This window comes from Microbacterium sp. NPDC058389, assembly GCF_042722305.1.
GTDB lineage: Bacteria > Actinomycetota > Actinomycetes > Actinomycetales > Microbacteriaceae > Microbacterium.
In genome coordinates, this window is the sequence record NZ_JBHXJQ010000002.1 from 144,163 (window position 1) to 199,720 (window position 55,558).

At 67.1% G+C, this 55,558-nt stretch carries 53 protein-coding genes and 3 tRNA genes (1 of these 56 cut by a window edge); 24 read left to right on the plus strand and 32 right to left on the minus strand.

The features are described from left to right. Positions 1–3,587: 3,587 nt before the first annotated feature. The 6 genes from rsmG to rpmH are packed head-to-tail and all read right to left on the minus strand — an operon-like array spanning position 3,588 to position 6,805. Positions 3,588–4,211, minus strand: a complete 624-nt coding sequence (gene rsmG, locus ACFWJ8_RS03490) for a 16S rRNA (guanine(527)-N(7))-methyltransferase RsmG (RefSeq protein WP_378808990.1) — start codon at positions 4,209–4,211, stop codon at positions 3,588–3,590. 24 nt (positions 4,212–4,235) lie between these two features. After that, positions 4,236–4,754, minus strand: coding sequence for a protein jag (locus tag ACFWJ8_RS03495; protein WP_378808992.1), 519 nt, complete (start codon positions 4,752–4,754; stop codon positions 4,236–4,238). Between the two features lie 47 nt (positions 4,755–4,801). Beyond that, on the minus strand, positions 4,802–5,962 hold the full coding sequence (yidC, locus tag ACFWJ8_RS03500) for a membrane protein insertase YidC (RefSeq protein ID WP_378808994.1): 1,161 nt from the start codon (positions 5,960–5,962) through the stop codon (positions 4,802–4,804). 8 nt (positions 5,963–5,970) lie between these two features. Then, entirely contained in the window at positions 5,971–6,327 is a 357-nt protein-coding gene (gene yidD, locus ACFWJ8_RS03505) for a membrane protein insertion efficiency factor YidD (RefSeq protein ID WP_378808997.1), read from the minus strand. Next, positions 6,324–6,659: a ribonuclease P protein component gene (rnpA, locus tag ACFWJ8_RS03510; protein WP_378808999.1), complete on the minus strand. Its 336-nt coding sequence runs from the start codon at positions 6,657–6,659 to the stop codon at positions 6,324–6,326. Before rnpA ends, yidD begins: the two co-directional genes overlap by 4 nt. Positions 6,660–6,667: 8 nt before the next feature. Next, positions 6,668–6,805, minus strand: coding sequence for a 50S ribosomal protein L34 (gene rpmH / locus ACFWJ8_RS03515; RefSeq protein WP_005054680.1), 138 nt, complete (start codon positions 6,803–6,805; stop codon positions 6,668–6,670). A 322-nt stretch (positions 6,806–7,127) separates the two neighbouring features. On the opposite strand from rpmH, the gene dnaA reads away from it, so the two are divergent. The 7 genes from dnaA to ACFWJ8_RS03550 all read left to right on the plus strand — a co-directional run bounded on the left by dnaA (position 7,128) and on the right by ACFWJ8_RS03550 (position 17,311). Beyond that, a complete protein-coding gene (gene dnaA, locus ACFWJ8_RS03520) occupies positions 7,128–8,579 on the plus strand; it encodes a chromosomal replication initiator protein DnaA (RefSeq protein ID WP_378809002.1) in 1,452 nt (483 codons plus the stop codon). A 468-nt stretch (positions 8,580–9,047) separates the two neighbouring features. Next, positions 9,048–10,202 carry a DNA polymerase III subunit beta gene (gene dnaN / locus ACFWJ8_RS03525; RefSeq protein ID WP_378809005.1) on the plus strand — a complete coding sequence of 385 codons (1,155 nt, stop codon included), beginning with the start codon at positions 9,048–9,050 and terminating at the stop codon, positions 10,200–10,202. A gap of 88 nt (positions 10,203–10,290) precedes the next feature. Then, positions 10,291–11,493, plus strand: coding sequence for a DNA replication/repair protein RecF (recF, locus tag ACFWJ8_RS03530; protein WP_378809008.1), 1,203 nt, complete (start codon positions 10,291–10,293; stop codon positions 11,491–11,493). Next, positions 11,486–12,031 (plus strand): DUF721 domain-containing protein, encoded by a 546-nt coding sequence (locus ACFWJ8_RS03535; RefSeq protein ID WP_378809010.1) that lies wholly within the window; start codon positions 11,486–11,488, stop codon positions 12,029–12,031. Before recF ends, ACFWJ8_RS03535 begins: the two co-directional genes overlap by 8 nt. A 120-nt stretch (positions 12,032–12,151) precedes the next feature. Next, positions 12,152–14,197 carry a DNA topoisomerase (ATP-hydrolyzing) subunit B gene (gene gyrB / locus ACFWJ8_RS03540; RefSeq protein ID WP_378809012.1) on the plus strand — a complete coding sequence of 682 codons (2,046 nt, stop codon included), beginning with the start codon at positions 12,152–12,154 and terminating at the stop codon, positions 14,195–14,197. 49 nt (positions 14,198–14,246) lie between these two features. Then, complete coding sequence (gene gyrA, locus ACFWJ8_RS03545; protein ID WP_378809014.1) at positions 14,247–16,910, plus strand: DNA gyrase subunit A; 2,664 nt, start codon at positions 14,247–14,249, stop codon at positions 16,908–16,910. Beyond that, entirely contained in the window at positions 16,907–17,311 is a 405-nt protein-coding gene (locus tag ACFWJ8_RS03550) for a DUF3566 domain-containing protein (RefSeq protein ID WP_141896762.1), read from the plus strand. Before gyrA ends, ACFWJ8_RS03550 begins: the two co-directional genes overlap by 4 nt. A gap of 62 nt (positions 17,312–17,373) precedes the next feature. Here ACFWJ8_RS03550 and ACFWJ8_RS03555 read toward each other — a convergent pair whose 3' ends face one another. Beyond that, positions 17,374–18,087, minus strand: coding sequence for a VIT family protein (locus ACFWJ8_RS03555; protein ID WP_378809017.1), 714 nt, complete (start codon positions 18,085–18,087; stop codon positions 17,374–17,376). Positions 18,088–18,174: 87 nt separating this feature from the next. On the opposite strand from ACFWJ8_RS03555, the gene ACFWJ8_RS03560 reads away from it, so the two are divergent. Beyond that, positions 18,175–18,248 (plus strand) — tRNA-Ile (locus ACFWJ8_RS03560). Positions 18,249–18,274: 26 nt separating this feature from the next. Here ACFWJ8_RS03560 and ACFWJ8_RS03565 read toward each other — a convergent pair. Continuing rightward, positions 18,275–18,493: a hypothetical protein gene (locus ACFWJ8_RS03565; RefSeq protein ID WP_378809020.1), complete on the minus strand. Its 219-nt coding sequence runs from the start codon at positions 18,491–18,493 to the stop codon at positions 18,275–18,277. A 190-nt stretch (positions 18,494–18,683) separates the two neighbouring features. Here ACFWJ8_RS03565 and ACFWJ8_RS03570 point away from each other — a divergent pair. After that, a tRNA-Ala gene (locus tag ACFWJ8_RS03570) sits at positions 18,684–18,756 on the plus strand. 111 nt (positions 18,757–18,867) lie between these two features. Further along, the gene (locus ACFWJ8_RS03575; RefSeq protein ID WP_378809022.1) at positions 18,868–20,073 is read left to right on the plus strand and encodes an MFS transporter; all 1,206 of its coding nucleotides are present in this window, start codon (positions 18,868–18,870) and stop codon (positions 20,071–20,073) included. A 51-nt stretch (positions 20,074–20,124) separates the two neighbouring features. On the opposite strand, the gene ACFWJ8_RS03580 is transcribed toward ACFWJ8_RS03575, so the two are convergent. Next, positions 20,125–21,012 (minus strand): helix-turn-helix transcriptional regulator, encoded by an 888-nt coding sequence (locus tag ACFWJ8_RS03580; RefSeq protein WP_378809025.1) that lies wholly within the window; start codon positions 21,010–21,012, stop codon positions 20,125–20,127. A gap of 83 nt (positions 21,013–21,095) precedes the next feature. Between ACFWJ8_RS03580 and ACFWJ8_RS03585 the strand changes: the two genes are divergently transcribed. After that, entirely contained in the window at positions 21,096–21,533 is a 438-nt protein-coding gene (locus tag ACFWJ8_RS03585; protein ID WP_378809027.1) for an NUDIX hydrolase, read from the plus strand. Positions 21,534–21,537: 4 nt separating this feature from the next. On the opposite strand, the gene ACFWJ8_RS03590 is transcribed toward ACFWJ8_RS03585, so the two are convergent. Then, a complete protein-coding gene (locus ACFWJ8_RS03590; protein WP_378809029.1) occupies positions 21,538–22,017 on the minus strand; it encodes an aminoacyl-tRNA deacylase in 480 nt (159 codons plus the stop codon). Further along, entirely contained in the window at positions 22,010–22,507 is a 498-nt protein-coding gene (locus ACFWJ8_RS03595; RefSeq protein WP_378809031.1) for a DNA helicase, read from the minus strand. The genes ACFWJ8_RS03590 and ACFWJ8_RS03595 overlap by 8 nt, the downstream gene beginning before the upstream one ends. A 95-nt stretch (positions 22,508–22,602) precedes the next feature. Between ACFWJ8_RS03595 and ACFWJ8_RS03600 the strand changes: the two genes are divergently transcribed. Together ACFWJ8_RS03600 and ACFWJ8_RS03605 are read left to right on the plus strand one after the other, a co-directional pair. After that, entirely contained in the window at positions 22,603–23,175 is a 573-nt protein-coding gene (locus tag ACFWJ8_RS03600) for a peptidylprolyl isomerase (protein ID WP_378809034.1), read from the plus strand. 11 nt (positions 23,176–23,186) lie between these two features. Then, entirely contained in the window at positions 23,187–24,086 is a 900-nt protein-coding gene (locus tag ACFWJ8_RS03605) for a rhomboid family intramembrane serine protease (protein WP_378809037.1), read from the plus strand. Between the two features lie 168 nt (positions 24,087–24,254). Here the strand turns inward: ACFWJ8_RS03605 and ACFWJ8_RS03610 are convergent, their stop codons facing one another. Next, on the minus strand, positions 24,255–24,494 hold the full coding sequence (locus ACFWJ8_RS03610; protein WP_378809039.1) for a cell division protein CrgA: 240 nt from the start codon (positions 24,492–24,494) through the stop codon (positions 24,255–24,257). A gap of 72 nt (positions 24,495–24,566) precedes the next feature. On the opposite strand from ACFWJ8_RS03610, the gene ACFWJ8_RS03615 reads away from it, so the two are divergent. The 3 genes from ACFWJ8_RS03615 to ACFWJ8_RS03625 are packed head-to-tail and all read left to right on the plus strand — an operon-like array spanning position 24,567 to position 26,172. Beyond that, complete coding sequence (locus ACFWJ8_RS03615; protein ID WP_378809619.1) at positions 24,567–25,340, plus strand: class E sortase; 774 nt, start codon at positions 24,567–24,569, stop codon at positions 25,338–25,340. Then, positions 25,340–25,531, plus strand: coding sequence for a hypothetical protein (locus ACFWJ8_RS03620; RefSeq protein ID WP_378809042.1), 192 nt, complete (start codon positions 25,340–25,342; stop codon positions 25,529–25,531). The genes ACFWJ8_RS03615 and ACFWJ8_RS03620 overlap by 1 nt, the downstream gene beginning before the upstream one ends. Next, positions 25,528–26,172: an anthranilate synthase component II gene (locus ACFWJ8_RS03625; protein WP_378809044.1), complete on the plus strand. Its 645-nt coding sequence runs from the start codon at positions 25,528–25,530 to the stop codon at positions 26,170–26,172. The genes ACFWJ8_RS03620 and ACFWJ8_RS03625 overlap by 4 nt, the downstream gene beginning before the upstream one ends. Before the next feature lie 24 nt (positions 26,173–26,196). On the opposite strand, the gene pknB is transcribed toward ACFWJ8_RS03625, so the two are convergent. From pknB to ACFWJ8_RS03660, 7 genes are all read right to left on the minus strand, one after another. After that, a complete protein-coding gene (gene pknB / locus ACFWJ8_RS03630) occupies positions 26,197–27,885 on the minus strand; it encodes a Stk1 family PASTA domain-containing Ser/Thr kinase (RefSeq protein ID WP_378809047.1) in 1,689 nt (562 codons plus the stop codon). A 79-nt stretch (positions 27,886–27,964) separates the two neighbouring features. Further along, complete coding sequence (locus ACFWJ8_RS03635; protein WP_378809050.1) at positions 27,965–29,695, minus strand: serine/threonine-protein kinase; 1,731 nt, start codon at positions 29,693–29,695, stop codon at positions 27,965–27,967. Continuing rightward, positions 29,692–31,152 carry a peptidoglycan D,D-transpeptidase FtsI family protein gene (locus ACFWJ8_RS03640; protein ID WP_378809053.1) on the minus strand — a complete coding sequence of 487 codons (1,461 nt, stop codon included), beginning with the start codon at positions 31,150–31,152 and terminating at the stop codon, positions 29,692–29,694. The genes ACFWJ8_RS03635 and ACFWJ8_RS03640 overlap by 4 nt, the downstream gene beginning before the upstream one ends. 69 nt (positions 31,153–31,221) lie before the next feature. Beyond that, positions 31,222–32,604: an FtsW/RodA/SpoVE family cell cycle protein gene (locus ACFWJ8_RS03645; RefSeq protein ID WP_378809056.1), complete on the minus strand. Its 1,383-nt coding sequence runs from the start codon at positions 32,602–32,604 to the stop codon at positions 31,222–31,224. A gap of 8 nt (positions 32,605–32,612) precedes the next feature. Continuing rightward, entirely contained in the window at positions 32,613–33,851 is a 1,239-nt protein-coding gene (locus ACFWJ8_RS03650; RefSeq protein WP_378809058.1) for a PP2C family protein-serine/threonine phosphatase, read from the minus strand. Between the two features lie 18 nt (positions 33,852–33,869). After that, on the minus strand, positions 33,870–34,415 hold the full coding sequence (locus ACFWJ8_RS03655) for an FHA domain-containing protein (RefSeq protein WP_378809061.1): 546 nt from the start codon (positions 34,413–34,415) through the stop codon (positions 33,870–33,872). Further along, positions 34,412–35,155, minus strand: a complete 744-nt coding sequence (locus ACFWJ8_RS03660; protein ID WP_378809063.1) for an FhaA domain-containing protein — start codon at positions 35,153–35,155, stop codon at positions 34,412–34,414. The genes ACFWJ8_RS03655 and ACFWJ8_RS03660 overlap by 4 nt, the downstream gene beginning before the upstream one ends. A gap of 155 nt (positions 35,156–35,310) precedes the next feature. Between ACFWJ8_RS03660 and ACFWJ8_RS03665 the strand changes: the two genes are divergently transcribed. Further along, positions 35,311–35,394 (plus strand) — tRNA-Leu (locus ACFWJ8_RS03665). 213 nt (positions 35,395–35,607) lie between these two features. On the opposite strand, the gene ACFWJ8_RS03670 is transcribed toward ACFWJ8_RS03665, so the two are convergent. Together ACFWJ8_RS03670 and ACFWJ8_RS03675 are read right to left on the minus strand one after the other, a co-directional pair. Then, a complete protein-coding gene (locus ACFWJ8_RS03670) occupies positions 35,608–37,290 on the minus strand; it encodes a hypothetical protein (RefSeq protein WP_378809066.1) in 1,683 nt (560 codons plus the stop codon). Beyond that, the gene (locus ACFWJ8_RS03675; protein WP_378809068.1) at positions 37,287–38,369 is read right to left on the minus strand and encodes a hypothetical protein; all 1,083 of its coding nucleotides are present in this window, start codon (positions 38,367–38,369) and stop codon (positions 37,287–37,289) included. The genes ACFWJ8_RS03670 and ACFWJ8_RS03675 overlap by 4 nt, the downstream gene beginning before the upstream one ends. Positions 38,370–38,527: 158 nt before the next feature. On the opposite strand from ACFWJ8_RS03675, the gene ACFWJ8_RS03680 reads away from it, so the two are divergent. Continuing rightward, positions 38,528–38,950: a hypothetical protein gene (locus ACFWJ8_RS03680; RefSeq protein ID WP_378809070.1), complete on the plus strand. Its 423-nt coding sequence runs from the start codon at positions 38,528–38,530 to the stop codon at positions 38,948–38,950. 36 nt (positions 38,951–38,986) lie between these two features. Here the strand turns inward: ACFWJ8_RS03680 and ACFWJ8_RS03685 are convergent, their stop codons facing one another. Next, positions 38,987–39,859: a metallophosphoesterase gene (locus ACFWJ8_RS03685; protein ID WP_378809072.1), complete on the minus strand. Its 873-nt coding sequence runs from the start codon at positions 39,857–39,859 to the stop codon at positions 38,987–38,989. Positions 39,860–40,054: 195 nt separating this feature from the next. Here ACFWJ8_RS03685 and ACFWJ8_RS03690 point away from each other — a divergent pair, with 195 nt between their 5' ends. From ACFWJ8_RS03690 to ACFWJ8_RS03705, 4 genes are all read left to right on the plus strand, one after another. Continuing rightward, entirely contained in the window at positions 40,055–40,309 is a 255-nt protein-coding gene (locus tag ACFWJ8_RS03690; RefSeq protein ID WP_378809074.1) for a helix-turn-helix domain-containing protein, read from the plus strand. 38 nt (positions 40,310–40,347) lie between these two features. Continuing rightward, entirely contained in the window at positions 40,348–40,716 is a 369-nt protein-coding gene (locus ACFWJ8_RS03695) for a hypothetical protein (RefSeq protein ID WP_378809076.1), read from the plus strand. 77 nt (positions 40,717–40,793) lie between these two features. Then, on the plus strand, positions 40,794–41,594 hold the full coding sequence (locus ACFWJ8_RS03700) for a MerR family transcriptional regulator (protein WP_378809078.1): 801 nt from the start codon (positions 40,794–40,796) through the stop codon (positions 41,592–41,594). 184 nt (positions 41,595–41,778) lie between these two features. Next, positions 41,779–42,033, plus strand: coding sequence for a helix-turn-helix domain-containing protein (locus ACFWJ8_RS03705; RefSeq protein ID WP_378809080.1), 255 nt, complete (start codon positions 41,779–41,781; stop codon positions 42,031–42,033). A gap of 69 nt (positions 42,034–42,102) precedes the next feature. Here the strand turns inward: ACFWJ8_RS03705 and ACFWJ8_RS03710 are convergent, their stop codons facing one another. The 3 genes from ACFWJ8_RS03710 to ACFWJ8_RS03720 all read right to left on the minus strand — a co-directional run bounded on the left by ACFWJ8_RS03710 (position 42,103) and on the right by ACFWJ8_RS03720 (position 44,226). Beyond that, the gene (locus ACFWJ8_RS03710; protein WP_378809082.1) at positions 42,103–42,426 is read right to left on the minus strand and encodes a hypothetical protein; all 324 of its coding nucleotides are present in this window, start codon (positions 42,424–42,426) and stop codon (positions 42,103–42,105) included. Continuing rightward, on the minus strand, positions 42,419–42,928 hold the full coding sequence (locus ACFWJ8_RS03715; protein WP_378809084.1) for an ImmA/IrrE family metallo-endopeptidase: 510 nt from the start codon (positions 42,926–42,928) through the stop codon (positions 42,419–42,421). Before ACFWJ8_RS03715 ends, ACFWJ8_RS03710 begins: the two co-directional genes overlap by 8 nt. 683 nt (positions 42,929–43,611) lie before the next feature. Next, on the minus strand, positions 43,612–44,226 hold the full coding sequence (locus ACFWJ8_RS03720) for a TetR/AcrR family transcriptional regulator (protein WP_378809086.1): 615 nt from the start codon (positions 44,224–44,226) through the stop codon (positions 43,612–43,614). A gap of 215 nt (positions 44,227–44,441) precedes the next feature. Between ACFWJ8_RS03720 and ACFWJ8_RS03725 the strand changes: the two genes are divergently transcribed. Then, the gene (locus ACFWJ8_RS03725; protein ID WP_378809088.1) at positions 44,442–45,362 is read left to right on the plus strand and encodes an NADP-dependent oxidoreductase; all 921 of its coding nucleotides are present in this window, start codon (positions 44,442–44,444) and stop codon (positions 45,360–45,362) included. Between the two features lie 157 nt (positions 45,363–45,519). Here ACFWJ8_RS03725 and ACFWJ8_RS03730 read toward each other — a convergent pair whose 3' ends face one another. The 7 genes from ACFWJ8_RS03730 to ACFWJ8_RS03760 all read right to left on the minus strand — a co-directional run bounded on the left by ACFWJ8_RS03730 (position 45,520) and on the right by ACFWJ8_RS03760 (position 53,090). Next, the gene (locus tag ACFWJ8_RS03730; protein ID WP_378809090.1) at positions 45,520–46,215 is read right to left on the minus strand and encodes an alpha/beta hydrolase; all 696 of its coding nucleotides are present in this window, start codon (positions 46,213–46,215) and stop codon (positions 45,520–45,522) included. Between the two features lie 317 nt (positions 46,216–46,532). Beyond that, positions 46,533–47,357, minus strand: coding sequence for a carbohydrate ABC transporter permease (locus ACFWJ8_RS03735; protein WP_378809092.1), 825 nt, complete (start codon positions 47,355–47,357; stop codon positions 46,533–46,535). Further along, on the minus strand, positions 47,357–48,379 hold the full coding sequence (locus tag ACFWJ8_RS03740; protein ID WP_378809094.1) for a carbohydrate ABC transporter permease: 1,023 nt from the start codon (positions 48,377–48,379) through the stop codon (positions 47,357–47,359). The genes ACFWJ8_RS03735 and ACFWJ8_RS03740 overlap by 1 nt, the downstream gene beginning before the upstream one ends. Next, positions 48,376–49,662 carry an ABC transporter substrate-binding protein gene (locus ACFWJ8_RS03745; RefSeq protein WP_378809095.1) on the minus strand — a complete coding sequence of 429 codons (1,287 nt, stop codon included), beginning with the start codon at positions 49,660–49,662 and terminating at the stop codon, positions 48,376–48,378. The genes ACFWJ8_RS03740 and ACFWJ8_RS03745 overlap by 4 nt, the downstream gene beginning before the upstream one ends. 79 nt (positions 49,663–49,741) lie before the next feature. After that, the gene (locus ACFWJ8_RS03750) at positions 49,742–50,713 is read right to left on the minus strand and encodes a zinc-binding dehydrogenase (protein ID WP_378809097.1); all 972 of its coding nucleotides are present in this window, start codon (positions 50,711–50,713) and stop codon (positions 49,742–49,744) included. Between the two features lie 14 nt (positions 50,714–50,727). After that, a complete protein-coding gene (locus ACFWJ8_RS03755) occupies positions 50,728–51,777 on the minus strand; it encodes a Gfo/Idh/MocA family protein (protein WP_378809099.1) in 1,050 nt (349 codons plus the stop codon). Next, a complete protein-coding gene (locus ACFWJ8_RS03760; RefSeq protein ID WP_378809101.1) occupies positions 51,774–53,090 on the minus strand; it encodes an ROK family protein in 1,317 nt (438 codons plus the stop codon). The genes ACFWJ8_RS03755 and ACFWJ8_RS03760 overlap by 4 nt, the downstream gene beginning before the upstream one ends. Here ACFWJ8_RS03760 and ACFWJ8_RS03765 point away from each other — a divergent pair. Continuing rightward, positions 53,083–55,558: the 5' portion of a glycoside hydrolase family 65 protein gene (locus ACFWJ8_RS03765; RefSeq protein WP_378809104.1), read on the plus strand. 104 nt of this gene lie beyond the right edge of the window; the window shows 2,476 of its 2,580 coding nt (coding positions 1–2,476); its start codon is at positions 53,083–53,085; its stop codon lies off the right edge, out of view. The two genes, ACFWJ8_RS03760 and ACFWJ8_RS03765, sit on opposite strands and share 8 nt — an antisense overlap.

Here is a 55,558-nt window from a genome sequence, read left to right on the forward strand (position 1 = left end):
GTACGTACGGACCCAGCGGGTGTACGGACGGACCCAGCGGGTGTACGGACGGACCCAGCGGGTGTACGGACGGACCCAGCGGGTGTACGGACGGACCCAGCGGGTGTGCGGACGGACGGGCCCGCTCACTGGCCCGCATGGTCACGTGCAGATGGGGCTGCGCCGACGGCAGGACGCTCCGAGAACCCGGGCATTGAAGCATGGCGCACCAAACCCGCCGTGACGCGCACGACAACCCATCGGCCGGGGAGTTCACCGGTCGCGCCCGGTTCAAACGCGTCACACTCGCTGCCTGGCTGCAAGGCTTCCGCCCCTCGGCACCTCAACCCATCAGCCTCCCAGTCACCCCCTGCAGCGCTGGGCAGCCGCTGCTGAACGGCTGGGCAGCCCGCCCGCCAGCAGGGGAGTGGTCTGGACGAGTCGCCGCGAGCTCACCCTGCGCCGAGGTTCGCGTCGACTCTCGCAACTCCGCCGCCCTCAGGCAACACGCCAATCGAACGGCTCCTCGGCGCGAGTGAGCCCGGAGCAGATCTTGCCCACCGCTCGCGACAGATCACGGTCAGACCGTGCAGATATCGCCACGCATGACTGAACGGAGGTAGCGCCGGGCCTCTGTGGTCGGCTGGCCCCACCGCGAGCACAGGAGGCCGCGGCAGGACATGCCAGGGGGAGCAGCGCGAGGACCAACCCCAGCGAGCTCGCAGACCCACATCCCACAGCCCGCGACACGAGATGCGGCGGGAGCGATGTCGGTCCGTAACCCGGCCCCGACCTACCGACGAACGCACCTCGTCAAGCGAATCCCGGCGTGGTGCCAACTCTCCAGGGTGACGCGCACTCCCGTGTGTCTATGAGTCGAGAGTTGCGGAAGCCTCCGCAGCTGTCGTGCACCCGGTTCTGTGGAGTGGGTTGTCGCGGATCGGGGCCGCAGCAAGAGAGACGCGCGCCCACGATGTTTCACGTGAAACGCGCCCCGGGTATCGCCAGCGGGCGAGTCTGCACGGCCCAGCCGACTAGAGCCGTCACGCAATGGGGCACGCCAAGCGCACCACGCGTGCATACTTTCATCCGTCCGCTCGAAGGGCTCCTCGCGTGTCAGCGCCGCCACCCGGCAGTCACGCCAGCGTGCGAGGCCAGAAGTGGACGCGGGCCGCGCCGGGATCGCCACCTTGCACTTTGGCCACCGCGGCAGTTGAGGGCGAGGGTTGGGGGGAGCCACTCAGACCGCTGTCTTGGCTCGATGCGTGACGCCCTCGCGTCTCGCCGACTGATCGGTGGGCGGACGCGTCGGTCGTGGGATGACCGCGAGAGCAGAGAGTCAGCACACTCAACACCGCGCCCCCTGGTCAGCACCGCTCACAACCGGATGACACCAGGGCGACTTCGCCTCGCCTCAATCGCAGCATAGGAATCCCTGGACGAGGGGAGCCTCGACGTTTCACGTGAAACATCGAGGAGGTCGCACCCTGTTCGCGGCGGCGGCTCCACTGGCGTCGCGCCCAGCACCAGCGGCGGGCCAGCGCATCAACAGTGGGTGGCACCCAGAGTTTCAGGCAGCCGAGGGCGGGCAGACGCGCCGGCGGCACAGCCACCAGTAGTCAGACATGCTTGCATCGCGACGAGCCACCCGCAAGCTTGGGCGCGCGATATGTGGACAGGTGCCACCGCAGGGAGGTGCAGCGCGGAGACGCCGGGCTGGCTGCGCGCCTCCAGCTTATGAAGCATGCGAACATCGCGTTGACCACGTGCCCGGCACTCAGGGTGGCTTGACAAGCAACACGGGGCGCGACGGGCGATAGAACCCGTGCAACTGCCCGGTCCAGCTCGATCCGCTCTCGCCTGCAGTCGGGACAAGCCGCAGCCCCGTTGCATGAGGAAGCACCGCCTACCGCAGCGCGCGCAGCCGCGAGGGACGAGATGTCGGTCAAGACGGCAGCAGAGGTCCGCACTGTTTCACGTGAAACAATGCAACCCCTGCCGCCCGCCGCCCGCCGCCGTACGCGCGCTCGGCAGACGAGACGATGCACGACGCTCACGGACGCGCCGACGCGCGGGTCTGCGAACTTCCGTCACGCATAGCCTGGTCGGGGAGCGCTCCGACGATTACGCACCGACCACCGTTTCACGTGAAACGGTGGTCGAGAGTCGCACACGTACACGCACACGCGCGTTCGGCACCTGTCGTTCACGGTCGATGGGACGTGCTTGGCGTTCGAGGCGCTCGCGCCTCGAACCCAGAGGGCTGCGCATTGGGGAGACGATTCGACAGTCACGATGGTGCAAGTCTCGTCGCCCGCCACGTCCGCGGTTGACCCCCCGGCATATCGCTACGCGCGGGGTTAGCGAGTCCGGTGCTGGCGGAACCAGCGCGCTACAGACGTCGAAGCAACACGCGCCCGTCGCGGTGAGACACGGACGCCGTCAGCCGGGGAGCGCTTCGGCGTCCAGCGCATCGCGCCACTGGCGCCCGGCGAGTCGCCCAGGCGGAGTGATCCATCCGTCTAAGACTCACGAGGCGCGCGTTTCACGTGAAACCGCGGGAGGGATCGGGGGGAGTGCGCGGTAGTTGCCACACACCCTTGCCTACTCACATACAGCGAGCAGCCGCCACACACCACGTCGTCGCGTCCAGCGAATCAGCTGACACATGCGACTCGTACGCGGACCACACGCCAGCACTCCAAGGCCCAACGTGACGGGGACAACGCTCCAACACCCCCACGGCCACACCATCCGGCAGTAGTGGAGGTGCATGAACCTCACCATCTGCCAGACGAGTTCACCGCCCGACGGGGGCGAATCAGCCGATGCATCTGCACCGCACGTCGCAGAGGGGTAGCTGTGATCCGCTGTCCCGTGCGACCACATGGGGACACTTAGGGACCCACAGTCGCACGTATCCACTCGGCCACACCCGAGAACCCACCTCGGCGCAGGATCGTCGGCCTTATGCCGACGTTCCACGTGAAACGAGCGAGACGGACGGACTTGAGCTCGCGAACGACCAGGTCGAACCAGCCCCCGCGATCACTGACACCGTCGAGGTGCGGGCTCTCGTTCGTTCGGCTCACACGCCGGTCAGCGAGCCGGCGCACCCAGAACGTGCTGCACGGCTGCGAGATCCAGACGCTGACACCAAGAAGCCGACAACCAGGCCGTCTCCATCCCGCCTGAAGCGCCATCCCCACGCACCACGGCGATCCACCGACGTGCAGGTCTCGCCCGATGCCCAGCCGAAGTCCTCAAGAGGTCGAGGGAGGCTCACCGCTCTTGCAGCGTCAAGCGCGGCCGCACACACGAATACGGAAGCCGGCGCCATGCGTCCGAATCCCAGCGCCCCAGCGATACCGCACATGACCCACTCGCGGACCAGACTCCACGAACGCCCGCACACGCCATCCCGGGCGCGCACAAACCGCGCCGTTCCGGTCGCGCCCAACCGTGCCATGCTCTCGAGCGCCCGCCCCGCACCACGCGTCACCGCAACACAGAAACCGGCAGAGAACACCAGATCAGGCGAAAGAACGGCATTAGACGCGGCGGCAGCATACTGCCGCGTCACATCAGGCGAATGCGAGACGTCCCGGTCAGCGGACCGTGGCGCGAATCACGCGCGACGGCTCATCGAGGAGGTCTTCGCCGACGATCTCCACTCGCGCGTTCGTCACCTTGAACTTGCGCAGCTGCTTCTCCGCCGCCTCGATCTCGTTGCCGGCACTCGTGCCCTTGAGGAGGATCAGCTCGCCGCCGTCACGCACAAGGGGAGCGGTGAGCGGCACCAGCGTCCGCAGCGCGCTCACGGCGCGGGCGGTGACGGCGTCGAGCGACGGTCCGCGCTTCCAGTCCTCCGCGCGTGCGCGAACCACCTCGACGTTGTCGAGGCCGAGCTCGGCCGCCTGCTCCGACAGCCACGCCACGCGGCGCTCCATCGGTTCGACGAGCACCCACTCCACATCGGGCCGCGCGATGGCGAGCACCAGGCCGGGCAGCCCGGCGCCGGAGCCGACATCCCCGACCCGCCCCGAGAACAGGGGCGCGATGACGGCGCTGTTGAGGATGTGCCGTGACCACAGGCGCGGGGGCTCGAGCGGGCCGATGAGGCCACGCTCCTCTCCATGCTGCCCGAGCGCGCCGGCGAACCGGCGTGCAAGCTCGAGGCGATCGCCGAAGATCTCGGCAGCCGCGGCGGGCTCCTGCTCGATCTCGATCATCGAAGTTTCCCGTGGAACGCCGCGTCAGCCGCGACGGATCACGGTGTGACGGTCGGCACCCTCGCCGTACGACTCCGACACGAAGCCGCGGTCGGCGACGATGTCGTGCACGACCTTGCGCTCGTAGCTCGACATCGCGGGAAGCGACGCCTGCGAAGCGCCTTCGTCGATGCGCGCGATCGCACGGTCGACGAGGGCCTCGAGCTGGTGCTGACGTGCGTCGCGGGACCCGCCGATGTCGAGGATCAGGCGCGAGAAGCGTCCGGTGCGGTTCTGCACGGCGATCCGCGTGAGCTCCTGCAGCGCCTGCACGGTGTCGGGCGCGGCGATGAGCGCGACCGATCCGCCGGCCGGCGCTTCGACCGAGACGTACGCGCGGCCGGCGCGTACGTCGAGGTCGAGGTCACCGTCGATGTCGGCGATGTCGAGCAGACCCTCGAGGAAGTCTGCGGCGACGTCGCCTTCCTGCTCGAGCTCCTCGACAGTTGCGGGCGTCCGGTCGTGGCGCAGCTCAGCGGAGGCGAGTTCAGGGGAGGTGGTCATGACTTTTCCTCGTCTTCGGATCGGGGGAGTGGCCGGCGCAGCGGGGATCAGGATGCCGTGCTCGAGCCGCCCGGCTGGCCCGGTGCGCTCGCACCGCCGGCCGATCCGGATCCACCCGACTGGCCCTGCTGCGGGCTCTTCTGAGACTGCTTCTTCGCGCGCTGCTTGGACACCGGCTGCTGACGCTTGGGCGCTGCGGCCTTGGCGCGCTCAGCCTCTTCGTACAGACGCTGCTGCTCGGCGAGGTACTTCTCCATGGGGACGACCTTGCCGGACGCGTCGATCGCCTTGCCCTTGCGCGCAAGACGCTCTTCGCGCTCCTTGGCGGCCTCGGAGCCGGGAGTCGGCATCTCGCGGATGACGAGGAACTGCTGGCCCATCGTCCAGAGGTTCGAGATGAACCAGTAGATGACGACACCGAGGGGGAAGAACACACCCGAGAAGATGAAGCCCAGCGGCAGGATGAAGAGCATGATGCGCTGCATCTGGTACGCCTGGCCGGTCTTGGCCTCGGGCGACAGGTTCTTCGAGATGATCTGCAGCTGCGTGAAGAACTGCGACGCGATCATGAGCACGACCAGCGTGATCAGGATGATGATCGCCGGGGTGTTCTGCGTCTGGAACGCCTGGATCAGGGTCTCGTGCAGCGACGCGACGCCGAACAGCTTGGCGTTGTAGAACTCCTGCGTGAGCTCCGCGTTGAGCAGGCCGACGCCGCCGACGCCGGCGACGGCGTGCTTGGCGACGTCGTTGAGCACGCTGTACAGCGCGAAGAAGACGGGCATCTGCACCAGCAGCGGAAGGCAGCTGGAGACGGGCGTGGTGCCGTGCTTCTTGTACAGCGCCATCGTCTCGCGGCTCATCGCCTCGCGAGAGAGCTGGTCGCGCTTGCCCTTGTACTTCTCCTGGACTTTCCGCAGTTCAGGAGCGATTTCCATCATCTTGCGCTGGCTCTTGATCTGCCGTACGAACAGCGGGATCATCGCCGAGCGCACCACGATCACGAGGCCGATGATCGACAGCACCCACGTGAGACCGTCGGCCGGCGGCATCCCCATCGCGGAGAACAGCCAGTGCCATGCGACGAGCACGAGCTCGACGAGCCACTTGAGCGGCCACAGGATGGTGCCGAGCAGGTCGAACCCACCGCCCGCAGCGGGAGAGGGGCTCGGAGTCGGGGTGGCGGCCAGCGCCATCAAGAGATCCATGCGGTGGATCAGTCCTTTCCTGTGGGGGCAGGCACGACGAACCCGTGGCGGGTGAGCGCGTGCCGGAAGTTCTTGCGAGGCGGGACGTCGTCGACTCCGCCGGCGGCCCAGGGGTGGCACCGGGCGATGCGCGCGACGGTGAGCGCCGATCCGACGACGGCACCGTGCTGCTGGACCGCGCCCACGGCGTAGGCCGAGCACGACGGGTAGTACTTGCAGACGTCGCCGTAGGTGTGCGAGATGGTGGCACGGTAGCCGTGCAGGAACGCGAGCACGGCGTTCCGGGGGAGCAGCGGGATGCTGCGGACGACATCGGATGCCGCGAACTCGGCGTCACCGAGCGCGTAGGCCGGGAGCACGCTCATGCCGGCCTCCGAGCGAGGCACTTCTCGACGTCGGCACGCAGATCGGCGAACGAGGCCGAGGCGGCGGTCGGGAGGGCCCGGATCACGATGTCATTGCCGGGGGCGATCGTCTCGAGCGACTCGTAGCAGAGCGCCTTGAGTCGACGGCGCACGGAGTTGCGCACGACGGAGCCGCCCACCTGGCGGCTCACGATGAAGCCGAACCGCGCCGGACCATCGGTCCCGACGCGGCTCACATAGGTGACGGTATGCGCTCCGGCACACCGACGACCCCGACGGACGACGGCCTTGTAATCCGCGCCGCGGGTGAGTCGGTTCGCCCTCGCGAGCACCGCTCGGCTCAGGCCGAGAGCTCGGTGCGCCCCTTGGCGCGACGAGCCGAGAGGATGCTGCGGCCGGCGCGCGTGCGCATGCGGGCACGGAAGCCGTGCTTCTTGGCGCGGCGGCGGTTGTTGGGCTGGAAGGTGCGCTTGCTCATGAGGATTACTTCCGATCAGGGGTCACCGGGACGCTCGACCGGGGACGCGTGTACAGGAGGACTGCCCCGAGTCATCGACCCCATGGGCATAAGTCAACCGATTAAGGCTACGTCGAGACGCCCGATAACTCAAACCGAGCCGGGCGAACCCGCAATTATGCCCCGCACGCCGCGCCCTCCCTGGTAGGGACACGCCGCCGCCATCTACAGTGGAGTTTGCTCCCGCGTCGCCCGCTGACTAGCGTTGCTCCGGCAGTTATCCACAGGCTCGGCCCGATGTTTCCGCGGCATCCGGTGCAGTCATCAACAACCCGGGGGGGCCATGTCACCGCACGAGATTCCAGATGTTCCGGTCTGGGCGACCGTTCTGGATGAACTCACGCGGGATGAGCGCATCACCCCCCAGCTTCACGGGTTCTTGAACCTCGCGGTGCCGCAGGGCGTCATGGGCGGCACTCTCTATCTAGACGTGCCGAATGATCTGACTGCTGCGCAGTTCACCAAGCGCATGCGCGCCCCGATCCTCGAGGCGCTGTCGCGGGCCGAGCAGGCCGACGAGAATGCGCCATCCAACTTCCGCGTCGTCGTGAACCCCGACCTCGCCGATGCGCACCTGACCGTGCCGATCCCGATCCAGTCGGTCAATGCGCCGGCTCCGGCGGCACCGACGATGCCGGTCGCGTCGCCCATCGGGCGCGCGCCTCTCGAGGAGCCGGTCGACACGGCGTCCGCCTCGCGGAGCGACACCCGCCTCAACCCGAAGTACACGTTCGACAACTTCGTCATCGGCCAGTCCAACCGGTTCGCGCATGCCGCGGCGGTCGCGGTGGCGGAGGCGCCGGCCAAGGCGTACAACCCGCTGTTCATCTACGGCGACTCGGGCCTGGGCAAGACGCACCTCCTGCACGCGATCGGCGACTACGCGCTCAGCCTCTATGCCGGCATCCGTGTGCGCTATGTCTCGAGTGAGGAGTTCACGAACGACTTCATCAACTCGATCGCGAACAACCGCGGCTCGGCCTTCCAGGCCCGCTACCGCGACGTCGACATCCTCCTGATCGACGACATCCAGTTCCTGCAGGGCCGTGCTGAGACGCAGGAGGCCTTCTTCCACACGTTCAACCAGCTGCACGATCACGACAAGCAGGTCGTGATCACGAGCGACGTCCCGCCGAAGCACCTCACGGGCTTCGAGGACCGCATGCGCAGCCGGTTCGAGTGGGGTCTCATCACCGACGTCCAGGCGCCCGACCTCGAGACCCGCATCGCGATCCTCCGCAAGAAGGCGCAGTCCGAGCGGCTCCACATCCCCGACGAGGTTCTGGAGTACATCGCCACCGTCGTCTCGAGCAACATCCGCGAGCTCGAGGGCGCCCTCATCCGCGTCTCGGCGTTCGCGAGCCTCAACCGCTCGACGCTCGACATGTCTCTGGCCCAGACGGTCCTGCGCGACATCGTCGACCAGGACGACGCCAACGTCGTCTCGCCGACCGACATCATCACGGCCACCGCGCAGTACTTCAAGCTGACCGTGGACGACCTCTACGGCTCGAGCCGCTCGCAGTCGGTCGCGACCGCACGCCAGATCGCCATGTATCTGTGTCGCGAGCGCACGAGCCTGTCGCTGCCGAAGATCGGGCAGCTGTTCGGCAATCGCGATCACACCACTGTCATGTACGCGTACAAGAAGATCAGCGAGCTCATGAAGGAGCGCCGCTCGATCTACAACCAGGTCACCGAGATCACCGCACAGCTCGGCCGTAACGGCCGCTGACGCCTCCGCTCGCGCACTCCCGCACCCTCGAACCCGTTCCGGCGCCATATGCCGGAACGGGTTCTTGACACGCGCGGGCGACAGGGCCAAAATTCCGGTTCTGCACAGTGTGGAAAACCTGTGGATAACTCCCCAAGTCTGCGGAAACACCTGTGAGTGAGCGGGGACAGCCTGTGGATGAATCGTGGCTGCCGCGCCCGCCGGCATCCCGGATCCCGCAGTCCGTCCGCAGCCGATCCACAAGTCACAACCGTGTGGTTTCCCTCTCCCGACTGAGCTCGAGCGAGTTGTCCACAGTTTCCACAGCCGTTAACACCATGACAAGAAATCTCTCTGATGAAACCCGTCCGATCACCTTTGCGGTGGACAGGCCCCCCGAAAGGATGACGGGCTGGCATTCTTCAGACCTGCCACTAGCATGAGAACCCCGAGCCCGTAGCCTGTGGGCCCGCTGCAGAGGGAGCATTCGTGAAGTTCCACGTCAACCGCGATGTGTTCAGCGAAGCCGTATCGTTCGTCGTCAAGCTCCTGCCCCAGCGCAACCCCCAGCCGATCCTGGCCGGCGTGCTCATCGAGGCGTCCGAGCAGGGCCTGTCGCTCGCGGCCTTCGACTACGAAGCCTCCGCGCGCACCACGATCGAGGCGACGGTCGACGACCCGGGCACGATCCTCGTCCACGGCCGTCTGCTCTCAGACATCGCCAGCCGTCTGCCGAACGCCCCGATCCAGATCGAGGTCGACGACGACGGCGGGATCCTGCTCACGTGCGGCTCCGCGCGCTTCACGCTTGCGTCGATGCCCGTGCAGGAGTACCCCGCGATCCCCGAGGTCACGGGCGACTCCGGTCTCGTCCCGGCGGAGGACTTCGCCACGGCCATCGCGCAGGTCGCGTTCGCGGCATCCCGCGACGACGTGACCCCCGTGCTCACCGGCGTGCAGCTCGAGGTGTCGGGCACGAGCCTGAGCCTCGTCGCGACCGACCGCTACCGCGTCGCGCTGCGCGAGATCCCGTGGGACGGCGGGGGCACCGCCACCGACGAGGCCACCACCGCGCTCGTCCCGGCGCGCACGCTCACCGAGGTCGGAAAGACCTTCGCCCACGGCGGCGACATCTCGATCGCGTTCTCGGGTTCGGGCGACCGCGAGATCATCGCGTTCACCGCCGGCAACAAGACGGTGACCTCGCTGCTCATCAAGGGCAACTTCCCGCCGGTGCGCCGGCTCTTCCCCGCGCAGACCGAGCACCACGCCGTCGTGAACACCGCCGAGCTCGCCGAGGCCGTCCGTCGCGTGTCGCTCGTGCTCGACCGCTCGGCTCCGCTGCGGTTCACGTTCACGAGCGACAGCGTGTCGATGGATGCCTCCGGCACCGAGCAGGCCCGCGCCACGGAGTCGGTCGACGCGACGCTGCTCGGCGGAGACGACGTCACGCTCGGCCTCAACCCGCAGTACCTCCTCGAGTCGCTGGGCGCGGTCAAGAGCGAGTTCGTGCGCATCACGTTCACCTCGAGCGAGAACGCGAACAAGCTGAGCCCCGTGCTGATCACCCCGCAGACCTCGGTCGACAAGGCAGGCGCGGACTCGTTCCGGTACCTGCTGCAGCCGAACCTGCTGCTGCGCTGACGGATCGGACCCTGAGCTTGTCGAAGGGCGCTTCGACCGGCTCGGCGGGCTCCGGTCTCACGTCGGTGCCGATCACTAGGCTTGTCCGGTGATCGTGGAGCACCTGAGTCTGGTCGACTTCCGCAACTATGCGGTCGCCGACGTCGAGCTCGGGCCGGGTCCGAACGTGTTCGTCGGCCGCAACGGCCAGGGCAAGACGAACCTCGCCGAAGCGATCGGGTTCTTCGCGACGCTCGGCTCGCACCGGGTCTCGAACGATGCGCCGATGGTGCGCGACGGGGCGGATGCCGCGATCATCCGGGCCCGGCTCGCCCACGGCGAGCGGCGCGTGCAGCTCGAGGCGCAGGTCAATCGGCAGGGCTCGAACAAGGCGCGTGTCAACGGCGCGCCGGTGAAGCCTTCCGAACTGCCCCGGTATGCGCAGGTGGTCCTGTTCGCCCCCGAGGATCTGCAGATCGTCCGCGGCGATCCGTCTGCGCGTCGTCGATTCGCCGACCAGCTGCTCGTGCAGCGCGCTCCACGGATGGCCAGTGTGATCGCGGACTACGACCGCGTCCTCAAGCAGCGCACCGCTCTGCTCAAGTCGGCGAGGGCCCGCGGCATCCGAGGCGACGCGCTGTCGACGCTGGATGTGTGGGACGAAAAGCTCGTGACGCTCGGCACCGAGTTGATCGCCGCACGACTCGCGCTCGCGAATGACCTCGCGGCGCCTCTCGCGGCGGCGTACACGTCGATCGCCGGCGCCGACCACGACCCCGAGATCGAGTGGGCGCTGTCGGTCGCGGGCGCCGACACGGGAGAGGACGCCGACGCGGGTTCGTCCGCGGCCGCCGGCGCCGATCCTCTCCAGACGGCGAGGGATGCCGCAGCCCCGCGCATCGCGGAGCTCTTCCGCCAGGCGCTTGCGGCCAAGCGGGTGTCCGAGCTCGAGCGCGGGCTGACGCTCGTCGGGCCTCACCGCGACGATCTGCTGCTGCGGATCCGTGGCCTTCCGGTGAAGGGGTACGCCTCGCACGGCGAGTCCTGGTCGGTCGCACTCTCTCTGCGGCTCGCCTCGGCCGAGCTGCTGAGGGCCGACTCGAGGCTCGGCGATCCGGTGCTGATCCTCGACGATGTGTTCGCCGAGCTCGACGCCGACCGGCGGGCGCGCTTGGCGCAGCTCGCCGGGGACTACGAGCAGGTGGTCGTCACCGCCGCCGTCGAGGGCGATGTGCCCGACGTCCTGCGCGCCCGGATGGTGCGCGTCGAGGCCGGCCGCATCATCGAGAACGCCGAGGCGAGCGATGACTGACCCGTCGGCCGGACCGGGGGCCGGCAAGCGGCGGGATGCGGCATCCGGTCCCGAAGGCGCGGGGCTTCCCGAGACGATCGCGACGTACCTGCGGCTGCGGGGCCTCGAGCCTTCGGCGCGTTCGTCGTACCGCAAGCGCCGCCGGCGCACCGAGGACGACGACAACATCCCGTTCGCCCCTGGCCGTGACCCGAAGGGCGTCGGCGATGTGCTCGCCGACCTGACCCGCGAGGCCGGCTGGAACTCGCAGCTGGCACGCGAGGACGTGGTGCGCGCGTGGGACGAGGTGGCCGGCGCCGACACCGCTCGCCACACGCGTCCGGTCGCGTTCTCGGAGGGCACGCTCACGGTCCAGGCCGACTCCACGGCATGGGCAAAACAGCTCCAGCTGATGCGCGCGCACATCCTGTCGGAGATCGTCCGCCGGTTCCCCGAAGCGGGGGTCGACGCGGTGCGGTTCATCGGGCCGGACGTCCCCTCCTGGAAATGGGGTCCCAGAACGATTCCAGGGCGGGGTCCGCGCGATACCTACGGTTAGGCCACCTCGGGAGCTGTCCACAGCGATTTCAGGGCGTCACAGGGGCGTATGGGGCCGTGATCGGGTCGTTACCCGATAGACTGGCAGGGCCCCTTCGAAGGATTTGGAGCCATCGAGAAGATGACGTCAGACAACCCCGACAATGTGTCCGAGGAACCAGAAACGCCCACTCAGGCTCCCACAGGTTCTCCCGGCGACTACGGGGCCGACGCCATCCAGGTGCTCGAGGGCCTCGAGGCGGTCCGCAAGCGTCCCGGCATGTACATCGGCTCGACCGGTGAGCGCGGCCTGCACCACCTCGTGTACGAGATCGTCGACAACGCCGTGGACGAGGCGCTCGCGGGATTCTGCGACACCATCAACGTCACGATCCTGCCCGACGGCGCTCTGCGTGTGTACGACAACGGTCGTGGCATCCCGGTCGACATCCACCGCACCGAAGGCAAGTCGACCCTCGAGGTCGTGCTGACCGTCCTGCACGCCGGCGGCAAGTTCGGCGGCGGCGGCTACGCCGTCTCGGGCGGTCTGCACGGCGTCGGCTCGTCCGTCGTGAACGCGCTGTCGACGCGCCTCGAGGTGGAGGTCATGCGCCAGGGACACGTGTGGCGCCAGTCCTACCGCGACGGCGGTCAGCCGCTCGCACCCGTCGCGATGGGCGAAGAGACCGAAGCGACCGGCACGATCGTCACGTTCTGGCCGGACGACACGATCTTCGAGACCGTGCACTTCGACTACGACACGCTGCGCACGCGGTTCCAGCAGACCGCGTTCCTCAACAAGGGCCTGCGCATCACGCTGTCGGACGAGCGTCCGAGCTCGACGTACGTGACCGACACCCCGGAGGGCGGCTCGGAGGAGCGCCAGCCGTCCGACGACTTCTTCTACGAGCGCGGTCTCGTCGACTACGTGGAGTACCTCAACAAGGTGCGTCACGCCGACGTCGTCAACGAGGAGATCATCGAGATCGAGTCGGAGGACACCGTCCGCCACATCTCGCTCGAGCTCGCGATGCAGTGGACGACGAGCTACACCGAGAACGTCTTCACCTTCGCGAACACGATCAACACGCACGAGGGAGGCACGCACGAGGAAGGCTTCCGTGCGGCGCTGACGACGCGCATCAACACCTACGCGCGTGACAAGAACCTGCTCAAGGAGAAGGACGACAACCTCACCGGCGACGACATCCGCGAGGGTCTCACCGCGGTGATCTCGGTCAAGCTCTCCGAGCCGCAGTTCGAGGGGCAGACCAAGACGAAGCTCGGCAACACCGAGGCGAAGGCGTTCGTGCAGAAGGTCGTCGGCGACCAGCTCGCCGACTGGCTCGACCGCAACCCCGTGCAGGCAAAGCGCGTCATCACGAAGGCGATCGACGCCGCGTCCGCGCGCATGGCCGCGCGGCGGGCGCGCGAGACCGCGCGCCGTAAGAGCGTGTTCGAGTCGGCAGCGATGCCCGACAAGCTGAAGGACTGCACGAGCAAGGACCCGTCGATCAGCGAGATCTTCCTCGTCGAGGGCGACTCGGCCGGCGGCTCGGCGGTGCAGGGTCGCGACCCGCACACGCAGGCGATCCTGGCGCTGCGCGGCAAGATCCTCAACGTCGAGCGCGCGCGTCTCGACAAGGCGCTCGGCAACCGCGAGGTCCAGGCGATGATCCAGGCCTTCGGCACGGGCATCGGCGAGGACTTCGACATCGCCAAGGCGCGGTACCACAAGATCGTGCTGATGGCCGATGCCGACGTCGACGGTCAGCACATCACGACGCTGCTGCTCACGATGCTGTTCCGCTACATGCGCGGGCTCATCGAGGCCGGCTTCGTGTACCTCGCGATGCCGCCGCTGTACCGCCTCAAGTGGACCAACGCCGCGCACGAGTACGTGTACTCCGACAAGGAGCGCGACGCGCTGCTCGAGGACGGTCTCGCCAACGGCAAGCGGATCCCCAAGGACTCCGGCATCCAGCGCTACAAGGGTCTCGGCGAGATGAACGCCAAGGAGCTGTGGGAGACCACGATGGACCACACCACGCGGACGCTCCGCCAGGTGACCATCGACGACGCGGCCGCCGCGGACGAGATCTTCTCCGTGCTGATGGGTGAGGACGTCGAGTCCCGCCGCACGTTCATCCAGCGCAACGCCAAGGACGTCCGCTTCCTCGACATCTGACGCAGCGTCAGCCCGAGGAACCGGTACACAAAGAAGACGAGAAACACGAATGGCCGACGAAGAACGCCCCGACCCGAACGCCGAGCACGAGCACGGCCGCATCGACCAGGTCGACCTGCAGCTGGAGATGCAGCGCAGCTACCTGGACTACGCGATGGCCGTCATCATCGGCCGCGCGCTCCCCGATGTGCGCGACGGCCTGAAGCCCGTGCACCGCCGCGTGATCTACGGCATGTACGACGGCGGCTTCCGCCCCGACAAGTCGTTCTCGAAGTGCGCGCGTGTCGTCGGCGAGGTCATGGGTCAGTACCACCCGCACGGCGACTCGGCGATCTACGACGCCCTGGTGCGTCTCGTGCAGCCGTGGTCGCTGCGCTACCCGCTGGCACTCGGCCAGGGCAACTTCGGCTCGCCCGGCAACATGGGCGCCGCGGCCCCGCGGTACACCGAGACGAAGATGGCTCCGCTCGCGCTCGAGATGGTGCGCGACATCGAAGAAGACACCGTCGATTTCACCGACAACTACGACGGCCAGACGCAGGAGCCCACGGTCCTCCCGGCGCGGTTCCCGAACCTGCTGGTCAACGGCTCCGTCGGCATCGCGGTCGGCATGGCGACGAACATCCCGCCGCACAACCTGCGCGAGGTCGCCTCCGGAGCGCTCTGGGCGCTGGAGCACCCGGAGGCGAACCGCGAGGAGCTGCTCGAGGCGCTCATGGAGCGCATCCCCGGTCCTGACTTCCCGACCGGCGCGCAGATCCTCGGCACGAAGGGCATCCGCGAGGCGTACCGCACGGGCCGCGGCTCGATCACGATGCGCGCCGTCGTCGCGATCGAGGAGATCCAGGGCCGCACGTGCCTCGTGATCACCGAGCTGCCCTACCAGGTCAACCCCGACAACCTCGCGGTGAAGATCGGCGACCTCGCCCGTGACGGCAAGATCACCGGCATCGCCGACATCCGCGACGAGACGAGCGACCGGACCGGTCAGCGCATCGTCGTCGTGCTGAAGCGGGATGCCGTCGCGAAGGTCGTGCTGAACAACCTGTACAAGCACACGCAGCTGCAGGAGAACTTCGGCGCGAACATGCTGGCCATCGTCGACGGCGTGCCGCGCACGCTGTCGCTGGACGGGTTCATCTCGCTGTGGGTCGACCACCAGATCGAGGTCATCGTCCGCCGCACCGCGTACCGGCTGCGTGAGGCCGAGAAGCGCATGCACATCCTGCGCGGCTACCTCAAGGCGCTCGACGCGCTCGACGAGGTCATCGCGCTCATCCGCCGCTCGCCCACCGTCGACGAGGCGCGCGAGGGACTCAAGTCGCTGCTCGACATCGACAACGACCAGGCCGATGCCATCCTGTCGATGCAGCTGCGCCGCCTGGCTGCCCTCGAGCGTCAGAAGATCATCGACGAGGCCAACGAGCTCGAGCTGAAGATCGCCGACCTCAATGACATCCTCGCCACGCCCGCCCGTCAGCGCACCATCGTCTCCGACGAGCTCACCGCCATCGTCGACAAGTTCGGCGACGAGCGTCGCACGCACATCCTGCACGGGTTCGACGGCGACATGTCGATCGAGGACCTCATCCCCGAAGAGGAGATGGTGATCTCGGTCACGCGCGACGGCTACATCAAGCGCACGCGCAGCGACAACTACCGTCAGCAGCACCGTGGCGGCAAGGGCGTGAAGGGCGCGCAGCTGCGCGCCGACGACGTGGTCGAGCACTTCTTCGTGACCACGACGCACCACTGGCTGCTGTTCTTCACGAACAAGGGCCGCGTGTACCGCTCGAAGGCGTACGAGGTTCCGGAGGCCGGGCGCGACGCGAAGGGTCAGCACGTCGCGAATCTGCTCGCCCTGCAGCCCGACGAGGAGATCGCGCAGATCCTCGACATCCGCGACTACAGCGTCGCGACCTACCTGGTGCTCGCGACGCGCAGCGGTCTGGTCAAGAAGACGCGCCTCACCGAGTACGACACCAACCGTCAGGGCGGCATCATCGCGATCAAGCTCCGCGGCAACGGCGCGGACGAGACCGACGAAGAGGCCGAGACCGGATCGGACGACGAGGTGGTCAGCGCACTGCTCGTCGACGAGGGCGACGACATCCTGCTCATCAGCCGCCACGGCATGTCGCTGCGCTTCTCGGCCACCGACAGGGCGCTGCGGCCGATGGGCCGATCGACCTCCGGTGTGAAGGGCATGGACTTCCGTGAGGGCGACAGCCTGCTGTCGGCGTCGGTCGCGAAGGACGACGCATTCGTGTTCGTGGTCACCGAGGGCGGCTACGCGAAGCGCACGGCCGTGGACCAGTACCGCGTGCAGAATCGCGGCGGCCTGGGCATCAAGGTGGCCAAACTCAGCGACGATCGGGGCGACCTCGCGGGCGGTCTGATCGTCTCCGAGGACGACGAGGTCTTGGTGGTTCTTGCCAGCGGCAAGGTGGTACGCTCTGCCGTGGCCGAGGTGCCTGCCAAGGGTCGAGACACCATGGGTGTGGTGTTCGCCCGGGCCGGCGGCGATGACCGCATCCTCGCGATCGCCCGAAACGGCGAGCGTGGCCTGGCCGAAGAACCCGAGGACGCAGACGCCGAGAACGGCGATGTCGACACCGACACTGCGTCGGAGCCCGAAACCCCCGGCGGGCCGGATACCGCCGATGGCACCGACACCTCGCCTGAGACCCCTGAAGAGAGCCCTGACGCATGAGCACGGTAGCCGACAAGCTCGCAAAGAAGTCCAGTCACAAGACCAGCGCCAAGCAGGTTCGCCTGCGACTGGTGTACATCGACTTCTGGTCCGCGGTGAAACTGTCGTTCCTCGCGGCGATCGCGATCGCCGTGGTGACGGTGGTCGCCTTCGTGATGGTGTACCTCGTGGTGACCGCCACGGGGCTCATCGGCGAGGCCGACAAGTTCTTCTCGAGCTTCTCGGACGGCAGCGTGCTGCTCTCGCAGTTCATCAACTTCCCGCAGGTGCTGGCGTTCTCGGCCGTGGTCGCGATCCTCAACCTCGTCGTGGTGACGGTGCTGGGCGCCGTCGTCGCGGGCATCTACAACCTCGCCGTCAAGGTCACGGGCGGACTCCTGGTCGGGTTCACCTCGAACTGACGCACACGCGAAGCGCCGGCATCCACTTCTCGAGAAGGGATGCCGGCGCTTCGCGTTCCGGGTCAGACGACGGTGGTGCCGAGCAGGGTGCCGATGAGCCACGTCGCGACGAGGGCGAGCGCGCCGCCGAGGACGAGCCGGGATGCCGCACGCAGGCGTGGAGCGCCGCCCAGCTGAGCCGACACGGTGCCCGTCACGGCGAGGGCGATGAGCACGGCGACGAACGTCACCGGAACGCGCCACTCGGGTGGCGGGAGCAGGATCGCGAGCAGCGGCAGCAGCGCGCCCAGGGTGAATGAGATCGCCGACGAGAGCGCGGCGTGCCACGGGTTGACGAGGTCGTCCTGGTCGATGTGCAGCTCGACCTCGAGATGCGCCGACAGAGCGTCGTGGGCCGTGAGTTCGACGGCGACCTGACGCGCGGTCGCGTCCGAGAGGCCGCGATCGCGGTACAGCTGCGTCAGTTCCTCGAGCTCCTCGTCGGGCATCTCGTGCAGCTCCGCGCGCTCCTTGGCGATGAGGGCGCGCTCGGAGTCCCGCTGGCTGCTCACGGAGACATACTCGCCGAGCGCCATGGAGATGGCGCCGCCGACGAGTCCGGCGATGCCGGCGGTGAACAGCGCGCCGATGTCGGTCGTGGCGCCGGCGACGCCGACGACGAGCGCGGCGACCGACACGATGCCGTCGTTCGCGCCGAGCACCCCGGCGCGGAGCCAGTTGAGGCGCTGGCCGAGGCCGACGCCGTGCGGTTCGTCCGGATGAGGCTGCCCTGTCACGCTCCCAGTCAACCAGCCCGATTCGTGAAATCGACGATCGTCAGGTAAAGTCTTGGAGGTTGCGGAGCGCAAGCGAAGCAGTCATTCGGGGCTATAGCTCAGGCGGTTAGAGCGCTTCACTGATAATGAAGAGGTCCCAGGTTCAAGTCCTGGTAGCCCCACCGTAATTCCACTCCGCGGACACCGTTCAGGCGTCGTCGTCCTCGTCGTCGTCGTCGTGCTGCGTGTCCGACCACTCCGGAATCTCGGAATCGGTGCCGTGCGGCATCGGCAGCGCGCCGTCCTCGGGAGGCAGCGGCGCGGTCGCGTCCGAGCCGTGGGGCATGGGCATGGCGCCGCCGGACGTGCCCTTGAGGGCGTCCATCCGGCTTTCGTCCCGGCCTTCGTCGCGGTCCGTGGAGTTCATGATGGGTCCTTTCGTCGGGAAGACCACCGTGCACGCCCGCCGCGAGGTTCGCAGGGGGCTTGACAGGGCCGCCGAGTGGCGTCCCCCGCCGCCGAGCCCGCCTCGGACGAGGCAGTGTCCGCGGGCTGATACGATGGAGCGTCACCCAGGAGGGTGCGGTCGCGTGTTCGAATGCGACCGGCACACACCCGGGGCCTTAGCTCAGTTGGTAGAGCGCCTGCTTTGCAAGCAGGATGTCAGGAGTTCGAATCTCCTAGGCTCCACACACATGCGGCTCCCGTTCCGGGGGTCGCATTCCTGTTTGCCGGACGATCGATCGGATGCCGCGGACGCACGGTCGGGTGGCCGGATGATCCCGGCGCCAGGCTGGAATCATGACGAGCACCGCTACGCTTCCCGTGACCTCTCCGGCGCAACCGCGCCTGCGCTACGGCGCGCTCATCGCCATGATGGCGATGAGCTTCCTGCTCGTGACGGCGGAGTTCCTGCCGGGTGGCGTCCTCACCGAGATCGCGGCCGACCTCGGTGTGACGCCGGGGCAGGCGGGCCAGATGGTGGCGGTCACCGCGCTGGCGGGGCTCATCGTCGCGCCGACGATCGGCCTCGCGCTGCCCCGGCTCGACCGCCGGTCGCTGCTCGTGTGGATGGCGATCGGCGCGACGGTGTCGAACGCGATCGTGGCCGTCGCACCCAACCTTCCGCTGCTGCTCGTGGGTCGGGTGCTGCTCGGCGCCGCGCTTTCGGGCTTCTGGGCGATGTCGATCACGGTGGCGGCGCGCATCGCCGGCCCCGAGCGCCTCGGGCGCGCCGTGATGTTCACCTCGGCGGGCACGTCGCTGGCGACAGTGGCGGGCGTCCCCATCGGCGTGATGCTCAGCGAGGTGCTCGACTGGCGTGCGGTGTTCGTGGTCGCCGCGGTCGCCACGGCCGTGCTGGCCGTCCTTCTCCGGGTGCTGCTGCCGTCGGTCCCCGCCGAGGCATCGGCGTCGCTCTCGACTCTGCTCGGCACGCTGAAGCTCCCCGGCATCGGTCTCGGGGTCGCGGGTCACGTGCTCGTCGTGCTCGGCCACTTCCTCGCCTTCACGTACATCCGCATCGCGCTGGATCGCGTGCAGGACGCCGGGCAGCCGATCGACGCGGGGATCGTCATCGTGCTGCTGGCCGTGTTCGGCATCGGCGGCTTCGTGGGCAACATCCTCATCGGCATGATCATCGACCGCACGTACCGCCTGTTCGCGGTCGTCTCTCCCCTCGTCATGGCTTTCATGACGCTCGCCGTCATCGTCGCCTCCGGCACGCCGGTGCTCGTGGGCGTCGCGGCGTTCGCATGGGGGTTCTTCTTCGCCTCGTGGCTGCTCATCGTGAACACGTGGGTCGGGCACCGGATGCCCGATCGCCTCGAGGCGGGCGGCAGCATCGTCGTGGTCGGCTTCCAGGCGGCGATCATGATCGCGGCCGGTGTCGGCGGCCTCCTCGTCGACGGCCTCGGCATCGTGACCGTCTACATCGCCGGCGCGGTGATCCTCGTGCTCGGCGCGATCCTGTTCGGACTCTCGAACCGCGCGGGCGCCCGGCAGTAGTCGGGGGGATGCCGGCGCCCGGTCACTCCGGCCGCCGGCATCCCCTCGTCGTCAGGCCGAGACGAGCTGATGGGTCGACCGCCATGCGGACGGCGTGGTGCCGACGCTGCGGCGGAAGGCGCGGCTGAAACCCTCGTCGGACGCGTAGCCGAGCTCCCGCGAGACGGTGCTCACCCCGAGTCCGCGCGAGAGCAGGTCCTGGGCGGTGCGCATGCGCACCGAGGTCACGTAGCCGGCGGGCGAACGGCCGAAGCGGATGCGGAACCGTTCCGCGAACACCGAGCGCGACATCGCTCCCAGCGCGGCCAGGGCCTCGACGGTCCATTCGCGACCGGGGTCGGCGTGGATCGCGGCGACGACCCGGTCGAGGAACGGATCGCCCGCGGCCGCGGGCCAGCCCTGCGGTGCGCAGCCCGCCGCCGCCCACGCGCGGATGGCCGAGATCAGCACCGTCGCCGCCATCATGCGGCACACCGCGAAGTCGCCGCCGCGCGTGATGAGCTCTTCGTCTGCATCGATGCCCATGTGCGGCAGCATGGCCGCGGCCGCGGGCTCCAGGTCGGCGAACGCGTGTACCACCACCGCGTCGGGCAGCAGGCTCGTCAGGTGTGAGGCCTCGTCGACGAGGTCGAGCTCCGCGAGCAGCAGTGCGACGGGTCCGCGCGCGGTCAGGGTCCCCTGCACGCGACCGCTCGTGATGAGCATGTCCCCGGCACCCACCGCTCCCGGTGCATTCCCGGTGAGCCGCGTGCGCACCTCGCCCGACAGCACGTAGGCGTAGGTGAGGGCACCGGGGTCGAGTGTCAGCAGCTCCCCGTCGCCGAGGCGGAGTCGCAGCTGGCGCCGGATGCGGACGTCCACCGACGACAGCAGGCGCTCGAGGGCGTCGTCGTCGCCGACCGCGACGGATCGCGCAACGGCGCGCGCGGTGGGATCCATATCGTCACGAACCGCCGGTCGCGGCGCGCTATTCCACACCCGGACCTCATTCGCACACGGGCGCGTGCGCATTAGGGTGAAGCATGGACCTGCGCGTCGCCGCGTATGCGGTCATCCTCGACGAGGACGACCGCATCCTGCTGGCGCACTGGAACGAGGGCCGCCGGGCCGCCTGGACCATGCCCGGTGGCGGGCTCGAACCCGGCGAGGACCCCGAGGTCGCCGCGCGCCGCGAAGTCCGGGAAGAGACCGGCTACCACGTCACGGTCGGCGAGCTGCTCGGCATCCACTCCCGTGTCATCCCGGCGGGGCGCCGGCTGACCCCCGGGGTCACGGAGCCGCTGCACACTCTGCGGATCGTCTACCGTGCCCGCATCACGGGCGGGCGCCTGCGCAACGAGACGGACGGGTCAACGGACCGCGCCGAGTGGTTCCCGCTGCGAGAGGTGCCGGCGCTGCAACGCGTCAAGCTGGTCGACATCGCCCTCGACCTCGCGGGCGTCACGCTCCCGACGGACTGAGGCCTCAGCCGAGCGGCTGCGAGATGTCGGCGACCGTCGCGCCGTAGGCGGAGATCAGGTCGTCGGCCTGGACGAACATGCTGTACCCGTGCGCTCCCGCTCCCATCGCGACCCGGCGGCCCACGATGTCGGCATCCGCATACACCGGCCAGTCGTTCGTGCTGCCCACAGGCACGATGGTGCCGCGCTCGTAGCCCGTGGCCGCCAGCGCGCGCTCCTGATCGGGAAGCTGCAGCTTGTTGACGCCGACCACGGCGCGCAGCTTCGGCCACGAGATCGACCGGTCACCCGGGATCAGCGCGAACAGATATGTGTCGTCGGACCGTTTGACGACCAGCGTCTTCACGATCCCGGACGGATCGATCCCGAGGATCTCGGCAGCCTCGTGGAGGCTGTTCGCCGCGGGCCGCTCCTTGATCTCGATCTCCAGACCGCGATCGGATGCCGCCTGCCTGACGCGTGCGATGCCCTCGGGTTCAGGCATCCGGCGCGCGCAGCGGGTCGTCCGCGACCCAGAGCTCGTCGTCGGCACGCAGCGTCTGCCACGCGGCGTACAGCACGCCCACAGCGGCGGCGACGCCCAGGATGATGGCGATGACGCCGCCGGCGCCGATGCCCTTCTTCGCGGGCGCGATGACCGGGACCGGCACGCCGCGGCCCGTGGCCAGGCGTCCACGCTGCTCGTTCGCGGCGTCCCACACCGACAGCGCCGAGCCGACCACGGCTCCGGCCGCCGGGATCACGGTGCCGTTGAAGACCTGCTTGCCCTTGTCGACATACGGTGCGGCGTACTTGTCGTACCCTGCCTGCACCTGCGGCGCGACCTGCTCGCGGCTGTAGTTGCCCAGCTGGCGTCCGGCCTCGCGAGCCACCGTGGTGGCCTCGCCGACCAGCACCTGCTGCGCCTCCCACAGGTTCGACGCCTGCTTCTGCAGCTTCTCGAGTTCCTTCTTGCGCTTGCGGCTGAGGTTCACGGTGCCCTCCCTGTTGTGGGGATGTCGGTCTGTTCATCTTGCCAGACCGTCGCCGAGACGGGAGGGGTTGCAGGGAACTCTGAGAGAATATGCACATGCCGCTTCACACCGCAGTCGCAACGATCCACACCAATCACGGCGACATCGTCGTCAACCTGTTCGGCGACCAGGCGCCGCGCACGGTGCAGAACTTCATCGGCCTCTCCGACGGCTCACAGGCGTGGACCGACCCCGCGACCGGCAAGCCCGGCGACGGTCCGCTCTACAAGGACGTCATCTTCCACCGCATCATCTCGGGCTTCATGATCCAGGGCGGCGACCCGCTCGGTCAGGGCGTCGGCGGCCCCGGCTACAACTTCAACGACGAGATCAGCGGTGAGCTCACCTTCACCGACCCGTACAAGCTCGCGATGGCCAACGCCGGCCTGCGCCGCAACGCCATCACCGGACAGGCCGAGGGCACCAACGGCTCGCAGTTCTTCATCACGGTCCCCGGTCAGGGCGGCCGCGGACCGGAGTGGCTGCAGGGCAAGCACACCATCTTCGGCGAGGTCGTCGACGACGCGTCGAAGGCCGTCGTCGACACGATCGCCGGCGTCCCGACGGCTGCGGGCGACCGTCCGGTCGAGCCCGTCGTCATCGAGTCGATCGACATCGCCGCGGTCTGATCGCGGCCCGCGTGACCACCGACGACTTCCGCCGCAACAGCGAGAACTTCTGCTACCGGCACCCTGACCGGCAGAGCTTCGTGCTCTGTCAGCGGTGCCTGCGCACGATCTGCCCCGAATGCCAGACGCCGGCCGCGGTCGGCGTGATCTGCCCGGAGTGTCTGCGCGATCAGCAGAAGGCGCAGTCCCCTGCGCAGCGCAAGGCGGAGCGTCGGTGGTCACGCCCGCGGGCGGCATCCATCGTCGCCGCCGGCAGCCCCGTGGTGACGTACGCGATCATCGGCGTCACCGCGTTCGTCTACCTGCTGACCCTCATCCCCGGCGGGTTCGGGTCGTCGGTGCAGGACGCGCTGATGTTCTGGGCCCCGTGGCTGTACCCGGGACTCACGGGCGTGTTCGAGCCGTGGCGGCTGTTCACCGTCGCGCTCGTCCACTCGGGCATCTGGCACGTCGGCCTCAACATGCTCGCGCTGTACATGATCGGACGCACCCTCGAGCCGCTGCTCGGGCGCGGCCGGTTCCTGACGCTCTACGTGCTGAGCACGCTCGGCGGCTCCGTCGCAGTCACGCTCCTCGCGTTCACGACACCCGTGGTCGGCGCCTCCGGTGCCATCTTCGGCCTCTTCGGCGCGCTCCTCGTGATCGGCCGTCATCTCGGCGCTAACATCGCCGGCATCGCCATCGTGGTGGGCATCAACCTCGTGATCGGCTTCGTTCCCGGCATGAACGTGTCGTGGCAGGCGCATGTCGGCGGTCTGGTCACCGGTCTCGTGGTCGCGCTGATCTTCACGCGCACGCGCGCCGTGCGCCAGCGCGGACTGCAGATCGGGCTGCTCGTCGCTGTCGGCGCGGTGCTCGTCGCGCTGCTGTTCGTGCCGGTCCTCTTCCCGTCCCTCGTGCTGTCCGCGTGACTCTCCACAGGAGTTATCCACAGGTTCATCCACAGCCTGGGGAGAATCACACCGGTGTAATTCACAGCTGTTAACAGATCTGTTAACAACTCGCGGGATGCCTCGACCCGCGGCGTCCACGCACGAAAAAGCCCCGGTCAGCCATGACCGGGGCTCTCTTCGTGGTTGTCATCTCCAGCGCGTCGTCATGAGGAAGCCGACGAAAGCGATGCCGAAGCCGATCACCAGGTTCCATGCGCCGATGTCGGGAATCGGGAACGCCATACCGCTGAGGTAGAAGACGAGGATCCAGATGAGTCCGACGAGCATGAGACCGATCATGATCGGCTTGAACCACACCGGGTTGGGTGTGGAATCGCCGTCTGCGCGCTCGACGAGCGAGTCGTCGTCTTTGCCGGGTCGTGCCATGCACAAGAGTCTAACTGCCAGCCGGACCACAACTATGCGTGCGAGAATCCCCCTGTGGATGAAGCGGTCGCCATGACCCGGGGCGCCGCCCGGACCGAGGTGCGCCCCAGGCGTCGTGCGTCGGTCGCGGGCGTCATCGGCGAGCTGCTCATCACGGCCGGTGTGATCGTGCTGCTGTACGTCGTGTGGCAGCTGTGGGTGGGCGACATGATCTACGGTGCCGAGCGCAACGCGACGGGATCCGCGCAGTCGGAGCTGTGGGATCAGCAGTGGCAGCAGCAGAATCCGGGGGCGGCCGCGCCGTCGCCCGCGGCGACCGATCCCTCCTCCCCTGTGACCGCGCCGCCGCCCGTGATGGCCGAGCCCGGCGACGGCGAGAGGTTCGCCGTCATGCACATCCCCCGCTTCGGCCCGGACTACGCCGTCGAGATGGCCGGTGGGGTGACGCGTCCGCGCACGCTCGACCCGATCGGCATCGGGCACTACCCGGGCACGGTCATGCCCGGGCAGCCCGGCAACTTCGCGCTGGCGGCGCACCGCACCACGTGGGGCAAGCCGTTCAACAGGATCGCCGAGCTGCACGTCGGCGACGCCATCGTGGTCGAGACGCAGGAGGGCTGGTACACCTACCGGTTCCGCACCCTCGAGTATGTGAAGCCGAGCGCCGTCGAGGTGCTGCTGCCGGTTCCGCAGGTCAAGGACGTCCCGGCAGGCACCGCCTACATCACCATGACCAGCTGCAGCCCGATGTATTCGATGACCGAGCGCATCGTGGCCTACGGCGTGTTCGAGTCGTTCACGCCCCGATCGGCCGGGGAACCGGCATCCCTCCAGGCGGTGACCTGATGTACGCGGCTCTGTGGCGCGGCCTTCCCGGCCCCTGGTGGGTCAAGGTGCTCATCGTCGTCGTGCTCGCCGCGGCCGTGCTGTACGGCCTCATGTTCTACGTGTTCCCGTGGGTGAGCCAGTTCATCGTGCCGCAGGAGGTCACCGTCGGACTGCCGCTGCCGGGCGCGCCCGTCGTCGCCGGCGCATGACGTCCGCCGCAGGCGGCGCGGCGCCCATCCTCGTGATCGACAACCACGACAGCTTCGTGCACACGCTCATCGGGTACCTCCACGAGCTCGGTGCCGACACGGACCTCGTCGAGGCCGACGCGATCGACGACCCGCATGTCGCGATCGCCGGACGGCAGGGCGTCCTCGTCTCACCGGGGCCGGGAGCTCCCGCCGACGCCGGCGCGTCGATCGATGTCGTCCGGGCGGCGGCGGAGGGCGGCATCCCGCTCCTCGGCGTATGCCTCGGACACCAGGCGATCGGCGAGGCGTTCGGTGCGACCGTCGACCACGCCCCCGAGCTCATGCACGGCATGACCTCCGCGGTGCACCACGACGGCTCGTCGCTGTACGCGGGCCTCCCCGACCCCTTCACCGCGACGCGCTACCACTCGCTCGCGATCGTGCCCGAGACGCTCCCCGACGACCTCGTGGTCACGAGCCGCACCGCGACCGGCGTGATCATGGGGGTCGCGCACCGCACGCTGCCGATCGTCGGGGTGCAGTTCCACCCCGAGAGCGTGCTCACCGAGGGCGGCCACCGTCTGCTCGGCAACTGGCTCGCCTCCGTCGGACTCGTGGATGCCGCCGCCCGCGGTGCGCGGCTCAGCCCGCGCCGCTGAACGCGGGCCCCGAAGGCCGCGTCGTCAGGAACCGGTGCAGACGGTGAGCGAGATCTCGGAGTGCACCGGGACGTCGCCGGGCGGCAGCGACTGCGCCGACACCGTCGCCGGCGAGGTCGCCGGGCAGCCGGGGTCTTCCTGCGTCGTCACGGTGAGCCCGGCATCCTGCAGTTCGCGCGTCGCCGCATCGGCGGTGTAGCCGCGGACGTCCTTGATGGTCACGCGACCGGATGCGACGACGAGGTTCACGGTCGTCCCGGAGGCGACGGTCGAGCCGTCCTTCGGGTCGGCCGAGATCACGGTTCCCGCCGCGAGATCCTTGTCGTTCTGCGGGGTGATCGTGCCGAGCGCGAGCCCTGCATCCGTGATGGCCTGCGTGGCGGCATCCTGCGCCAGCCCCTGTAGGGTCGGCACGGTCGACATCTGCTGGCCGGACGAGACGTAGACCCTCACCTGCTGGTCGCGCGCCACCGAGGTGCCGGCCTCAGGATCGGTGCGGATCACATTGCCCTCCGCGACCTCGGAGCTCTCCTCGTCGACGCGGATGGCCCGAAGGTCCTCCTCGGCCAGGGCCTCGTTGGCGCTGTCGTACGTGAAGCCGGCCACATCCGGCACGCTGCGCACGCTCGGCGCCTCGACCGGCTGGATCGTCAGCACCCAGAACAGCAGCGAGATGAGCAGCACCGCGAGCACGGCCACGCCTGCCCAGATCCACGCGACCGGAGGGCCGGCCTGCGTGCGCTTCATCGTCGTGTCGGTGCTCAGCTGGCGCAACGACCGCGCGGTCTCGGCAGCCTGGCGCGGGTTCGGGCCGTACAGCTCGCTCGTGAGCGCGCCGACCTGCCGCTTCGTCGGCTGGCGGCCGTCGACGGTCGCGTCCAGCGCCTCGCGGAAGCTCGCGGCGTCCTGGTAGCGCTGGAAGGGGTCCTTGGCGAGGGCGCGCAGCGCGACCGCGTCGAGCGTGCGCGGGACGGTCTCGTTCACCTCGGACGGCGGTACCGGCGCCTCGCTGACGTGCTGGTACGCCACGGCGACGGGCGAGTCGCCCCGGAACGGCTGGCGGCCCGTCAGCAGCTCATACAGCACGACGCCGGTCGAGTAGAGGTCGGCTCGAGAGTCGACCGGCTCGCCCTTGGCCTGCTCAGGAGAGAAGTACGCGGCGGTCCCGAGGATCTGGGTCGTCTCGGCGACGGTCGACGAGCTGTCGGACACCGCGCGGGCGATGCCGAAGTCCATCACCTTGACCTGGCCGGCATCCGTCACCATGACGTTGCCCGGCTTGATGTCTCGGTGGACGACGCCGGCACGGTGCGAGTACTCGAGAGCCTCGAGGATGCCGTCGACATAGCGCACGGCATCTGTCACCGGCACCGGGCCCTCAGCGATGACGTCCTTGAGCAGGCGGCCCTTGACCAGTTCCATCACGATGAACGGGACGGGGCGGACGCGGCCGTCAGGGCCGGTCAGCGAGTCCTCCCCCGCGTCGTAGACGCGGACGATCGTCGGATGCGCCATGCGGGACGCGGCCTGCGCCTCGAGGCGGAATCGCGTACGGAACGCATTGTCGTCGGCGAGCTCGCGATCGAGGATCTTGATCGCGACGTCGCGACCGAGCGTCAGGTCATAGCCCTTGTAGACGCTCGCCATGCCGCCACGGCCGATGGGCTCGTCGATGCGGTAACGCCCCGAAAGCACATGCGGCTCAGCTGTCACGGTCACTCCTGCCTGGAACAACAGCCAGACTAGCCGAGGCTGAGCGGGTCCCGCGTCGCGCGGGACCCGCTCAGCGAGCTCACGGCTTCGGCAGAGCCCCGGCGGTCGCCGACGGCGACGGGATCGGCTCCGGGGTCGCGGTGATGACGCCGCTCGCCTCGGTCGACGTGCCGGTCGTCCGCTCGCCACCCGACCCGCCGCTGCACGTGACGGTGTAGGTGACGATGAGAGACGCGCCCGCCTTGCCGGTCACCTGGATGTCGCCGGAGCGCTCGTCAGGCCGGAACACCGCCGTGGACTGCCCGGTGACGGGGAACACGCCCTGGGTCGCCGTGAAGTTGTAGGCGCTGACGCTGCCTGTGCCCGACGGGCAGCTGTAGCCGCTCCACTGCACCGTGACCGTCGTACCCTCTTCGATCGGGCTCGACAGCGTCGGAGCCGCGGGCGGGTCCATCGGCACCTGGCCGGCGTAGACGGTCAGGTCGATCACCGTGGCGAACGGCACGTTGCCGGTGGGGGCGACGTCGTAGATCTTGCCCTCGCTCGCCGCGTCGGGCGCCGCATTGCCCTGCACGCAGCGCGTGGCGAACCCGAGGTCGTCGAGCGCCGCAGCCGCCGTGTCGCAGTCCTGGCCGACGTACGTCGCCTTGTCGACGTTCGCCGAAGTCGGTGTCGGAGACGACGAGGGTGAGGCACTCGCCGAGTGCGAAGGCGTCGACTTGGTCGGCTCAGGGCTGTCGCCCTGGTTGGCGACCACGGCCCAGATCGTTCCGATCAGGACGAGCAGCAGCAGGGCGATGAGCGCGATGAGCGGCCACGTCCACGGGCTGCGCTTCTTCTTCTCGGGGTTCTCCTCCGCGGCCGGCTCGCCGGGTGACGGCATGAGCTTGGTCGCGGCGGACGTGTCGCTCGCGCCGAGCAGCTGCGTGGCCGCCTCGCCGGCGACGACACCGCCGGCGATCGCGGGCACGGCGGCGGCGGCCGCCGCGACGTCCCCGCGGCGCAGCGCGGTGGCCGCGCGCGCGACCGCGGCGGCCGAGGCCGGGCGGTCCTCGGGCTTCTTGGCGATCATCGCCATCACGAGGTTCTGCACGGGTGCGGCGATCGTCGCCGGAAGCGGCGGCGGCTGCTCGTTGATCTGGGCCATCGCGATCGCGACCTGCGACTCGCCCGTGAACGGACGCTTGCCCGCCAGGCACTCGTACGCGACGATGCCGAGCGAGTAGATGTCGGTGGCCGGCGACGCCGGGTGCCCGGACGCCTGCTCGGGCGACAGGTACTGCACCGTGCCCATGACCTGACCGGTCGCGGTGAGCGGCACCTGGTCGGCGATGCGCGCGATGCCGAAGTCGGTGATCTTTACGCGGCCGTCGGGCGTGATCAGCAGGTTGCCCGGCTTGATGTCTCGATGCACGAGGCCCGCGGCATGCGCCGCCTGCAGTGCCGCCGACGTCTGCGCGACGATGTCGAGGGTCTTGTCGGTCGAGAGCGAGCCGTCGCGCTCGAGGATGGTCGACAGCGCCTCGCCCGGCACGAGTTCCATCACCAGGAACGCGCTGCCGTTCTCCTCGCCGTAGTCGAACACGCTGGCGATGCCCTCGTGGTTGACCAGGGCCGCGTGGCGGGCCTCGGCGCGGAAGCGCTCGAGGAAGCCCGGATCGCCCATGTACTCGTCTTTGAGGATCTTGATGGCGACGGTGCGACCGATGACGTGGTCGGTCGCCTCCCAGACCTCGCCCATGCCGCCGATCGCTATGCGCGAGTCGAGTTCGTAACGGCCGCCGAAGGTCACGCCCTGCGTCGGTCTCATTTGCCCAGCACCGCCTCCATGACCTTCTTCGCGATAGGAGCGGCGATCGTGTTGCCGCTGCCCGATTGTCCTTGCCCGCCGCCGTCTTCGACGACGACGGCAACGGCGACCTGCGGATTCTGTGCGGGCGCGAACCCGGTGAACCACAGCGTGTACGGATCGCCGGTGCCCATCTCCGCGGTACCCGTCTTTCCGGCCACGTCGACGCCGTCTATTCTTGCACCCGACGCAGCACCGTCACTGACATTGGCGACCATCATGGAGACCAGTTCATCGGCCAGCCTGCCATCCAGCGCCCGCCCGAACTCGGTGTCGTCGTAGGTCTTCTGCACCGAAAGGTCAGGACCGATCACGCGGTCCACCATGCGCGGGTTCATGACCACTCCTCCGTTCGCGATGCCGGCCGACACCATCGCCATCTGCAGCGGCGTCGCCGTGACCTGGCCCTGACCGAAGCCGCTGAGCGCGGTCTGGGCATCATCCTGGATCGTGCGGGGGTATCCCGACGGCGTCGAGGTCAGCGGGATGTCGAAGGACTGGTTGAACCCGTACTTCTCGGCCTCCTCGCGGATGGCCGTATCGCCGAGCTCCACCGCGAGCTCTGCGAACGGGATGTTGCAGCTCAGGCGGAGTGCATCCGCGATCGTCACCGTGTCGCCGGGTCCGCAGGCGCCGCCGCTGGCGTTGTGCACGATGCTGCTCGACTGCGGCAGCTGGTACTGCGCAGGATTCGGCAGCGTCGATTCGGGCGTGTAGTCCCCGGACGCGAGCGCGGCCGACGCCACGACGAGCTTGAACGTCGAGCCGGGCGGATTGACGTCGCCGTTGATCGCGCGGTCCGACAGCGGCTTGCCGGGATCGGCGAGCAGCTGGTCGTACGCCTCGTTGACGGCGTTGGTGTCGTGCGAGGCGAGCACGTTCGTGTCGTAGCTCGGTGACGTCACGAGCGCCAGCACCCGACCCGTGGACGGCTCGATCGCGATCACGGCGCCCTGCAAGGTGCCGAGCGCCTCGTAGGCGGCGCGCTGCACGTCCGCGTCGAGAGAGAGTACGACGTTCGACCCGCGCGGCGGCTGGCCGGTGAAGATGCGCTCGATGCGGGAGAAGAACTGGGATCCCGCGGTGCCGCTGAGCTCCTGGTTCATCGCCTGCTCGATGCCGGTCGCCGAGTTGAGTGCGGGGTTGATGTAGCCGGTCACGGGCGCCCACATGGCAGCATCCGTGTACACCCGCTGCCAGCTGTAGACGTCATCCGAAGGGACGGAGGACGCGATCGCCGAGCCGCTCGCGATGATCGAGCCGCGCTGCACCTCGTACGAGTCGTACAGCGAACGCTTGTTCGCCGGGTTCGCGGCCAGCTCGTCGGTCTGCACCACCTGGATCCAGCTCACCGAGCCGAACAGTGCGAGGAACATGACCAGCATCAGGATGCTGAGCCGCCGGAGTTCCTTGGTCACGAAGCACCTCCCCGCCGGGGAGCGCGCCGGCCGAATGCCGGTCCGTGAGCCTGTCGAAGGGTCGTCATGTCAGCCGATCACCACCCGGGGCCGGCTGCGGACGGCGTCCGAGATGCGCAGCAGCAGGGCGACGATGATCCAGTTGGCGACGAGTGACGAACCGCCGGCGGCGAGGAACGGTGTCGTCAGGCCGGTCAGCGGGATGAGGCGCGTGACACCGCCGACCATGATGAACACCTGCAGCGCGATCGTGAACGACAGCCCCGTCGCGAGCAGCTTGCCGAAGTCGTCCTGACCGGCCAGGCCGATGCGGATGCCGCGGCTCGTGAACACCATGTACAGGCACAGGATCGCGAACACGCCGATGAGGCCGAGCTCCTCGCCCAGTGCGGGCAGGATGTAGTCGCTCTCCGACACCGGCGTGAGGTACGGCCGGCCTTGACCCAGACCGGTGCCCAAGAGGCCGCCGTTGGCCATGCCGAAGATGCCGTTGACCAGCTGATAGCTGGCGCCGTCCATCAGGTCGGGGTTGAAGGCATCCAGCCAGATCGTGAACCGGTTGCCCACGTACGGCAGGAACCGGGATGCCACCCACGCGCCGCCCGCGGCGAGCACGACGCCGATGAGCACCCAGCTGGTCTTGCCGGTCGCGACGTAGAGCATCGCGACGAACATGCCGAAGATGAGCAGGCCGGTGCCGAGGTCGCGCTGCATCACGATGATGCCGAGCGAGACGAGCCAGATGACCAGCAGCGGGCCGAGCTCGCGCGCCCGCGGCCACGTGAGGCCGAGGAAGCGGGACCCCGTCGACGTGAGGCTCTCGCGCGTGCGGACGAGGTATCCGGCGAAGAAGATGCCGAGCGCGATCTTGGCGAGCTCGCCCGGCTGGAACGAGAAGAAGCCGAGCGACACCCACACGTCGGCGTTCGCATCGGTCCCCAGCCCCGGGATGACCGGCAGGATCAGCAGCACGATGCCGACGAGGCCGAAGATGTAGGTGTACCGGAACAGCACACGGTAGTTGCGCAGGAACATCACGACGAGGATCGCCGCCACGAGGGCGATCGCCGCCCACGCCAGCTGCCGCGTCGAGAACGCGTCCCACCCGTGGCGGTCGCGCGCGATGTCGATGCGGTAGATCATCGCCAGGCCGATGCCGGTGAGCAGGGTGGCGATCGGCACGACGAAGGGGTCGGCATCCCGTGCGCGCAGGCGCAGCAGGATGTGCAGGGCGATCACGAGGGCCGTGAGGCCGCCGCAGTAGACCAGGAATGTCCAGTCGATCGCGCCGAGGGCGCCCAGCTGCACGAGGGCGACGGCCGAGCCGTTGATGACGAACGCGAACACCAGCAGAGCCAGTTCGCGGTTGCGCTGGGTCTGCGGGACGCGGATGCGCCGCAGTGCGCGGATCACGGCGGTGTCGGCGGAGACACCGTCGGTGGGCGTCGTCACAGGCGCGCTCATCCGCTCCCTCCCGCCAGATCACTGATGTCGGCGACGATACGGCGTGCGTCTGCGAGAGAGCTCGCCGAGATCGTCCCCTCCACCGTCGCACGGGCGAAGTCCGACAGCGAATCGAGAGGGATCTCGGTGTCCTCGTACGGGGTCGACAGCGAGATCGGGCCGATGTTCTGCTGCACGCCCTGGTAGATCACCACGGTGTCCTCGTCGGCGCCCACGTAGTAGCGCGTCTGCGTCCACTGGTAGCCGAGCCACACGGCGCCCGAGATGAGCACGAGCACGAGGGCCAGGCCGACGATCCACCCGACGCGGCGGCGCCGCGACCGCCGGCGGTCCTCCTCGATGAGCTCCTCGAGGAACTCGGGCGCGGGCTCGAAGTGCGTCGGCTCGTTGGCCGCCTGCCTGTTGGGGTGCAGCCAGCTCGCGCGCCGCGGCGCGGCGGCAGGAACCTCGACACCGGCAGGATTGGACGCCGATCCGACGATCGTCGCCGTGCCCGAGAACACCGGGTGCTGGCCGCCGACGTCGACGATCACCATCGTGACGTTGTCGGGCGCGCCGCCGTCGAGCGCCTGCTTCAGCAGGATGTCGGCGGTGCGGCCGGGAGCCAGTCCCATGCCCAGCGCCTTGGCCGTATGGGCGTCGTCGACGACGCCCGAGAGGCCGTCCGAGCACAGCAGCCAGCGGTCGCCCGGCTGCGTCGGCATGATGAAGGTGTCGAGCTCGGGGTCGGGGTCCATGTCGCCCAGCACGCGCATGAGCACCGATCGGCGAGGGTGGTACCGCGCCTCCTCGGGCGTGATGCGGCCCGAGTCCACCAGACGCTGCACGAACGTGTGGTCGGTGGTGATCTGGGTCAGCGTGTCGTCGCGGTACAGGTAGATGCGGGAGTCGCCGATGTGCGCGATGACCGCATAGTCGTCCACCATGATCAGCGCGCTGACCGTCGTGCCCATGCCGGCGAGCTCGGGCCGCACGTGCACGGTGTCGATCAGGTCGACCGCCGCCTCCGAGATCGCGTCCCGCAGCGCCCTCTCGGCCGTCGAGGTCGTGTCGTAGGGCTTGTCGAGACCCTCCAGGCGGGCGATCGCGAGACTCGAAGCCACATCGCCGCCCGCGTGCCCGCCCATGCCGTCGGCGACGACGAACAGGTTCGATCCGGCGTACCCGGAGTCCTGGTTGTTGGAGCGGACCTTGCCGGTGTGCGAGATCGCGGTGCTCGAGCCCTGGAAGACCATGTGCGAGGGGTCCGCCCGCTACTTCCGCAGCTCGAAGGTCGTCGCGCCCACCTTGATCGGGGCGCCCACCTTGATCGGAACGGGCGAGGCCACGCGGGCGCCGTCGTGCCACGTGCCGTTCGTCGAATCCAGGTCCTGGATCATCCACTGCTCGCCCCACAGCACGAGGCGTGCGTGGTGGCTCGACGTGTAGTCGTCGCGGACGACGAGCCCGGACTCGCTGGAGCGCCCGATCGTCAGCGGCTCGTTGCCGAGCGGCAGTTCCAGGCCGGCCTTGGGCCCGCTCGTGATCACGATGCGCGACACCGTCGAGGTGGTGGCGGGACCGCCGTCCACGTGCGGAGCGGGTGCGGCGGGTGCGGCGACGGGCGCCGTGGCCGCCGAAGCGGCAGCCGCGGCAGCCGGTGCCGAAGCCCCGGACGCTCCCGCGGCGGCGGCATCCGGCATCCTGCGCACTTTCACGCCGAACAGGTCGGCGCGCAGCGAGTAGACCACCGCGAACACGAACGCCCACATCAGCACGAGGAAGCCGATGCGCAGCAGCAGGAGGGTGAGCTCGCTCATGCCAGCGGACCGCCTTCGCTGAGGTCGAATCGGCGTGTGGCGTCGTCGACGGGTGCCGGCGGCCGCGGTGCGGAGGCCTGCGCGACCACGCGGAACACGATGTCGGTGCGGCCGATGCGCACCGTCGCGTCGGGCGGCAGTGCCGCTTCGGTGATCTTGCGCCCGTCGAGCATGGTGCCGTTGGTGGAGTTCATGTCGCGCACCATGGCGCGCTCGCCGTCCCACAGGATCTCGACGTGCTTGCGGCTCGTGCCGGAGTCGGCCACCGTGATGTCGGCGTCGCTGCCCCGGCCGATGACCGTCCGTGCCTTCGTGAGCGGGATGCGGCGCCCTTCGACGTCGACGACCCCGCGCCATGCGACGCGGCCGCCCTGGGCGGTCGTCGACTCCACGCGCAGCGTGCCGGTGCCGAGCTGGTCGTCGCGGCGCAGCGTGATCGTGACGGGGCCCGCGAACGAGTACCCCTGCGCCTTGGCGTGCTTGTGGACGAGCGTGTCGAGCTCGTGCGTGAGTGCGTCGCCGAGGGCGGACATCCGCTCGTCGTCGGCGGCCGACAGGCGCACCGTGAACGTGTTCGGGGCCAGGATCCGGTCGCGGCTGACCACCGCGGCCTTCTTGTCGAGTTCGCTCCGCAGGGCCGAGGCGATCTCGACCGGCTGGATGCCGCTGCGGAAGGTCTTCGCGAACGCGCTGTTCACAGCGCGTTCGAGACCTTTCTCGAAGCTGTCAAGTAGTCCCACGGAGCTCCTCTTGAGGGGGATGCCGGTTGCTACATGCTAATTGCACAGTCTGTCCGCACGATGGATCGTCTGCCCGATCAGCCGAGTTCGGCGTCACGCGGATCGCGTGATATCCTCGGGAAGTTGAGTTTCGCGGATCTTCGGATCCACGACTCGCGCGAGTGGCGGAATAGGCAGACGCGCTGGCTTCAGGTGCCAGTGCCCGAAAGGGCGTGGGGGTTCAACTCCCCCCTCGCGCACAGAAGGCCCTGTTCGTGAATACGAGCAGAGCTCTCAGCAAATTGAAGAAAGAAGCCGGTCGGAGGCGAAAACCTCCGACCGGCTTCTTCGTTTCAGCCCCAGTTCGGCCGCTCAGTTCCCGAGAGCAGCGCCGGCCGCCCACTGGGCCAGCACGAGTAGCCCCTTTCGGGGCTGCTCGTTCGGCGTGTTCGGTTCGGAGGCGGGTTCCCGCGCTAGAGGTTCAGCTGCGTCGCGGTTGCGGGGTGCTCGAGGCGGTTTCCGTGTTCGTCTCGACGTCGTCGAGCGCGGAGCTGCTTAGGTGAGAGCACCTGCTTGGCTGCGGCTGTCACGAACGTGACGATTCGGCGCATGTTGGTGACCGCGGCCGCGGCGCCGACGGCAAGAGCCTGAAAGGCGTAACCGCGAGGGCGTCGCTTGTCGGCGGCGCCTAGGTTGGCGTGCGCGTCGTCCTTCATGTACCGGTTGTTGCCTTCGACGTGGCTGCGCAGCCCGTACCACTCGGTCCACTTCTTGCTGCGGAACTCGTGGGCTTGCAGGTGCTTGATGATCGCCATGGACTCGCGGCTGTCGGGGTGCAGGGTGATGCTGCCCCCGCTCAGCTTTGGGCGTACCCGCTTCCCGGTGGCGGGGTCGAAGCACATGAGCTTGTTGACGTCGGGGTAGGTGAAGCGCTGCCGACCCTCGTTATCGGGGTGACCGTGAGGTTTGAGACGGTAGGGGGTTCGTGCGGCCAGCCGTGCGTTGTAGGTGTCCTCGTCGATGCGGCGCGCCTTGTAGTCGATGGTGGCGTTGATGAGCGGTTCGGGCATCCACTTCACGTAGAGGCTGCCGTCGACGAGGATCGCGTCGGCGATCGCGCCCTGCTTGCCGCTCTTTGCGTCCTTCCGGTACTGGAAGTTGTAGAGGTTGCGGAATCCCATTGTGCGTGTCGGGTGCTGGAACCGGTGCGCCTTGAGGCCGTTGTAGGCGCGGTCGACCATCAGGTAGCCACGCTCGTCGAACAGTTGTGCATGGAACTTCACGGCGATGAGTGGGCCGTGCTTGATTTTGCCTGGCGGGTGCATGGTGAGCCCGGTGGTGAGGATCGGGAAGCTGTCTGCCTGTCCTGGGGCATTGGGGACGGTGACGACGGTTTCTGCTTCCCAGCCGGCTAGGTCCTTGCGCTTTCCCTTGCCCTGGTGGTTTCCGTCGCGCGTGTAGGGGCCGCTCATCGCGTCGAGGTTGATGCGGTCATTGTCGAGGTCGGAAACACGGCGATTGGGCCGTCCGGCGATGCGAATCAGTGTCGCGTCGATGGCGATGTTCCCTCGGTACGTCGCGCGGATGTCGGCGGGGAGGCGCCGGACGGAAGCATGGATGAGCCGGTTCATGAGCTCGTCCATCCGGTCACGCCGTTTCTGACTGTACGTCTCGAGGGCGCGTCGATACGCCGCGGCGCTGAGGAACGTGTTTCGGGGGACCTCCCACGGGCTGGTGAGGGCGAGGATGCGGTTGAGGGACCGCCAGTAGCGGATGTACCACTCCTGCTGCGTGCCGTCGGCGACGGTGATGCCGAGGTACGCGAAGGCCTCGGGGGTGAGACGGGCGAACAGAGTCTTCGCGACGTCGTGGTAGCGGTTGCTGCCGGCATCGGTGTGCATGAGGTGCAGGATGAGCAGCGCGCGGAATGGGATGTGCGGCTTGCGTCCCGCGTTCGACTTGCGGTCTTCCGCCGCCCAGCGCTCCAGAGCCTCGACAGCCCCCGACTCGTCGACCAGGCGGCCGTAGAGCTGGACGTGGGCGAGTGAGGTCGGACCTACGGCGCGGACACGTTCGTACTGTTCGAGGGTGTAGCCGGTGGCTTCGCGCATGCGGGTGTCGAACAGGTCCGCTGCGGCTGCCTGCTTCGGGGTCACGCGTTGTCCTCCGAGCGGAAGATGCGGCGGTACTCCGTCTCGCTGCGGTAGTCGATGTGCTCCAGGAGTTGTGGGAGGTGACCCATCTTGGATACGCCGACAGCGCGGAACAGGTCCTTCATGGGGACGCCGACCGTGAGGTGGTGGGTCAGCCAGGTGTGCCGCAGCCGGTCGGCGCGAGGCGGGTCGCCGTGCGTGCGCTCCGTAAATGCGGAGGTGAGGTTGTGGAAGCTGCTACGGGTGACCGGACCCCACAGCGACGCGCCGCGTGGGCGCCGCTCCAGCAGCACGATCATCCACTCCTCCCATTCGGCGAGGAGCGGTACCTCCCGCCGGCCATCCTCGGCGTCGATGACCAAGAGGATGCCGTCCTCGTCAACGGTCACGTGGTGGTGGTAGATGAAGGGGATTTCGCGTGGGCGCACGCCGGCGCCAGCGCAGAGGACGAGCATCAGCATGGCGCGGTCCCGCTTGTCTGGTGTCAGCTGGTCGCCCGCCCAGGTCCGGAACTTGGCCATCTCCTCACGGGTGTACGGCTCCGCGGTGTCCTTCCCGCTGAGGGACGCTGTCCGCTCGGGGTGCTGCTCGGGTAGGAGCACTTCGCTGATGCGAATCAGCAGTGCCCGGTAGTTCCGTCGAGTCCCTTCCTTGAGCTCGCTATGGACGGTGCTCACGTACAGCTCGATCGCGCGAACGCTCCAGATCACCTCGGCGTCGAGAGGCCAGCCCTGGTCGCGTACGCACCAGGTGACGAAGTGCGCCGCGCGCCGGACCATGAGCTTTGCCGCGTACGCGGTGTGAGGCGCAGCCACCGAGACTGCGTCGCGCACGAAGCTGTCGACAGCGGGATCGTCCATTGCAGCATCCGGAGTCTTCTCGCTCAGCACCACGGCCAGTGCGGTAGGCGGCAGCGTGGCATAGCTGCACCGGGCGAGCACCTTCTTGACCTTGGTGGGGAGGTTCGGCGTGCGGAACAGCCCGAGGAATTCGAGGAGGATTTCGGCGAAGCCGCGGGCCCACTCGGTGTCACCCCAGCGGGTGATGCGGTTGAGGTAGGTGAGGTCGGTTTCATTGTCCATGTCACCTCCCATGCACTCCGTCGTGAGCTACAGGAGGGGCGTGCGTTTAGAATTCTGCCTTGGGTGGAAAACCATCCATCTGTGTGGGAAATATCACGCATTCAGGTTGGTCTGATGCGTGCGGAATGGGGGACGTGAACGTGGCGTATCGACCTGGGATGGCGTTCGAACCACGAAGCGTTGTGAGCCCGCGAAGTGCGTTCGGCGATGTAAGCCAGACACTGGCGCCTGTGGACGGTGTTGAGCCCACCGACCACCGGTATCGGGGTGCACTGTTGCAGCATCGGCTCGCGAACCTGGTCCGCGAAGAGCTCCGGATCTCGGGGACGAGCCTGCCTGCGTTCTTGGACCAGATCGGCGACCTGCCCGGTCTCAGCAAGGATCGCCAGCGCAGGATGCTGCGCGGGGAGAGCAGTGCGACATATGCGGACCTGGCGTTTTGGGCGGGGCACTTTCCGAGGATTGCGGCGCAGCTGGCGGCATACCTTGCGTCATGGGCCGAGCCGACCGTGACAGCCGTCCCCGCGTCGAAAGCACCGCCGACTGTCCTGCGGCGGGCGCGGCCGCCGATGCGCAGCTGATTCGACATCGTCGCGTCCACCTCCAAACGCAGAGCATCAGAACGAGAAGGTGGGTTCCAGGCCCATGCTGTGCGCAGGCCGTGGCCATGGATCGATGTCGTCGACTGACATCGTCGTCAGGTCGACCAAGACGAGGTTTCCTGGCTGACCGTCCATAGCGAGCGACTCCACCCGGAGCATCGAGCTGTCGATCACCTGTGCGGCCGAGTCCCGGCAGTGGTAATGGCCGTGAAGGTGCAGTGACGGCCTGGTCCCGGTGAGCACGGCAGTGACCAATTCTCGGCTGTAGCTGCTGTACGCCCGGGCGGCAGGAGACCGTCCGGTCTCGCGCCGCGTCAGGATCTTTCGGATGCCCGGGCCGTGGAGTGCTCCTGTGTCGTGCGTCAGCAGGACGTCCACCTGCCCGCTAGAGGCCGCTTCCTCAGCAGCTGTCACCGACGGGAGTTCGGACGGCCACCAGACCTTCCCCGGGACCCGCTCCGAGAAGTCGAGGCTTGCGGCACCTCCGAAGCTCAGAAGCGATCGGTTCCTGATCGTAAAGCGGAACCCTCGGGGCAGCACCCATACGGAGCTGCTTGCGCGCACCGCGTGGCCTGGCTCGGCGTCGAACAATGCGGCAAGGTCGGACCAGTCCTCATGGTTGCCGGGGGTGACCAGGATGCGCTTGATGCCTGGCTCCTTCGCGGACCGTCGCGTGCTCGCAACCCAGTAGTCCACGTCGGCGAGCAGGTCGTCGCTCTCCTGTGGCCAGAAGCCGAAGTCACCGAGGTGCAGCATCGTCCGCGCACCGGTGCGCGCTGCCGCAGGTATCGCTTGCGCGATCCAGCCCCGGTTGCCATGCCAGTCGCCGGCGACAACCACGCTCGGTTCCTTCAGATGGATTGTCGAGGCGACTTCACGGGCGGTCATTGCCATCGCAGGCTCCCGTCGACAGTGCGGCGAGAGACTCAGCGCACGGATCGAGACGGTCGTATCCGTTTGTGCTTCCCAACATGCCCGCCTCCTTTGCGTGGATGCAGGAGATCAGGTGTCTGATGGTAGACCATATTTAGTTGACCATACAAGTAAGGTATTCTAAATAAGGTCAACGGAGAAGGTCATGTTATGTGGGATCAAGCAAGCGCGTCCCGCTTGGGGGACAGCGTTCGTCGTCACCGGCTGGAGCGCGGACTGCCCGAGGAGACTCTTGCCACGCTGGCGGGCATAACGGCGAGCGAACTCGAACTCATCGAGGCCGGCGTCGTCGAGAGCGCAAAAGGCGAGCCGGAACCTTCCAACCCTCGGCTGTGGACACTGACCGCGTTGGCCCGCGCAATGGGTACCACGGTCGCCGAACTCCTCGCGGACGCCGAGTTGTAAGCGTCGCGAACTGGTGCGACGCCGCGCATGAACCGCGTATGGAAACGACCACAGGAACTCTGTCCGATTGTCAGCCGCCGACCCATGCCGGGCAGATCGGCTTGTTGCTGCTAGAGCCGGCGGAGAGTCTGACGCCGGATCAACGCGAGTCGCTTCGGTACTACCGGGCAGCCGACGACGTCCTGCTCGGTCTCAAAACGAACACCGCTCCTCACCGGTGGGCAGCGATGGCGATGCGGATCGGCTGGATCGCGCGTCAGCTTGGCCGCCTGCCAGTGTTGACTGACCCTGGTGTCACAGAGGTCGAGCTCGAGTGGATCGAGGTGCAGCGGCATGCCGAGTTGAACTCGTTCCAGCAAGCCCGCCTCAGGGACATCGTGGGCTGGCACGACGAGGCGCCGCGCTGAGCGGCGGGACCACCCACCCTCGACCTGTGTTGCCCGATGCTTGCACCTGCCCCAAGGGCAGCCCATAGCTTGGTCGCATGCTGACAACCGGCCAGATCGCATCTCACGCTGAGCTATCCGAGAAGGCAGTGCGCCTGTACACGGACAAAGGACTGCTGACGGCGCGCCGCGACGAGATGAACCGGCGCGTGTACGAGAGCACGCAAACAGAACGGGCACGGCGCATCGCGCTCCTTCGCGGCCTTGATCTCTCACTGACGGATGTACGGGCCGTTCTCGACGCCGACGACATCATCCAGGCGTTCGATGAGGTTTGGGCCGTGCGCCGGACTGCCGCAGTGCAGATGGATCTGGCCGGCGAGCATGCACGTGACGCATTGGCTGGGCGATCCAAGCTGCAGCACGGGCTGGAGCTGCGCAGCCGCGAGACTCCGGACAGGGCAGTTCTTCGCGTAGGCGGCGAAGTGGTCCTCTCAGACATCCCGCGGGTGCTTCCCTCGCTGGCAGAGCGCTTGCTTGCGGCTCTGGGTGAGGCCGATGCGCCCGTCACCGGTCCGCTCTTCGTCGAGTACTGTGCCAGAGCCGTCGAGACCTTCCCTGCCACGCTCCGCGTCTGTGCTCCCTTTGGTGGCCGGATCTCACCGCGGTCCGACATGGAGATCGTCCTTGATCCCGCTCACACGGAGGTATTCGTCGCCCTCCAACAGGCCCAGGCAACCGACCAAGCGCTCGTCGTCGCGGTTCATGACCACCTGTCCTTCCTTCACGGTGCGAACCGGACTGGACCGAACCGGGAGATCTATTACCCAACCTTCGGAACTGGGGTCACCGGCGATGTCATGGACATTGCGATCCCCGTGTCGCCGACCACAGCTTGAGACTCCGCCGCCTGCTGCTTGATCGCTGAAGGCAGAGTCACCCTGGTGACGTCGCCCTGGCCGGCACAACGAGCGAAGGCTCTTTGTGTGTCACGCTCGCCTGGAGAGAACAACGTCCGGCCGTATTAAACGGACCATACGCAAAGGGTTTTCTTAGACAGGTCTAATTGACATGCTTGTGGTGATGTGGGACCAGGAGAGCTCGGCACGACTCGGCGACGTTATCCGGCGCCTTCGCGGTGAACGCGGGCTCTCTCAGGAGTCCCTCGCACACCAAGCCGGGATAACCAAGAATCAGCTGCAACTCATCGAAGCTGGCCGCGCGTCGGGGGCATCCGACAAGCCGGGGCCATCGAATCCGAAGCTGTCTACGCTGAGTGGACTTGCCAGCGTCCTCAACCTCACCGTTGCGGAATTGCTCACCGCCGCACAGGTGTAGTCGCGTCCGAACCGGTGCACAGGTGCCAGAGGCGCCCGCGCCGACGGTGTTCGTGCGCATGCCTCGGCGTCAATCAACTTCGGCAGGCGGAGCTTTCGAAGGGCTCGGCTGACCGAACAGTCCACGGACGAGGGAGCCGACCACGAAGAACGGATGAACCGCCAACGCGGCGATGAGAGCGATAGCGACCGGGGTCTCCAGTTCGAACCAGCCGAGCCCGAGGCACACCACCAGCAACGCAACGCCGATGAGGGCGCTGGCGACACCGCAGAGCAAGAAGGTGACGACTTTCTCACGGTGGTTGTTCTCGATCCGCAGCCGGCGAGCGACTTCGTGTGTCGCGGCAGCGGCATTCTCCCGCCGGGCATCCGCTGCGGGAACATGCTCAGGCATGGATGACCTCGCTAGCGGTCAGCGCCAGGTCCTCGATGCGCGAGTCGATGGCGCCGACGGTCACTGCGAACACCCGCGCGATCTGCCCCGGCGTGAGGTCGTCCGCCTGGAGCCGGCGGAGCTCGGCTTCGGGGATGAGCAGCGCCCGCGCGAACTCATCCGCGAAGACCTCGAGGCCCCCGGACACCAACTCGAGTGTGTCGACGAACTCGTACTCGTTCTCGTTCCCTGCCAGGACGCTCTCGACAATGTGACCGAGCTCGTGCGCCCATGTGAAGCGCCGCCGTGCGGCGCTGTGGGTGGAGTTCAGCGCGATGCGGGGGTCGCCAAACGGCTCCTTCGTCACCAATCCCGTGAGCAGCGAGCCCAAGTCGGCTTCGTACTTGTGCGCACCGATCGCCACGCTCATCTCGGTGAGTCGGACGGGTAGTGAACCGTCCCAGTGCGCATGCAGCAGCCGGGATGCTTCTCGCCTCGCGTCCATCCGGATCTTCTCGCCCATCTCGTCCTCTCCTCGCCTCAGCGGTTGTCAGCTATCACCCTGCGGCGACTGTGTCGCGTGGCCTGACGCGAGGCCCGTTCGCACTCAACTTGGAGGCGAGGCGCATCTGAGGGCCCACGCGCTGGGAGGCCAGTCGATCAACCCCGAGGGGTTCGGGACGCTGTGCATCGGCTCACAGGCACCACTGGCTTCTCGAGCGCCGACTGCGTGATCAGGCCCACTCAGCGCGGCTTCTCGAGCTCAGTGAGCTGCTCCAGCCCAGGAAAACCAAGTCCTGCCCAGGTCACCTGGGCTGGAGTTTGCCCAGTGTTTTCAAGGGATCGAGGGGCCCTGCCCAGTTTGCCAAGTAGTAGTTGTCTTACATGAGAAGAAAAAGTAAGTAGTAGAGAAAGGGCCTAAGGATCACTTTTTCCTCTTATGGATAGCTGTTCCGCGCTTGGCATCCTGGGCTGGAGGACGATTTCTGCCCACTGATCTGCGGAAACGATCCGTTTTGACCTTGGCATCGGGCTTGGCAGCACCTGGATTCTGCCCAGTTTCCGATGAGACTCGATGATCCGAAGCCGACGAGACCCGACGTGCCGCAGGGTATGCAGGGAGAAGATAGCGAGGCGCCGCCCGCTTGACCGCAGCGACCGGAAGGAAGGAACGAGGCCCCCACGACGCGGACGCGTGTCCATCGGCTAGTCCGCCGGCGCCACCAGAGGCCACAGCAGCGTGGCAACCTTGCTCGCCAACTCGAAGCGGGACACCGTCTCGCCTACGAGCACGTCGCTCAGATACGCCCCCAAGCAGGTTCGCAGCAGGGTCTCCACATCGATCTCGGCACGCAACTTCTCTTGCTCTTGGAGCACGCGGATGCCGTCGCGGAAGTCGTCCACGCGCGGGCCTACGCCGTACATGCTCATCGCCTCCAACAGCTCCGGCTGGCGGTCGCTCTCTGCGAGAACGCCGCCGAACAGGCTCAGCGCACGGGGATCGATTCGGCGTGGGTCGAGTCGGCAGATGAGAGATTCGAATCCACCCCGACCGCTCATCTCATCGAGTTCGAGTGGGGCCAGGGTGGCGCGCTGCTTGTCGTAGCCGTCTCGAAGGGCGGCATGTACGAGTTCGTCTTTGCCTCGCCACCGCCGGTAAACAGCCGGTCGACTGGTTCCTGCCGCGGCTGCGATATCTGTCAGTGAGAGGGCGGCGTATCCATGATCGAGCAGCTGGCTCCGCGTCGCATCGAGGATGGCCTCTTCGATCTCCGGATCGCGCGGCCTCCCAGCACGACCCGGCGTTGTCGATTCGTTCATCTCCCAGTCCTCACCGCGTCCCGACACCAGGCTAGCCGCATCCCGGAATCGGGCCCCGCGGGCATCCCCTAATCCGTTACAGCACGGTAATGTAATTACCGTCGGTTCTCGATGGGGTGAGCCGCCAGAGAAGCACAAGTCTGAACAGATGTGCGGTGCCATCGAAGCCTCGTTCGCTGCGATGGCACGCGTATGTCCCCCTTGGAAAGGACGCCATGAGAGCCATCACTGTCCGTGACCAGAACGCGGGCCTGGACGATCTCACGCTGAGCGAGATGCCGTATCCCCATGCGGCTGAGAACGACGTGATTGTGCGGGTCCATGCCGCCGGATTCACGACCGGGGAGCTCACCTGGCCGGCTACGTGGACCGACCGCGGCGGCCGCGACCGCACCCCGACCATCCCCGGTCACGAGCTGGCGGGCGTCGTTGTCGAACTCGGGTACGGCACCACCGGGTTGTCGGTGGGGCAGCGTGTGTTCGGTTTCGCCGACTGGGCACGCGACGGCTCCCTTGCGGAGTACACCGCTGTCGAGGCTCGCAACCTTGCCCCGTTGCCTGCTGACATTGACTTCACCGTGGCGGCAGCCCTGCCCATCTCGGGGCTCACCGCCTGGCAGGCGCTCTTCCACCACGCACACCTGACCACCGGTCAGACCGTTCTCATCCACGGCGCTGCGGGGGCGGTCGGCTCCTTTGCTGTGCAGCTCGCCGTCGAGGCCGGCGCGTACGTGATCGGTACCGGCCGTGCGAAGGATCGCGACGCCGCTCTTGCGCTCGGCGCCGACGCGTTCCTCGACCTTGAGTCGGGGTCCCTTGTGGACGCCGATCAGGTCGACGTCGTCTTCGACGTCATCGGCGGCGAGATCCTGAACCAGTCGGCAGCGCTCGTGCGACCCGGCGGCACGTTGGTGACGATCGCGGAACCACCGACCGTGCTGCCTGAGAACGCGCGCGCCATCTTCTTTGTGGTCGAGCCTGACCGGGGCGGCCTGGTCGCTCTGGCGGAGCGTGTGCGCGACGGACGGTTGCGCCCGCTGATCAGTGGGACCCGGCCCCTGGCGGAGGTGCACGACGCCTTCACACGCCCGGTCCGTGCGCCCGGGAAACTGATCATTTCGGTGTTTGGCGACTGAGTCGACCGAACTGAGCCGGTCACGCCGACTCGACGGCCTCTGCCGCGGCCCGGCTCGCGTTCCACACCGTCCCTCGGATGTCCTGACCACGGTCAGGACATCCGAGGGACGCCTCTTTCAGGGGTGTGCGCCGGGCGGCTCAACAGTCGAAGATCCTTTAGGCGGGATCGACCTCGGTACGCAAGGCGTCGTCAGCCAGCTCGATCAACGCGGCGTTGGACTCGTGTTGCCACAGGCGCGCTCCACGCCACTTGCCGGTGTAGGCGTGTGCGTCGTGTGCCAAGCCCAGGTGTCGACTTGCTGTGACAGAAACGCCCGCACCCCGGAGCGCGTGAACGAAAGTCACCCCGGCCCCGCGGAACTCGTCCGCATCCGCCACCATCACATGGGTGGGAGGAAAGTCTCGCAGGTCGAGTTTGGTCGCGGAGTCCGACCGCAGATCGAGGGTCGGAGCGGCGAGCAGAATCCCCACGATGGCGCCCTCGCCTCGGTCTCGAAAACGGAGTGCAGTCGCGGCCGCCAAGGGGGCTCCCGTAGAGACTCCTTCCAGCAGCACTCCGCGCCCCTTGTGATGGTCATCAACGTGTAGAAGCGCCCAGTTGACTGCGGACTCGACATTCTCGATAGCCTCCGCGGATGGGTCGCCGGGAGCCAGCCGGTAGTCGACATCGACTACCGTGGCGCCGACAGCTATCGCCCGACGAACACCGGTCGCTCGGACCTCGAGCTGGTCGATGGACCCGTTCCAGAACGATCCACCCTGGACGCGGACGATCGGTGGCCGGACCGTACCGGCTCTCGGGCGATACCAGCGCATCCGCACCCGCCCCCGATTGCCCTCGCCGATGCTCACCGAGTCCAACTCGTGGGGCGTCAATGGCTGTCCGAACTCAGCGAACAGCAAGTCCGCCGCCCGGCGTGCCGATGCACCCGCTGAATCGTCATCTCGCGCTCGAATCGTCGCGTCCGATACTCGAGCGGCAAGAGGGCCCCCGCCTGTATCTGGGTTGCGTTGCCTTGATCGTCGGGTTTCGTTGGCCCGATCCTCGGGGGACGTAGAGGGCATAATCACCTCGTTGAGAGGAGGATGGTCTGTGGCCTGCAGCGACGGGACGTTCGCGGCACTGGCTGGTGAATCGGGTCAGGCACGCGCGATCGGGATGCGCGCGGTCACCGAACCGCGCCGGCGGTGAAGCCGGCGATGACGTATCGCTGCAGCACCACGAACGTGACCGCGGGGATGACCATGACGACGGCGGTTCCCGCGAGGATCGGCGTGATGTCAGTGCTGAACTGTCCGCGAAACAGCGTGAGTCCGACCTGCATGTTCTGGTTCTCGATTGAGGGGGCGAGCAACAGATTGAACAGGAAGTCGTTGAACACGTTGACGAAGGTGAGTACGCCGGCTGTTGCGAACCCCGGCCGCGCGAGCGGAAGGATTACCGATCGCAGAAGCTGGAAGTAGTTCGCGCCGTCCAGGGCCGCAGCCTCTTCAAGCGACTCGGGGAGCGAAGCCAGCTGTGAACGGAAGATCACGAATGACAGCGGGAACCCGATCGCGCTGTAGAAGAGGATCATCCCGATTTGAGTGTCGAAGAGCCCGATCTTCTGCATCACGACGAACTCCGGCACGATCAGACCTGCAATGGGGATGGCGATCGCGATGCTGAAGATGACTCCGAGGCTCGTGCGGAACGGGAACCGCAGTCTCGCGACCGGGTATGCCGCGAGGAATCCCACGACCGTTGCACCAAGCGCTCCGCCCACCGCGTAGACGAGGGTGTTGGTGAGGTAGGGGAGGATGTTGATCTGGGTGAACAGCGCCACGTAGCCGTCAATGGTGAACGGATCCGGCAGTAGACTTCCTGCCCCGAACACCTGCTCGTTCGTCTTGAACGAGGACAGCAGTACCCAAAGCACCGGGCCGAGGCAGGCGACGCCGACGACGACGAGGAACAGTGTTCGACCGAGGAACGAAAGCGAACGGGAGAACATCAGAGGTCACGCTCCGATACACGGAAGGTCCGGCGGATGCCGAGGATCACGAGCACGCCACTGACGAGAAGAACGAACGCGATTGTGTTTGCGTAGCCCCAATCGCTGTTGGAGTACTCCTGGAAAGCGAAGAGCGCCAGCGTTAGCGTGCGGTCGGCGGGACCCCCCTGGGTCATGATGTAGACACCGTCGAAGTACGCCAGTGTTGCCAGTGCGACGATCGTGAGCACGGACCCGATGACAGGCCGCAGCAGTGGCAATGTGATGTGCCGGGTCACTTGCCAGCGGGACGCGCCTTCAACGCGAGCCGCTTCGAAGATCTCCTGGGGGATGGCGGTGATTTCTGCCATCACCAGGATCATCACCACTCCGGCGGTGAAGACCCACGTGGACGCTACGGCAGGCAGAGCCGTCTGCACATCGAACAGCCAGTCGGTCGTGCTGTTGATCCCAAACCATCCGAGAACCTGGTTGAACAGGCCATACCGTGGGTTGAACACCGACAGGTACACGAGCGATAGTGCCGCATAGGACACGATGTTGGGCAGGAAGTAGATCGTTCGAAGGATCTTCCACCCGCGAATGCGCTGCGAAAGGATCACCGCGAGTGCTACGCCGACGGGAACCTGGATGAGAACGCCGGCCGCGACGAAGAACGCCGTGTTCCCGAGCGCCATCCAGAATCGGTCGTCGCCGAAGAGTCGCGCGAAGTTGTCGACGCCTGTGAACTCGAACCGTATGGGACCCCACTCGGTGAATGAGGTGACCGCGACGACCACGAGCGGGATGACGAAGAACAGGCTGAAGAGGAGGACGCCCGGCAGGATGGAGAGGAGAATGCCTCTTCCCATACCTGGCGTGACCGGCTCCAGTCGGGAAATCCGGTGTCGGCGCCCGCCGGCCGTGGTGATCCCACGGTCGGCAGGCGCCGCGATGCGGCCGGAGGTAGACCGCGTAGTGGCCGAGGGGTCGCGGTCCGCGCCCGCCCCCACCACGACTCGGTGTTCCGATCCAGTACTCATCGGTTGTTTTCGACCGCTTCGGACAGCGAGTCCAGAAACTCGGTGGTCGACATTGCATCCTGCACGTACGCCGGCCAGTTGTTGATCCAGGCGGTCGTGAACGCGGGTGGAGTCGCGAACTTGGCGTGCGGGTACGTGTACTTGGCTGACTGTGCGGCCTGGAACATGCCGTATCCGAGCGGCTCGAGCTGAGCGACCTGATCCGCGGTGGGTTCGAAGTTCGTCGGCCAGTACGACCCGGTCGTGATCACCTTCTTGAACTCCTGGTCGTCCGAGGTCATGAACTTCATGAACGCGGTGACCGCCTCCTGCTTGTCTGCGTCCTTTGCCCCGCTCGCCCACCCAGCGTTTCCAGCGAGCACGATCACGCCGTCCTCGGGGGCCGGAGCGTACCCTGCGGTGATACCTGCGTCGGCGATGTTCGGGGACATCCACGGACCGTTGGCGATCATCGCTGCCTGACCTTCCAGGAAGGGTGCAGCTGCGCGGTTGTAGTCGCCGGTGAAGGCGTCCTCGTTGACAAGCCCTGCGGTGTGGAGCGACTTCAAGTACTCGGTTGCCGAGACGACTTCCTTGTTGTCCGCGAAGCCGCCGTCCTTGATGCCGGACTCGAGGAAGTCAGCGCCACCGGGCTGCGTGCCGATGAGGTTTGCCCACATCAGCTGCGTCACCCAGTCACCATCCATTGCGAGAGGGATGACGCCCGACGCCTTCAGCTTCTCCGCGTCGGCAAAGAAGTCATCCCACGTCGTGGGGAACTCCTTGATACCGGCGGCATCGAAGAGCGCCGTGTTGTAGTAGATGCCGATTGCATCGACCTGCTCCGGGATACCGAGGATCTGACCTTCGGGGTTGGTGAGCGAGTTGAAGCTGTTCGCCTGGAACGAATCCTTCCAGTCGGTGTCGGTGTTCAGAGCGTCGGTGAAGTCCATGAGACCGCCGGACTCGCCGACCTGCACGATCACGTTGGCCTGCGTGACGAACAGGTCCGGGAGAGTGTTGGTCGCTGCGGCGCGCAAGAAATGCTGCGCCGAGTCCGCCTCGTTGGCGGCGGTGTACGGCTTCGGTTCAACGCGGTACTTGCCTTTGTACTCCTCGTTGAACGCCTTCCACAGCTGCATCCGGTACTGCGCGAAGGTGTCGCCGTCGGCAGCAGTTTTTGGGCAAGACTCGCACGTGATGACGATCTCTCCTCCGTCAGCGCCGCCGCCACCGGCGCTGCAGGCGGCGATGCTCAGGGTGAGTGCTGTCACCCCGGCGATCGCGAGCAGGTGCTTCTTCATTGCTGTACCTCCTGAATGTTGTGGCGCCTTCGTTGGCGTCCTTGGGGGGTCGGGTGTTTGGTGTGTGGAGACGCCGTGCCTAGTCGTTGAGGACAACAACGGCTTTGACAAAACCAGTGGGTTTGGATTCAAGGTCTTCCAGCGCCTGGTCGATCTGATCCAGCGAATAGTGGTGCGTGAAAAGATCGCCGTAAGGGATGCGGCCGGCAGCGACGAGGGCTAGGCCGCGCTCGGTGCTTTCCACGAGTCGCCGCTGGTCACGAACGTGTCCATTGACGACGTCCAGCGCCTTCCAGTTCCACGCTTGAACATCGACGGTTCGAGAGCCTTGGTGGTAGCCGACCAGCGAGAGTGTGCCGTGTTCGCTGGCGAGGGTGGTGGACAGATTCAGCCCCGACTGCGAGCCGCTCACCTCGAAGACGACATCGAAAGAATTCGACATTGAATCGAGTGCGATGTCGCCGGGCGCGAACACTGCTGCCGCACCCCGCCGGAGCGCGAGCTGCTGCGCCTCGGCGCGGGGGTCGATCGCGACGATCTCGCTCACGCCGCTGATCACGATGAGGTCGAGCAGGCACAGCCCCATGAACCCGAGCCCGACGATCGCTACTCTGTCTCCGACGTCGAGGGGGGTTCGTCGTACCGCTTCGACGATGCAGCCCAATGGTTCGCCGATGGCGGCGTCGCCGGTGACGTTGGCAGGCACCTTCACCAGGTCCTCAGTCGAGGCGATCACAAGATCAGCGAGAGAGCTCGCGACTCGCCCCGTGACGACATCGCCTTCGCGGAAGCGTTCGGCGCCGACACCTGCTGCACGGATGATCCCGACTGGTTCGTGGCCGATGGTGGCGGGCGCTGAGCCTGGTTCGGGTCCGCGGAGCCATGCAGGCCTCTCGCTGGCACAGATGCCGTTGCGAGTGATTTGCAGGAGTACTTCGTTCGGGCCTGGGTCGCGAGGCTGAGCGCTGTCGCGGATGGTCTCGGATCTGCGGCTGGAAACGATGACGCTTCGTCGTGGCGTGACGGGCGCTGTCCGTGTGCTGATGACCATGGGTGGTGACCGTTCTAGTTCGCTGGCGTGAGCGTGATGCCTAGCGCTGCCTGGCCAACGAGGGCGACGTGTCGGGCCGCGTCGTCGAAGCTGGGCAGCGAGATGGAACTGAGCGTGGGGGTTCCGAGCAGCGGTCCGTAGAACGCGCCGAACAGTGCCTGCAGTCGTGCCTCTGGGTCAAGTCGTGAATGCCAGACGCGTCGCATCGTCTTCGGGTTGGCGTGCCCATCCAGCTCTAGAGCGGCAGTGTCCTCGACGCTGGTGAACTCAAGCGTTTCGCGATCGGTGAGCGACCAGCGGGCCGTGCCGTGCTCGCCGTCCAACTCGATCGAGATCGAATTCATGTGACCCGGCGAGACCTGTGAAACGGAGAGGGAGACCAACGCTCCTGAGCTGGTGCGGGCCAGCGCGATCGCGACGTCGTCGTTTCCCGGCTGCACGTCGCCACGCAGAGCGAGGAAGTCCGCGTCGATCGAAGTGATGCGCTGGTCGCTCGTGAACTCCACGAGATCGATCAGGTGTGTTCCGATGTCGGCGAGAACGCGGGAGGCGCCAGATCGTGCGGGATCGTTTCGCCAGGACGGGTCGCTGTTGATCTGCCAGTTCTGGAGGTAGTTCGCGCGCACCGAGTGGATGCGACCCAGCCCGCCCCCTTCGATCAGGCCGACCAGGTCGGGGATCAGCGTCGAGTAACGGTAGTGGTAGCAGACGGTGGAGGCGGACGATGAGGCGGCCGCGAGAGATGCGAGCTCCGCCGCCTCCGTCGTGTTCGTCGTCAGGGGCTTTTCACAAACGACGTGCAGTCCGGCTTCGAAGGCCGCCCGCACCGCGTCGACGTGAAGATCGTTTGGGGTGCAGACGTGGAGAGCGTCCATCGATCCCGACTGGATCATGTCGGCGGATCCAACGAAGGATGCCGGCACGCGCAGTCGCGCCGCAGTCGCCGCTGCGGACTCTTTCGATGACCCGCCCACTGCGACAACCTCAACGCCCTCCACGGTTCGCAGAGCCTCGATATGCGCCGCGCCGACTCCACTCGCGCCGAGGACGCCGATTCGGATCACTTCGTCGCCTCATTCGTGACGGTTGCGGCACTGAGCCGCGCGAGCATCCCGCCGAGGGCAGCGGGCGTAGTCAATTCGTCGATGGTCATGACAGCGGCGCCGAGGATCGCAGAGTCTGCCCCAAGGACGGTGGGCACGATTCGCAGGTCACGCGTGGCGAGAGCGAGCGAGTGGCGGTAGATCGTTTCGCGGATCCGAGCCAGGAATTCTCCACCTCCGCTGGCGACTCCGCCGGCGACGACCACGACGGCGGGGTTGAAAAAGTCGACAAGCACGGAGAGGACCTTTCCGATGTCCTCGGCAGCATCGTCGAGGACCCGGCGGCAGTCAGTGTCGCCGAGCTGCGCAAGTTCGGCGACCACCTGTGCAGTTATTGGCGCACGCTTCGCGGCACGGGCCAGCGCTTCGCTCTGCCCGCTGATCGCAAGCAATTCCGCGCGGGCGGCGATATCGTCGCCTCCCGCGGTGGTGGCAAGACTGCCAGCGCTGCCCTGCGCACCGCGGTGGAGTCGTCCGTTCGAGATCAGACCGGCACCAACCCAGGAGCCGATCTTGACTACCAGAGAGTCGTCGACGCCCACCCCCGAGCCAAGATGCTGCTCAGCCAAGGCCATCAGATTGACCTCGTTGTCAGCCCACGCGGGGACACCAAATCGCACCGCGAGTCGGTCGCGGACTGGCTGGTCGTGCCATACCGGGTGGACCGGCGGGTGAACGGTTCGCCCCGTCGTGAACTCGACCGGCCCGGCAACGCCGACGCCAATGCCGCAGAGCACCAAACCATGAGCATGCGCCCGCTGTGCCTGCTCGAGCTGATCGTCGATCAGGTCTTCGAGGGTCTGCAGCACTTCTTCGGGGCCTTGCCGCATGGCCACGGAAATCTTCTGCTCGGCCAGCATCTCGCCGGTCATGGTGACCACGGCTGCGCGGATGTGCGTCATCGCGATCTCGGCGGCGACCACCACACGGTCGGCGCGGAAGCTGATTCTGGTGGCGCGACGACCACCTGTGCTCCCCAGTTCGCCGGCTTCTTCAAGCAACCCCGCGTCCACGAGCGCTCGGACTCGCTCCGAGACCACAGCCTTGCTGAGGCCGGTCGTGTCGCCGATCTCCGCACGGGAGGCGCCCCCATCAGAGAGCCGCACAACGGACACGACCGCCGCCGCACTTGCCAGCGCGCCGCCGTCCCAGGTGAAAGATTCCGAGCCACTAGAAATCATCTGAACCTCTTTGTTAGATTGCCTATCGACTTCGACTGTAAACCGAACGAAGATGTCTTGCAACCTAACGATGGAAGAAAGTTCAATGACCATGACGAGCGTTCCCACTCCGACCCGAGATGCGCCGTCGCTGTCCATCGCCGACGCGACGCGACAAGCCACGCCCGAGGGTGAACTCTGGCGAGTAACCGAGCGTGGCGTGGCCCGCCAGGCGCCCGGAGTCGCCGAGACGATCTTCGCGCTCGGTAACGGCTACCTCGGGTGGCGCGGGAACCACGCCGAAGGCGACACTGCCGTGGGAGAGCACGGCACGTTCATCAACGGCTTTCACGAGACCTTTCCGATCCGGCACGCGGAACAGGCATACGGGTTCGCAGAGGTCGGCCAGACGATCATCAACGCACCGGACGGCAAGGTCCTCCGGGTCTCCGTCGACGGCGATCCTCTCTCGTTGGATCTGTCAGATGTGCGCCAGTACGAACGTGAGCTCGACATGCGTGACGGGGTTATGCGACGCCGCTTGGTGTGGGTCACGCCCAACGGCAAGGGGGTCCAGATCGATCTGGAACGTCTGGTCTCGTTCGATGACAAGCATCTTGCCGTGACCACGATTGGCGTCACCCTCATCAATGACGACGCAGAGGTCACCATCGACAGTCGGATCGTGAACCGGCAAGACGCCGAGGCCCTTCCGTCGGAGACTCAGAATCCTGCAGGTGGATTCGACCCGCGCAAGTCGGAGAGACTGGGCGAGCGGGTGCTCCGGCCGCAAGAGCAGTGGCAAGAGGGCTTGCGGTCGGCGCTGTCCTATCGCACAGCACGGTCTGGCATGACGATCGCCGTTGTCGCCGACCACATCATCGACACCGACAACGACCACTGGTTGACGAACGAAGTCAGCACGGACGCCGCAGCGACCACCATTCACGTTTACGCCCGCGCTGGTGTCAAAGTCCGCGTCACCAAACTGGTCAGCTACCACACCGCGAGTGCTGTGCCCACCCGCGAGCTCATCGATCGCTGCTGCGGCACACTCGACATCGCTCTCCGCAAGGGGGTGCCCGCCTTGTTCGCGGCGCAGCGGCTGTGGCTTGATGGGTTCTGGGCGCGCTCCGATGTGCAAATCGGCGGCCAAGAACGTCTGCAGCAGGCTGTGCGCTGGTGTCTGTTCCAACTGGCCCAAGCGTCTGCACGAGCAGATGGTCTCGGCATACCGGCCAAGGGTGTGACCGGGTCAGGCTACAGCGGCCACTACTTCTGGGACACCGAGATCTACGTGCTTCCATTCCTGACGTACACGACGCCGCTGTGGGCGCGCAACGCGTTGCGGATGCGGTATCTGATGTTGCCTGCCGCGCGAAAGCGTGCGGCGCAGCTCAACGAACTTGGAGCACTGTTCCCGTGGCGAACCATCAATGGCGAGGAATCGTCGGCGTACTACCCGGCCGGTACCGCGCAGTACCACATCAATGCTGACATCTGCTTCGCGCTCGCCCAGTACGTCCGCGCGAGCGGCGACGTGGACTTCCTCTACCGTGAGGGCGTCGATATCGCGGTGGAGACCGCGCGCCTGTGGTCCACGTTGGGGTTCTGGCGCGAAGGTACCGACGGGAGCTCGTTCCACATTCATGGCGTCACTGGCCCGGACGAATACACCACAGTCGTCAACGACAACCTCTTCACGAACGTCATGGCCCGCTTCAATCTGCGATTCGCGGCGCAGACCGTCCGTGCCATGTTGGAGGAGCTGCCCGCGCAATACCAGCGGGCGGCGGACCGGCTCTCCTTGGACCTCGACGAGGTGGTTGCGTGGGAACGCGCCGCTGATGCGATCCACATTCCGTACGACGCGAAGGTCGGCATCCACCCTCAGGACGACGTCTTCCTTGAGCGTGAAGTCTGGCTGCTGGACGAGACTCCGCCAGAGCAACGCCCGCTCTTGCTTCACTTTCACCCGTTGGTGATCTACCGCTATCAGGTGCTGAAGCAGGCGGACGTCGTGCTGGCGCTGTTCCTGCAGGGTGATCAGTTCACCGACGCCGAAAAGCTCGCAGACTTCGAGTACTACGACCCGCTCACGACCGGAGATTCCACTCTCTCGGCCGTCGTGCAGGCGATCCTTGCATCGGAGGTCGGTTACCAGGACCTCGCTCTCGAGTACTTCGAGCGGTCAGTGTTTGTCGACCTCGCGGACCTGCATCACAATGCGTCCGACGGTGTCCACGTCGCTTCAGCCGGCGGGGTGTGGACCGCGCTGGTCGCTGGCTTCGGCGGTATGCGCGACCACCGTGGGGAGCTGTCATTCGACCCCCGCCTGCCCGTGGGGTGGGAGCATCTGTCGTTCCCCCTCAGCTACCGAGGCCGCCAACTGCGTGTGACGATCACTGCCGATGAGCTCACGCTCGAGAATCACGGCGGCGCCCTCGACATAACGGTTCGTGACGTCACCTATACCGTTCCAACAGACGGACCGCTGACGATTCCGCTCGAGCACCAGGGCCCGGTTCGGCCGGGACGGCCTGCTGTTCACCGGGCAACTCACGTTGGGAACGCCCCCGACG

Excerpts from the sequence above, each read along its gene's own strand:
- rsmG (WP_378808990.1), bottom strand. The coding sequence starts at position 4,211 with ATGATCGAGATCGAGCAGGAGCCCGCCGCGGCTGCCGAGATCTTCGGC.
- ACFWJ8_RS03495 (WP_378808992.1), bottom strand. The coding sequence starts at position 4,754 with ATGACCACCTCCCCTGAACTCGCCTCCGCTGAGCTGCGCCACGACCGG.
- yidC (WP_378808994.1), bottom strand. The coding sequence starts at position 5,962 with ATGGATCTCTTGATGGCGCTGGCCGCCACCCCGACTCCGAGCCCCTCT.
- yidD (WP_378808997.1), bottom strand. The coding sequence starts at position 6,327 with ATGAGCGTGCTCCCGGCCTACGCGCTCGGTGACGCCGAGTTCGCGGCA.
- rpmH (WP_005054680.1), bottom strand. The coding sequence starts at position 6,805 with ATGAGCAAGCGCACCTTCCAGCCCAACAACCGCCGCCGCGCCAAGAAG.
- dnaA (WP_378809002.1), top strand. The coding sequence starts at position 7,128 with ATGTCACCGCACGAGATTCCAGATGTTCCGGTCTGGGCGACCGTTCTG.
- ACFWJ8_RS03535 (WP_378809010.1), top strand. The coding sequence starts at position 11,486 with ATGACTGACCCGTCGGCCGGACCGGGGGCCGGCAAGCGGCGGGATGCG.
- gyrB (WP_378809012.1), top strand. The coding sequence starts at position 12,152 with ATGACGTCAGACAACCCCGACAATGTGTCCGAGGAACCAGAAACGCCC.
- gyrA (WP_378809014.1), top strand. The coding sequence starts at position 14,247 with ATGGCCGACGAAGAACGCCCCGACCCGAACGCCGAGCACGAGCACGGC.
- ACFWJ8_RS03550 (WP_141896762.1), top strand. The coding sequence starts at position 16,907 with ATGAGCACGGTAGCCGACAAGCTCGCAAAGAAGTCCAGTCACAAGACC.
- ACFWJ8_RS03565 (WP_378809020.1), bottom strand. The coding sequence starts at position 18,493 with ATGAACTCCACGGACCGCGACGAAGGCCGGGACGAAAGCCGGATGGAC.
- ACFWJ8_RS03575 (WP_378809022.1), top strand. The coding sequence starts at position 18,868 with ATGACGAGCACCGCTACGCTTCCCGTGACCTCTCCGGCGCAACCGCGC.
- ACFWJ8_RS03580 (WP_378809025.1), bottom strand. The coding sequence starts at position 21,012 with ATGGATCCCACCGCGCGCGCCGTTGCGCGATCCGTCGCGGTCGGCGAC.
- ACFWJ8_RS03585 (WP_378809027.1), top strand. The coding sequence starts at position 21,096 with ATGGACCTGCGCGTCGCCGCGTATGCGGTCATCCTCGACGAGGACGAC.
- ACFWJ8_RS03590 (WP_378809029.1), bottom strand. The coding sequence starts at position 22,017 with ATGCCTGAACCCGAGGGCATCGCACGCGTCAGGCAGGCGGCATCCGAT.
- ACFWJ8_RS03600 (WP_378809034.1), top strand. The coding sequence starts at position 22,603 with ATGCCGCTTCACACCGCAGTCGCAACGATCCACACCAATCACGGCGAC.
- ACFWJ8_RS03610 (WP_378809039.1), bottom strand. The coding sequence starts at position 24,494 with ATGGCACGACCCGGCAAAGACGACGACTCGCTCGTCGAGCGCGCAGAC.
- ACFWJ8_RS03615 (WP_378809619.1), top strand. The coding sequence starts at position 24,567 with ATGACCCGGGGCGCCGCCCGGACCGAGGTGCGCCCCAGGCGTCGTGCG.
- ACFWJ8_RS03620 (WP_378809042.1), top strand. The coding sequence starts at position 25,340 with ATGTACGCGGCTCTGTGGCGCGGCCTTCCCGGCCCCTGGTGGGTCAAG.
- ACFWJ8_RS03625 (WP_378809044.1), top strand. The coding sequence starts at position 25,528 with ATGACGTCCGCCGCAGGCGGCGCGGCGCCCATCCTCGTGATCGACAAC.
- ACFWJ8_RS03635 (WP_378809050.1), bottom strand. The coding sequence starts at position 29,695 with ATGAGACCGACGCAGGGCGTGACCTTCGGCGGCCGTTACGAACTCGAC.
- ACFWJ8_RS03650 (WP_378809058.1), bottom strand. The coding sequence starts at position 33,851 with ATGGTCTTCCAGGGCTCGAGCACCGCGATCTCGCACACCGGCAAGGTC.
- ACFWJ8_RS03655 (WP_378809061.1), bottom strand. The coding sequence starts at position 34,415 with ATGAGCGAGCTCACCCTCCTGCTGCTGCGCATCGGCTTCCTCGTGCTG.
- ACFWJ8_RS03675 (WP_378809068.1), bottom strand. The coding sequence starts at position 38,369 with ATGGACAATGAAACCGACCTCACCTACCTCAACCGCATCACCCGCTGG.
- ACFWJ8_RS03680 (WP_378809070.1), top strand. The coding sequence starts at position 38,528 with ATGGCGTTCGAACCACGAAGCGTTGTGAGCCCGCGAAGTGCGTTCGGC.
- ACFWJ8_RS03685 (WP_378809072.1), bottom strand. The coding sequence starts at position 39,859 with ATGACCGCCCGTGAAGTCGCCTCGACAATCCATCTGAAGGAACCGAGC.
- ACFWJ8_RS03690 (WP_378809074.1), top strand. The coding sequence starts at position 40,055 with ATGTGGGATCAAGCAAGCGCGTCCCGCTTGGGGGACAGCGTTCGTCGT.
- ACFWJ8_RS03695 (WP_378809076.1), top strand. The coding sequence starts at position 40,348 with ATGGAAACGACCACAGGAACTCTGTCCGATTGTCAGCCGCCGACCCAT.
- ACFWJ8_RS03700 (WP_378809078.1), top strand. The coding sequence starts at position 40,794 with ATGCTGACAACCGGCCAGATCGCATCTCACGCTGAGCTATCCGAGAAG.
- ACFWJ8_RS03705 (WP_378809080.1), top strand. The coding sequence starts at position 41,779 with ATGTGGGACCAGGAGAGCTCGGCACGACTCGGCGACGTTATCCGGCGC.
- ACFWJ8_RS03710 (WP_378809082.1), bottom strand. The coding sequence starts at position 42,426 with ATGCCTGAGCATGTTCCCGCAGCGGATGCCCGGCGGGAGAATGCCGCT.
- ACFWJ8_RS03715 (WP_378809084.1), bottom strand. The coding sequence starts at position 42,928 with ATGGGCGAGAAGATCCGGATGGACGCGAGGCGAGAAGCATCCCGGCTG.
- ACFWJ8_RS03720 (WP_378809086.1), bottom strand. The coding sequence starts at position 44,226 with ATGAACGAATCGACAACGCCGGGTCGTGCTGGGAGGCCGCGCGATCCG.
- ACFWJ8_RS03725 (WP_378809088.1), top strand. The coding sequence starts at position 44,442 with ATGAGAGCCATCACTGTCCGTGACCAGAACGCGGGCCTGGACGATCTC.
- ACFWJ8_RS03735 (WP_378809092.1), bottom strand. The coding sequence starts at position 47,357 with ATGTTCTCCCGTTCGCTTTCGTTCCTCGGTCGAACACTGTTCCTCGTC.
- ACFWJ8_RS03740 (WP_378809094.1), bottom strand. The coding sequence starts at position 48,379 with ATGAGTACTGGATCGGAACACCGAGTCGTGGTGGGGGCGGGCGCGGAC.
- ACFWJ8_RS03745 (WP_378809095.1), bottom strand. The coding sequence starts at position 49,662 with ATGAAGAAGCACCTGCTCGCGATCGCCGGGGTGACAGCACTCACCCTG.
- ACFWJ8_RS03750 (WP_378809097.1), bottom strand. The coding sequence starts at position 50,713 with ATGGTCATCAGCACACGGACAGCGCCCGTCACGCCACGACGAAGCGTC.
- ACFWJ8_RS03760 (WP_378809101.1), bottom strand. The coding sequence starts at position 53,090 with ATGGTCATTGAACTTTCTTCCATCGTTAGGTTGCAAGACATCTTCGTT.